This window comes from Actinophytocola oryzae, assembly GCF_004364325.1.
Taxonomy (GTDB): Bacteria; Actinomycetota; Actinomycetes; order Mycobacteriales; family Pseudonocardiaceae; genus Actinophytocola; species Actinophytocola oryzae.
Window position 1 is genome coordinate 1 of record NZ_SOCP01000030.1, and the last position, 57,671, is coordinate 57,671.

Genomic DNA, 57,671 nt, shown 5'->3' on the forward strand with positions numbered 1-57,671 from the left:
AAGGCGTCCGCTACGACGAGAACATTCACATTCGCAACCGCTCCAAGGCCCTTCAACCGCCCACAGCGGCCTGAGGTTGACAGAAGGTGTCTCATCGGGCCTCCTCCCACACGGGGGCCGGGGGTTCGAGCTCGGGTTCGACGTCCTCGCCGACGGTGACGCGCATGGCGTCGGCCTCGCCGAGCGCCTCGACGTCGGAGGCGACGGCGCTGGGCACCTTGGCGTCCGGCGGCGGCAGCTGGAGCGGGCTCTCGTGGAACTCGACGCCCTGGTGGCACGGCAGGGTCAGGCGGAAGCAGGCGCCCTTGCCCGGCTCGCCCCACGCGTCGAGGCCGCCGCCGTGCAGGCGCGCGTCCTCGAGGCTGATCGCGAGCCCGAGTCCGGTGCCGCCCGTGTGCCGGTTGCGGGACGGGTCGGCGCGCCAGAAGCGGTTGAACACGAGGCCGGCCTCGCCGTTGCGCAGGCCGACACCGTAGTCGCGGACGGTGACGGCGAGCGCCTCGCCGTCGACGGCCATCCGCAGCCGCACGGGGTGCCCGTCGCCGTGGTCGACCGCGTTGGCGAGCAGGTTGCGCAGGATCCGCTCGATGCGTCGCGAGTCGACCTCGGCGGAAGCCTCGTCCTCGGGCAGGTCGAGGATGATCTCGGTGCCCGCGGTGCGTGCGATGGTGGCGACCGCCCGCGCGGCGCGGACCGCGATGGGCCGCACGTCGATGTACTCGGCGGCGAGCTCCTCGACCCCCGCGTCGAGCCTGCTGATCTCCAGCAGGTCGCCGAGCAGCGACTCGAACCGGTCCAGCTCGTCGACCAGCAGTTCGGTGGAGCGGGCGAGGCCGGGCGGGAACTGCTCGCGGGACGCGTGGAGCACGTCCGCGGCCATCCGCACGGTGGTCAGCGGGGTGCGCAGCTCGTGGGAGACGTCCGAGGTGAACCGGCGCTGCAGCCCGCCGAACTCCTCGAGCTGGCGGATCTGCCGCTCGATGCTCTCGGCCATCTTGTTGTAGGACTGGGCGAGCCGGGCGACGTCGTCCTCGCCGACGACGACCATCCGTTCGTCCAGCTCACCGCCCGCGAACCGCTCGGCGGCCTGCGCGGCGCTGCGGACCGGCCGCACGACCTGCCTGGTCACGAGGTTCGCGATGCCCGCGAGCAGGAGCAACAGCACGAGCCCGCCGACGAGCAGCGTGCTCTGCACGACCGCGATCGTCGACTGCTCGGCGGACAGCGGGTACAGCATGTAGAGCTGCATCTTCTGCTGTCCGGTGTGGAACGGCGCGCCCACGATGAGGAACGTGGTGCGGCCGGAGTCCCGGTCGACCGTGTGGATCTGCACGGAGAGCTGGTCGTTCTCGACGAAGTGACGCAGGCTGTCCGGCACGTCGGCGTAGGGCCCGACGCTCGTCATCGTCTCGCCCTGGTAGGGCTGCGGGGTCGCGAGCACCGGCTCGAAGGTGCCTGCCGACGAGCTGACCGTGCCGGTGTTCGGCGTGGAGCTGGTCAGCTTGTTCAGCGCCTGCTGGAGCCGGTTGCGCACGAGGTCGGCGGACAGGTTGACACCCTGGAGCTCACGCTGCGCGACGGCCACCGAGTCACGGGTGGCCGCGATCGCCGCCTCCTCCTTCGTCTCGAGGAGGCGGTCGGTGATCTGGTTCTGCAGCACCATGCCCAGCACGAACACCACCGCGGAGGAGAGCGCGAGCGTGCTCACCACGACTCGCACCTGCAGCGAGCGCCGCCACAGCTCGCCGAAGCGCACCGCCTGATGCTGTCCGAAAGCGACCGCGCGGGCGCCGTAACGGGCGACCGCGCGGAGGTACCGCTTCATCGTATGTCTCCGATCACGGTGGTCCGGCCTTGTAGCCGACGCCGCGCACCGTCAACACCACCTCGGGGTGCTCCGGGTCGGTCTCGACCTTGGACCGCAGCCGCTGCACGTGGACGTTGACCAGCCGCGTGTCGGCCGCGTGCCGGTAGCCCCAGACCTGCTCGAGCAGCACCTCGCGCGTGAACACCTGCCGAGGCTTGCGGGCGAGCGCCACCAGCAGGTCGAACTCGAGAGGCGTGAGCTGGATGGCGACACCGTCGCGGGTGACCTCGTGGCCGGGCACGTCGATGGTGAGGTCGCCGATGGACAGCATCTCGGCAGGCTCGGAGTCGGTGCGGCGAAGCCGGGCTCTGACCCGCGCGACCAGCTCTTTCGGCTTGAACGGCTTCACGACGTAGTCGTCAGCGCCGGACTCCAGGCCGAGCACGATGTCGACCGTGTCGCTCTTCGCGGTGAGCATGACGATCGGCACGCCCGACTCGGCGCGGATCGCCTTGCACACGTCGATGCCGTTGATACCGGGCAACATCAGGTCGAGCAGTACCAGGTCGGGCCTGAGCTCGCGCAGCGCGGGCAACGCCCGGTTGCCTTCCGCCACCACCGCGGTGTCGAAACCTTCGCCCCGCAACACGATGGTCAGCATCTCGGCCAGAGCCGGGTCGTCGTCCACTACCAGCACACGTGCCTTCATGGTTACATCGTCGCACTTCGTGAGGCTCATTCGTGCGGGACCCGGTCGGTTCATCCGGTTACCGCAATTCGGGTGACATGTTGTAACGCTTCGGCCAGCTTTGGCAATCTACCTGGTGAACTGCGGAACTGTGCTCGGGGGAGGACGCGGATGGGCATCCGACGGCTCAACCACGCGGTGCTCTACGTGCGCGACGTGACACGCAGCGTGCAGTTCTACACGGACGTGCTGGGCTTCCGGGTGGTCCACTGTCGCCCGAACGCGGCGTTCCTGAGGGCCGCGGACTCCGACAACGACCACGACCTCGGCCTGTTCCAGTCCAGGGGTGCCGCGACGAGAGCCGCGGGCGCGGGCCTCTACCACCTCGCCTGGTCCGTAGGCACCCTCCCGGAGCTGGCGACGTTCGCCGACCGCCTGGCGACCACCGGCGCCCTGGTCGGCTCTTCGGACCACGGCGTCTCGAAGTCCCTGTACGGAAAGGACCCGGACGGCCTGGAGTTCGAGATCTCCTGGTTCGTCCCCCGCGACCGCGTGACGGACGAGATGTCGGCCACCACCACGATCGGCCGCCTCGACATAGCCGCGGAAATCTCGCACTGGGGCGAGGACCTGGTAGGCGCCCCGTAAGTCCCCCCGGCACCGCACCGAAGGACATCCCTCCAAGAGGCCTCGCTCACCACCTCAGCCGTTCTGAAGGACGCCTTCCTGACGCCCAGCGTCAGGAAGGCGTCCTTCAGTGCACCGCCAGGCCAAGGGTGAACCGCACCCGACCCACCGTACTCGACAAACCCGAATGAAAGTCCCACTCATGCATAAGGGACCCCCCGATGCCAACGCTACCAGCGAGCACCGACAAAACGCGGCCAAAAAGTGGCACCCGACAAAATCCCCACCCGCCAAACCCGAGCGAAAGTCCCATTCATACCCCTGGGGGTCCCCCGGTTTCAACACTACCCGCACCCACCGACAACGCCGTGCGCCCGACGGGCAAACGGCAACGGATTCACCTCCGAGCCCGAGCGAGAGTCCCACTCATGCGCCAGGGGGTCCCCCGGATGTCAACGCTACCGGTTGGCACCGACCGATGCCGACGCACGAACGGCAAACGGCAACAGATTCACCCACCGAACCCGAGTGAAAGTCCCTTTGATGCGGCAGGGGTCCCCCGGTTTCAACACGACCGGTAGGCGCCGACAAATCTCAGCTCGCGAACGGCAAATGGCGACAAGTTCACCCACCTAACCCGAGCGAGAGTCCCATTGGTGCACCCGGGGGCCCCGGTTTCGACACTACTTTGGGGTGCCGACAAAAAGCGGGTGGTAAACGGCAAATGGGGATGGGGTCACCTGGTCAGATCGAGCGAATGGGACTTTCGTGCCCCTGGGGGTCCCCCGGATTTGAGTTTACCGGATTGGGGTGACAGTTTTGTCGGCTCCCAGCACGCTGTCACTCTGCCAGTTTCTTGGCCAGTTCCGCCGTGTCGGGGACCGTCGAGCCGTCCACCACGTGCCACGGTGCCAGCCAGTCGGCCGCCGCCAACCCGTCGTACACCGCCGCCACCCGGGACTGGAGCGCGTCGTCCGACTCCCACGTGTCCCGGCCCCGGTCCGCCTCCGTCTGCGCCCTCCGGGTCGAGCGGGCCGCCGCGATCACCGGGGGCACCCGCAGCAACAGGTGGGCATGCGGCACCGGCACCCCGAAGCGCCCCAGCTCGATCTCGTGGACCCATCCCACGAACTCCCCACCAGCACCCTGATGCAGCCGAGCCGCCCCGAAAGCCGCGTTGGAGGCCACATAACGGTCCAACAGGACATAGTCGTGAGCATCCAACAGAGCGCGAATGTCCGGCGCCGCCTCGCGACGGTCCAGTGCGTACAGCATCGCCATGCCGTGCACCTCGTCGCCGAACGCACCGAGGCGCCCATGTAGACCGTCGCGGATCAGGTCGCCGTACACCGACACGCCGTACCGCGGGAACGCCATCCTCGCCACCCGGCCCGCCAGCGCCCCCTCCAACGCCTCCGCCAGCGTCCGCTTGCCCGCCCCGTCGATACCCTCGATCACGATCAGTCGTCCCACGGCGGGCAACCCTATGCGAACGGTACGTGCCACCACGGGCTGGTCCGGTCCGCCGTCAGCAGGCGGTGCGGGCCCAGCACCGACGCGTACAGGTGCCCGTACGCCTCCCCGTCGAACCTGAGCACCCGACCCAGTGCGTAGCCCGCGCTGAAGTCGGCCCACGACGTGTACTGCCTGCGGCACAGCTCACCGGCACGCAGCACGATGCCCTCGGCGGTCCGGTAGTCGCAGAACCGGGCGCCGAAGCCCCAGCGCGCCATGTTCACCGCACGGCCGAAGTCGTAGCCCGACACGCTGGTCACGACGCCGTCCGACGGGAGAAGACCGTCGGTGCGGAAGCGGGACTCGTAGCGGGTGATGACGGCGGCCAGCTCGGCCAACTCGGCCACCTCCACCGGCTGTCCTCGGGGCAGGTCGCCGATGGCTTTCTGCCACGTGGGCAGGTCGTAGTGGCCCTGTCCGCGCAGCAGGGTTTGACGCACGTTCAGCACCGCGTCCGCCTCCGGGCCCACGTTCTGTCCGGCCAGCAGGTACTCGACCTGCCGCGACCAGTCCTCCGCGGTCTCCACGCCCCAGCTGTCGGCCAGCGTCTCGCGGTCGGCCCGGTAGTCGCGCGCGGGATCGTCCATCGCGTTCCACGGCCTCGAGACATGCACCGGGATGTGCGCGCCGCACGCGAACCCGTGCGCCAGCGGCCCGTAGAACGGGCCCTGCCGGGCGCTGACCACCCCCTCCACGTGATCACACACCACCACGCCGCGAAGTGTAGCCACGTGCAACGACCAACGCCCTCGGCTCCGTCCTGTCGGCATGAGACTTCTGTTCGTGGCCGTGCCCCTGCTGCTCGTTCTCACGGCCTGCGGTCAACGAGCCGGCAGCGCGCCGGACCCGCTGCGTGGGAGGACGTTCATCGCCACCGAGGTGACCGAGGACGGCAAGCCCCGGGAGATGACCGCGGAGCTGTCCGTCGAGTTCACCGACGACGGGCGGCTCATCGCGCGGGCCGGCTGCAACATGATGCAGGGGGAGGTCGACACGAGTGACAGCAAGATCACCATCGGCGGCGAGGGGCTCGGCATGACCGGGATGGGCTGTGACCCCGAGCGCCACGAGCAGGACTCCTTCGTCTCCTCCGTGCTCGGTTCGACGCCGTCCTGGGAGCTGGCCGGTGACCGGCTCACGATCACCTCCGGCACCACGACCTTCGAGATGGCGCCGCGCGAGCTGGTCACCCCCGACCGCGACCTCGTCGGCACGACCTGGGAGCTGGACACCGTGGTCGACGGTCAGACCGCGTCGAGCATGCCCGCGGGCGCCGAGCCGGTGACGCTCGTGTTCGACGGCACCAAGGTCGTCGCCGACACGCACTGCAACGGTGTCACCGCCGAGTACACCGTGTCGGGTGACACGATCGTGTTCGACCTTGGTGTGATGACGAAGATGGCGTGTCCGCCTGAGATCATGCTGGGCGAGGACGCGGTGGTCGACGTGCTGTCCGGCGACGCGAAGTACGAGATCACCGCCGACAAGCTGTCGTTGGACGGCTCGTCCGGCAAGGGGATCCAGCTGCATGCCAAGTGACCTGCCCGAGGTGGGGTTCGACGGCCAGGCCGAGTTCGCGGCCTGGCTCGCCGAGCACGCCGACACGCCCGGCCTGTGGCTCAGGATCGCCAAGAAGGGCACCGGCCTCGTCTCGGTCGACCACGACCAGGCCCTCGAGGAGGCGCTGCGGCACGGGTGGATCGACGGCACCGCGCGCCGCGTCGACGACCAGTGGTTCGTGCAGAAGTTCACGCCGCGCGGTCGCCGGTCGCGGTGGTCCCGGATCAACCGGGCGTCGGCCGAGCGGTTGATCGCGGAGGGCCGGATGTTCCCGCGCGGTCTGCGTGAGGTCGAGGCGGCCAGGGCCGACGGGCGCTGGGATGCCGCCTACGCGAGCCCCGCCAACTCGACCGTGCCGGACGACCTGGCCGCCGCACTCGCCGCGTCCCCTGCCGCCGCGGCGTTCTTCACGACCCTGACCAGCCAGAACCGCTATGCCATCCTGTACAGGGTGGAGGAGGCGAAGCGGCCCGAGACCCGGGCGCGGCGCATCGAGAAGTTCGTCGCGATGCTGGAGCGCGGCGAGACCATCCACTAGCGATCTCACGTTTCGTGGACGTGGGGCGTCTTCCCGGTGTGATCGTGAAACCGTTCGAACAGGTAGTGGCCGAGTACGGACCGATGGTGCTGCGGGTCTGCCGCGCCGTCGTCGGTCCGACCGACGCCGAGGACGCCTGGTCCGAGACGTTCCTGGCCGCCCTGAAGGCCTATCCGGACCTGCCTGCCGACGCCAACCTCGAGGCATGGCTGGTCACGATCGCGCACCGCAAGGCCGTCGACATCACGCGGGTCCGAGGGCGCTCGCCGATCCCCGTCGACGAGGTGCCAGAACGGCAGAGCCCGGCGCGGGCGGTGGACGGCGACCTGTGGGACTCGGTGGCGCGGCTGCCGGACAAGCAGCGTGCCGCCGTCGCCTACCACTACCTCGCCGGACTGCCCTACCGGGAGATCGCGCTGATCACCGGCGGCACCACCGACGCGGCCCGGCGGGCGGCCTCGGACGGGATCAGGGCCTTGCGGGCCACCACGAACAGGGAGGAAGCGAGATCATGATGACGATGTCGGACGACGCGTTGTTCAGCGAGCTGCCGGAGATCGACGCGGCGACGACCCGCCGCCTGCACGAGCGGCTGACCGCGGCCGCGGCGCGGGAGCGGCTGCTCGACGTGGCCTACCGCACGCTCGACACCCCGGTCGGCACGCTGCTGCTGGCCGCGACCGAGGAGGGTCTCGTGCGGGTCGCCTACGCCCGCGAGGACCACGACGCGGTGCTGGCGAAGCTCGCCGACGCGGTCAGCCCTCGGATCCTGCGTGCCCCGGCGCGGCTGGACCCCGTGGCCAGGCAGCTCGGCGAGTACTTCGACGGCGGCAGGCAGACCTTCGACCTGCCGCTGGACCTGCGGCTGGCCAGGGGGTTCCGCCTCGCGGTGCTCACCCACCTGCCTGCCATCGGCTACGGGCGGACCGAGAGCTACGCGCAGGTCGCGGCGGCCGCGGGCAGCCCGAGGGCGGTGCGGGCGGTCGGCACGGCGTGTGCGACCAACCCGCTGCCGGTCGTCGTGCCGTGTCACCGGGTGGTGCGCTCCGACGGGTCCTACGGCGGCTACGTCGGCGGTGAGGACACCAAGCGGACGCTGCTGACCCTGGAGGCGGCAGCGTGAGCGGAGCTTGCGGAGCGAACCACCAGCACTCACGACGTCACCTCGACTGCGGAGGGCGCCGGTGTAGCGGAGCCCGCGGAGCGTTCCGGGGCCACGGAACGGGTGAGGGGACGGCGTGAACAAGTACACGAAGCGGGTTGCCGCGGCCGACTGGGCCGCGGTGACCGCGGAGGTGGACGAGTACGGGTGTGCGCTGCTGCCGCAGCTGCTCACGGCGGCGGAGTGCGCGAAGCTGGTGACGCTGTGGGACCAGCCGTCCCACTTCCGGGCGACGGTCAACCTCCGGCGTCACCGCTTCGGGGACAACGGCGACTACCACTACTTCGCCGAGCCGTTCCCGGAGCCGGTCCAGGCGCTGCGGGAGGCGCTCTACCCGCGTCTGCTGCCGATCGCACGGGACTGGGCCGGACGGCTCGGTCGGGACGCGGAGTGGCCGGACACCTTGGCCGAGTGGCTGGACGTCTGCCACGAGGCGGGCCAGAAGCGACCGACCCCCATCCTGCTGCGCTACGAGGAGGGCGGCTGGAACGCACTGCACCGCGACCTCTACGGCGACAAGGTGTTCCCGCTGCAGGTGGTGATCAACCTGAACCAGCCGGGTGTCGACCACACGGGTGGCGAGTTCCTGCTGGTCGAGCAGCGGCCACGGGCCCAGTCCCGCGGTACGGCGACGCTCGTCCCGCAGGGCCACGGCCTGGTGTTCACCACCCGCGACCGGCCTGTCGCCTCGGCGCGCGGCTGGTCGGCGTCCCCGGTGCGCCACGGTGTGTCCGCGGTCCGCTCCGGCCGCCGCCACACCCTGGGCCTCGTCTTCCACGACGCGACCTGACACGGCGACCTGACACACGGCGAGAGGCCGGCCCCCACCGAGATGGGGGCCGGCCTCCGCGTAGAGCTGGGACTCAGTACCGGTAGTGGTCGGCCTTGTACGGGCCGTCGACGTCCACGTCGATGTACTCGGCCTGCTCCTTGGTGAGCTTCGTCAGCTCGCCGCCCAGCGCCTCGAGGTGGATGCGTGCCACCTTCTCGTCGAGCTTCTTCGGGAGGCGGTACACCTCCTTGTCGTACTCCTCGTTCTTGGTGAACAGCTCGATCTGCGCGATCACCTGGTTGGAGAAGGAGTTCGACATCACGAAGGACGGGTGGCCGGTCGCGTTGCCGAGGTTCATCAGGCGGCCCTCGGACAGCACGATGATCGAGTGCCCGTCGGGGAAGACCCACTCGTCGACCTGGGGCTTGATGTTGATCCGCTTGATGCCCGGGTAGCGGGCGAGGCCCGCCATGTCGAGCTCGTTGTCGAAGTGGCCGACGTTGCCCAGGATCGCCTGGTGCTTCATCTTGGCCATGTGCTCGGCCATGACGACGTCCTTGTTGCCCGTCGTCGTGATGATGATGTCGGCCCTGTCGAGCACGCTCTCGAGGCGCTGCACGTCGTAGCCGTCCATCGCGGCCTGCAGGGCGCAGATGGGGTCGACCTCGGTGACGATGACGCGCGCACCCTGGCCACGCAGCGACTCCGCGGAGCCCTTGCCGACGTCGCCGTAGCCGCAGACGACCGCGACCTTGCCGCCGATCAGCACGTCCGTGCCGCGGTTGATGCCGTCCACGAGCGAGTGGCGGATGCCGTAGCGGTTGTCGAACTTCGACTTGGTGACCGAGTCGTTGACGTTGATCGCCGGGAACAGCAGCTCACCGGCCGCGGCCAGCTGGTACAGCCGCAGGACACCGGTCGTGGTCTCCTCGGTGACGCCCTTGATCTCCTGGCCCGCGCGGGTCCACTTCTGTTTGTCGGTCTCCAGCGACCGGCGGAGCAGGTCGAGAATGACCTTCCACTCCTCGGCGTCGTTGTCGTCCGCCTCCGGCACGACGCCCGCGGCCTCGTACTGCGTGCCCTTGTGCACCAGGAGCGTGGCGTCACCGCCGTCGTCGAGGAGCATGTTCGGCACGACGCCACCCGGCCAGGTGAGCATCTTCTCGGTGCACCACCAGTACTCCTCGAGCGTCTCGCCCTTCCACGCGAACACCGGGACGCCCTTGGGCTCCTCGGGTGAACCGTGCGGACCGACGGCGACCGCGGCGGCCGCGTGGTCCTGCGTGGAGAAGATGTTGCAGGACGCCCACCGCACCTCGGCGCCCAGCTCCACCAGCGTCTCGATGAGAACGGCGGTCTGGATGGTCATGTGGAGCGAGCCGGAGACCCGCGCCCCGCGCAGCGGGTAGACCTCGGCGTACTCGCGGCGGAAGGCCATCAGGCCCGGCATTTCGTGCTCTGCGAGCCGGATCTCCTTGCGACCGAACTCGGCGAGTGACAGGTCCGCCACCGCGAAGTCCAGATCACCCACCGTTCGCAAGTAGCGGGTGAGGGTCTCGCTCTGGGTGTTTACTGCGGTCATCCCGTACATCCTCCAAACTCAACGGCCGCCCAGAACACTACCGTTGCCTCCAGGGGAGCTACTGGAGTGCCCATAGAGCCGAAGGAGGCAGGCCTGTTGTACCCGCCCGGGCCGGACACCCGAGTGGTGGAGCTGCGCGTACACGGAGTGATGGGCACCAGGCCGGAGGCACTCGTCTCGGCGGTCGCCGCGGTCGACGTGGCGGGCGACGGCGTCGGACGGATCGTCCAGCCCGCCGACCGCCTCCTGCGACCCGCGCCAGGGCCCGTGCTGCGGGCCGAGGGGCAGTCGATCCCCCGCATCGTCGAGGGCTACTCGTGGGGTGGCATGACCTCCGGCGGCGCGGCGAAGGCGGCGTGGGCGCTGCTGTTCCCCTTCTCACTCGCCAACGTCGCACACTGGATGCTGCCGCCGATCCCCAGCGGCCACCGGCTCGCCGGATGTCTCGGGCTCGCGGCCCGCACGCTGCTGCGGCTCGCCGCGGTGCTGCTCACCGTGTTGCTCGTCACGCAGGCGGCCGTCGTCAGCCTGGACCTGGTCGCGGCGCAGTGCCTCGCGCCCGGCTCGCCGTGCCTGACCGTCGTGCCGGACTGGCTGCGTGCGACCTACCTCGTGCGCCCGGCGATCGGCCTGGTGCCGGTGCTGCTGCTCATCTACGTGCTGCACCGGATCTCGTGCGTCGCGTGGGAGGTGGACGGCACGGCCAACCCGCCGCCGACGCCCCCGAACACACGGGTGGCGCTGCCCGGCACGAACCTGGTCGCCGACCCGGACACGCCGACGCTGCGGGCACTGCACCTGGTGGCGGCCCTGGCGACGGTCGCGCTGCTGCCGCTCGGGGGTCCGCTGAAGATGCCCTCGGCGCCCGTGCCCGCGGCGTTGTGGGCGCTCGCGCTGATCCTGCTGGCCGTCGTGCTGCTCGGGGTGCTGCTGCTGGACGACCCGCGCGGCGCGACACCGTCGCGGGCCGGGCGGTGGGTGCGTGCCGCGCTGGGCCCGTGGACGCGGCGCGTGCTGTTCGCGGTCGGCGGCCTGCTGGTGGCGGCCGCCGCGGCCAGCCGGGACCCGCTGGAGCTGACCGGCACGACGGCGACGGTCGAGGCGATCGCGGCCGTGCTGATCGTGGTGGTCGTCGTGTTCAGCCTGCTGCTGATTCCTGCCGCGGTGATCGCCCGGCATGAGTGGCGCGGCAGGCCTCGCGAGCTGCGGCCCTGGGCGGGCGGTTGGATGGCGGCCCCGGTGGTCGCCGTCGCGGCGCTGCTCGGCGGCGGTTTCGGCGCGGGACTCGGCTACGCGGTACGGCAGCTGCTTGGTTCGTCCGGTATGACGGTTCCGCCCGGTTACGAGCCCGTGACGCTGCTGTGGGGAGCGGGGGCCGTGCTCGGGCTCGTGGTGGCGGTGGTCGTGGCGCCGTTCGTGCTGGTGCGGCTGCGGCGAACCGAGTCGGCCGAGGCGACGCTGCTGGGTTCGCCGGTGCGGAGCTGGCGGATGGCGAGCTGGCAGCGGCGGCACCTGCACCACGTGGTGCTGGCGTGCGCCGGGGTGCTGTCGGTCGGTGCCGTGGTGGCGCTGTACCTGCGGTTCACGACGGTGCCGACGTGGCTGACGCCGCTGTCGACGGTCGGGGTGCTGGCGCTGGGCGCGCTGGCCGGTGGCCTGCTGCGGGCGGTGTACAACGCGGCGCGGGCACCGGAGTCGGCGCGACAGCTGGGAGTGCTCGCGGACCTGGCGTGTTTCTGGCCGAGGGAGGCGCACCCGATCGTGCCCCCGTGCTACGCGGTGAAGGTCGCGCCGGAGCTGGCGGCACGGACGGCGACGCACCTGCGCGACCCCGGGACCCGGGTGGTGCTGGTCGGTGAGAGCCACGGCAGCCTGCTGGTGGCCGTCGCGGCGGCCCGGTTGCTCAACTCGCTGAACGAACCGGAGCGCAGGCGCATCGGCATCGTGACCGTGGGATCGCAGCTGCAGTGGGCCTACACCCGCGCGTTTCCCGCGGTGCTGCCGTTCTCGGCGCTCGGCACGCTGGCCGGTGAGCTGGGTACGAGGTGGCGGTCGCTGTGCCGGGGCACCGATCCCCTCGGCGGTGCGGTCACCACGTGGCGGCGGCAGGTGTTCGACGACTCGTTGCTGGGGATGGGTTTGCGGCCGGACGGCACGCCGGGGCCGCTGTCGGCGGCGGCGCGGAGCCCACACGGGGCGCTGGTGCTTGGCCTGGACCACTGGCTTCCCGACCCGCCGCGTGAACCGGTCCCCGGACGGCGGTGGACGCCTGGCCTGCAGCGCCACGGCAACTACGCGGCCGACCCGGAGTGGGACCGGGCGATCGCCATGGCGGCGGGCTTCGACCCGGCCGAACCGGCGACCCTGCACGTCGCGAGGTGAGCGAGGCCCTCAGCGCAGGGCGGCGAGCAGCGCGGCGGCCGTGGTGTCGTGACCGGCCTGTGCGAGGAGGCCCGCCGGACCGAGGCGGCCGTCGCGGTCGACCACCACGCGGGCGTTGCGGAGTACCGGACCCAGGTCGGCCCTCAGGTTCTTCTCCAGTTCGGCCAGCGATTGCGCGTGGCGGAAGACACCGCCCGACAGGACCAGCACGGTCGCGCCCGTCGGGCCGAGCCTGCCCACCATCCGCAGGTGGCGGCGGATCGCCAGGGTCGCCGCCAGACGGGCGATCTCCAGGTCTGCTTCCCGTTCGTCGTCGGTGGCGGGCACGAAGTCCACGTTCTCGTTGCGGTGCGCGGACTTCGCCGCCAGAGGGGTGTCCTGCGCCAGCAGGCGTTCCGTGATCGCCTCCGCCACCACACCGGGGGCGCTGACCCGCATGCCTATGTCGCCCTCCACCGTCCGCCGGTCGGGCGGGAGTGCCACCGTCGTGGCCGGCGTGTCGTCCGCCGTGGACACCGCCGAGTAGACGTCCGTGGTCGCGCCGCCCACGTCCACCACCAGCACCGCGCCTTCCTCCTGTGCGGCAAGGGTTGCCACGCCGGACAGGACAGCGTCCGGGGTCACCGTGCGCACCAGGTCGCGGAAGCGCCTGCCCCGGGACAGGCCCTTGCCGCCGATCACGTGTGCCAGGAACACTTCCCGGATCGCCGCGCGGGCCGGGTCAGGCGCCAGCTCACCCACGTCCGGCAGCACGTTGTCCGTCGCCACGACCGTCCGGCCCGCCAGCAGCGACAGGGCCTCCGGCTGCGCGGACTTGTTGCCCGCCAGCACCACCGGCACCGTCACCCTGGCACGACCGAGGCAGGCTGCGTTGTGCAGCAACACCTTCTCGTCGCCACCGTCCGTGCCACCCACCAGCAGCACCACGTCCGGGTCGGACGCACGCAGCGCGTACACATTGGACAGCGGCCCGGCGGACACGTGCACCACCTTCGCGCCTGCCGACAGAGCCACGCGGTGGCCTGCCTCCGCGCTCACGAGCCTTTCCTGGCCCACCACCGCCAGACGCAGGCCGCCACCCGCCGAGGAGCACGCCAGGACCGACGAGGCAGGCGGCAGCGCGGAGGTCACCGCCGCCACCCCGGTCATCACCTCGGGCGGGGTGGTCCGGTGCTGGGCCACCCCGGCCAGCGCGCCGTCCGGCGCGACCACGACGCCCTTCGTCCACGTGGAACCGACGTCAAGACACAGGTGCATTCTTGCCCAACGACGAGTGGCGGCGACCGTACGAGAAGTACACGATGACGCCGATCACCATCCAGATGAAGAACCGCAGCCACGTCAGGATCGTCAGGTTCAGCATCAGCCACAGGCACGCCAGGATCGCCAGGGTGCCGATGATCGGCAGCCCCGGCACCCGGAACGAGCGCTCCAGGTCCGGGCGCGTGCGCCGCAGGATCATCACGCCGCCGGACACCAGGATGAACGCGAACAGCGTGCCGACGTTGACCATCTCCTCCAGCTTGCCCGCCGGGAAGAACGTCGCCGCCAGCGCCACCAGGGTGCCGACGAGCAGCGTCGCACGCACCGGCGTGCCGCGCTCGCCGGTGCGGGACAGGGACTTCGGCAGCAGGCCGTCACGGGACATCGCGAACAGCACACGCACCTGGCCCAGCATCAGCACCATCACGACCGTCGTCAGACCGGCCAGCGCGCCGACCGAGATCACGTTCGCCGCCCAGTCCGCGTGGTTCAGCTGGAACGCCGTGGCCAGCGTCTTGTGCTCGCCGTCCTTGCCGGTGGCCAGGTCCGTGTACTTCACCATGCCCGTCACCACCAGCGACACCGCCACGTACAGCACGGTCACGATCGCCAGCGAGCCCAGGATGCCGCGCGGCACGGCCTTCTTCGGGTTCCGGGTCTCCTCGGCGGTCGTCGCGACCACGTCGAAGCCGATGAACGCGAAGAACACCAGCGAGGCGCCCGCCAGCAGGCCGAACACGCCGAACGCGGAACTGGAGCCGCCCGCCAGCCACGAGAACACGGTCTGGTCCACACCCGTGGACCCCGCGCCCGCCCCGGTCGAGCCGGGCGGGACGAACGGGCTGTAGTTCGCCGCCCTGATGAACGTCAGGCCGAAGAAGATCACGAACAGCACGATCGCGACCTTGATGCCGGTGATGACCATGCTGACCCGCGACGACAGCTTCGTGCCGAACGCCAGCAGCACCGTCAGGATGATCACGAGCAGCAGCGCGCCCCAGTTGACGGTCACGCTGCCGATGCCGAACGTCGTCTTCACGTCCGTGCCGAAGATGTAGGACAGCACCGTGGCGAGGTACTCCGACCAGCCGGTCGAGACCGCAGCGGCGCCGACCGCGAACTCCAGCACCAGGTCCCAGCCGATGATCCACGCCACCAGCTCGCCGAACGTGGCGTAGGAGAAGGTGTAGGCGCTGCCCGCGACCGGCACGGTCGAGGCGAACTCCGCGTAGCACAGTCCCGCGAGGCCGCACGCGATCGCGGCGAGGACGAACGCCACGGACACCGACGGCCCGGTGAAGTCACCGGCCGTCCGCGCGGTCAGCGTGAAGATGCCCGCGCCGATGACGACGGCGACACCGAAGACCGTGAGGTCCCACGCGCTGAGGTTCTTCCGCAGTCGCGAGCCGGGCTCGTCGGTGTCCTTCATCGACTGCTCGACCGACTTGGTGCGCAACAAACCGCTTCCGGGCATGTCGCCGCCCTTCTCGTCCCCCGACCGTCCCCGTTCCGGCTGACGATATCCGCTGTCGGGGCTCAGGTGGTGACGAGCGAAGGTCAGGCGGTCGAGGGGGTGCGGTCCAGGTCCGGTTCGAGGTAGATCAGGCCCGCCGCTTTCACGGCCTCGCGGATGCGGGCCTCGGCCGCGTCGATCTCGGCGGCCACGTCGGTGAGCGGCAGCCCCGGCTCCAGCGCGATCTTGGCCGCGACGAGCAGCTCGTCCGGCCCGAGGTACTGGGTGCGGATGTGGATCAGGCGCTGTACCCGGCCGCCGACGATGGCCGCGCTGATCCGGTCCAGCTCGGGCGGCGTGGCGCCCTCGCCGATGAGCAGGCTCTTCATCTCGATGATCAGGATGATCGCGATGACGCCGAGCAGCGCGCCGATCATCAGGGTGCCGATGGCGTCCCAGTAGGGGTCGCCCGTGAGGACCGACAGGCCCACGCCGAACAACGCGAAGACCAGGCCCAGCAGCGCGCCCGCGTCCTCGAGCAGCACCACCGGCAGCTCCGGGGTGCGGGACTGGCGGATGAAGCCCCACCACGACACGTCGCCCTTGATCTTGCGGGACTCGACGATCGCGGTGCGGAAGCTGTAGCCCTCCAGTCCGATCGCGACCACCAGGATGATCACGGCCACGATCGGCGTAGTCAGCGGCTCCGGGTGCTGGAGCTTGTGGATGCCCTCGTAGATCGCGAACGCCGAGCCGAGCGTGAACAGCATCAGCGCCACGATGAACGAGTAGAAGTACCGGTCGCGGCCGAAGCCGAACGGGTGCTCCTTGGTCGCCCTTCGCTTGGACGTGCGCTGGCCGAGCAGCAGCAGGCCCTGGTTGGAGGTGTCCGCCACGGAGTGCACGGCCTCCGCCAGCATCGACGACGCGCCGGTGATCGCGAAGCCGACGAACTTCGCCAGCGCGATCCCCGCGTTCGCCGCCAACGCCGCGAGGATCGCCTTCGTCCCGCCCCCTGCGCTCACCGGCCCACTCCCTAACACCATGTCGGATTTGTCGCGCTGTGCAGCCTAGAGACTCACCTGACCTGCTGTCTCGGCACCTGCCGAAAGATCACACCCCTGGGGTCGCGACGAACGCCCTGGTACCCGGCGAGGCGGGCGTCAAAACCACGTCCGGGTCGCCGGCGGGGATCCACACCGACTGCCCACGGCCGAGCGTGGTGTCCCCGCAGGACAGCTCGCCGTCGATCGCCACCAGGATCCTCGGGATGCCAGCCGCCAGCGTCACCGGCGCCTCGTCGTCCGTCCACTCCAGCCTGGACAGCTCGAACTCCGGCGCGGGGGTCCGGTAGACGTGCCGCGCGCCCGCCGCCTCGCCGGTCGTCACGGCCATGTCGCCGTAGCCGAAGTCCAGCACCCGCAACAGCTCCGGTACGTCGACGTGCTTGGGCGTGAGTCCGCCGCGCAGCACGTTGTCCGAGTTCGCCAGCACCTCGACACCCGTGCCGCGCAGGTAGGAGTGCAGGTTGCCCGCGGGCAGGTAGATCGCCTCACCGGGCTCGAGCACGATGCGGTTGAGCAGCGCGGCCGCCAGCACGCCCGCGTCGCCGGGGTAGCTCTCGCCCAGCTCCAGCAGCGTGCGGCACTCCAGCTCGAACTGCCCGTGTTCCTTGACGTGCAGGACGCACTCGTCGAGCAGCTCCGGCACGAGCTGGTCGATGGCGGGCTGCGGCAGCGTGATCCACGTGGTGAACAGCGCACGCAGGCCCTCGCGGTTCGGCTGCCCCGCGATCAGCTCGACGTAGGGCGCGAGGCCGGGCGTGGACACCGCACGCAGCAGCGCGACCGTCTGGTGCGGGTCGCGGAAGCCGGCCAGCGCGTGGAACTCGGTCAGCGCGCACAGCAGCTCTGGCTTGGGCGTGGGGTCCGGGTAGTTGCGGTTCGAGGCGTCCCTCGCGATCCCGCGTGCCTCCTCGCGGGCATACCCTTCGGCGGCCTGCTCCGCCGACGGGTGCGCCTGCAGGCTCAGCGGCTCCTCGGCCGCCAGGACCTTGAGCAGGAACGGCAGCCTGCCGTCCCACCGCGCCGCGACCGACTCGCCGAGCTGGCCGACCGGGTCGGCGGTCAGCACGTCCACGAGGGACTCGCCGCCCACCCGGGACGGGTCGCCGGGATGGGCGCCGAGCCACAGCTCGGCCTGCGGGTGCGGTGCGGGCACCGGGGTGCCGAGCAGCCCTGCGATGGCGGTGCGGGAGCCCCAGGCGTAGGGGCGGACCGGGTTGTCAAGCAGCTGCACGAGCGTTCACTCCCTCGGCCGGGCGGACGTGTAGCGGGTGGTCCCGCCGGTCGTCCCGGCCGCCAGCCCCACGTACAGGGCGGCAAGCTCGAAGCGCAGTGCGAGCACGGCCGCGCAGGCGGTCGTGTCCGCGGTGATCTCCTCGCCCGGCGCGATCAGGTCCGCGTCGGGCAGCATGTCGGCCGCGAGCCTGCGGACCGGGTCGGTCGGATGTGCGTTGATGGCCAGCAGGAACGCACGCAGGGGCGTCGACGCCGACGGCGACAGGTCGTCCGGGTCGGCGAAGATGTCGGTGCCCGACGCGGCCTGTGCGGCGGCGCGGTGCAGTGCGGTGCGGCTCGCGGCCTGCTGGTAGGGCGCGACGTCGCACACGATGTCGGTGTGGGTGGCGAGCATCTGCGCGGCGTAGAGGGCCACGCCCGTCGCCACGTCGTCGAGGCCCCACAGCAGCGGGGTCCGCTCGGCGAGCCGCAGCGCGAGCGCCTTGGCCGGGTTCACGAACGACTCGTGCTGCATGTGGCCGCGCTCGGCCTCGCGGTCCAGCTCGTCGGCGACCATGTCGAGGTCGGTGCGCAGCAGCTCGAGCGTGGTGGTGGTGAACAGGCCCGCGGCGAGGGCACGCGGGAAGCCGAAGCCGGGTGGCACCGGCACGCGGGGGGTGATCAGCACGGACTTGCCGGCGGCAGCGGCGGCCACCGGCCCGTCCTCGGGGGCGGTCAGCACCACGCTCGCGCCGTAGCGGCCCGCGCGGTCGATCGACTCGGCCAGCTCGATGTCACCGGGGTCGTCGGTGTGCGCGACCAGCACGTCGAGCGGGCCGAGCCACGGCGGCGCGGTGTCGGTCAGCACGACCGGCACCGGGCAGGCGCGGCCGAGGAGCGTCATCAGCAGCTTCGCCGCGACCGGGCCGAGGCCGGGACGGGTGAGCAGCACCAGCGCGCGTGGGCGGTGGCCGGCGAGCCGGTCCATGCCGGCGTCCCTGCCGGCCTCCAGTGTCGCCCGCACCTGCGCACCCGCGCGGGCGGACGCGGGCAGCAGCCCGTCGGCGTCGACGTCGGTCAGCCGGCCGAGGTCGTCGAGCAGGGTGTCGTCGACCGCCGCACTCACTCGCTCGTGCCTTCTTCGTTCGGCTTCGGCTCGATCGCCTCGTCGAGCAGCAGCACCGGGATGCCGTCCTCGACGCGGAACTGCCGCCCGCACGACGTGCAGGTCAGCACGTCGGCCGTCGGGTCGGTCGGCGTGCCGGCGTGCAGCGGCGCGTGGTCGTCGGACGGGCAGGCGAGGATCTCCAGGAGCCTCGGGTCGAGCTGGACGGCCATGTCCCCTCCAAGGGTTCGGTCAGGCGCGGACGATCGCGAGCACCTCGTCGCGGATGGCGGCGACGGCGTCGGCGTCCTGGGCCTCGATGTTCAGCCGCAGCAGCGGCTCGGTGTTCGACGGCCGGATGTTGAACCAGCCCCCGTCGGGCAGTTCCACCGTAAGGCCGTCCAGCTCGTCTGTGTGCACGCCTTCGCGGGCCGCGAACGCCTCCTTGACCGCGGCCATCCGGCCCGCCTGGTCCTCGACGGTCGAGTTGATCTCCCCGGAGGCCGAGTAGCGGGTGTACGCGCTGGTCAGCGTGGACAGCGGCCGGACGTCCTCACCGAGCGCGGCGAGGACGTGCAGCGCGGCCAGCATGCCGGTGTCGGCGCGCCAGAAGTCGCGGAAGTAGTAGTGGGCGGAGTGCTCGCCGCCGAAGATCGCGTCCGTCCTCGCCATCTCGGCCTTGATGAACGAGTGGCCGACGCGGGTGCGGACGGGCTTGCCGCCGTTCTCGGCGACGATCTCCGGCACGCCCTTGGACGTGATCAGGTTGTGGATGACCGTGCCGCCGGGTGCCTTCTTCAGCTCGCGGACCGCGACGAGCGCGGTGATGGTGCTCGGCGGCACCGGCTCGCCGCGCTCGTCGACCACGAAGCAGCGGTCGGCGTCGCCGTCGAACGCCACCCCGGCGTCCGCGCCGACCTCGCGCACCTTGGCCTGCAGGTCGACGATGTTCTTCGGGTCGAGCGGGTTGGCCTCGTGGTTGGGGAAGCTGCCGTCCAGCTCGAAGTACATGGGGACGATGTCGATGGGCAGGCCGTCGAACATGGCGGGCACGGTGTGGCCGCCCATGCCGTTGCCCGCGTCGACGACGACCTTCAGCGGCCTGCTGTGCGAGAGGTCGACGAGCTTGCGCAGGTAGGCGACGTACTCGGTGAGCATGTCGCGGGTCTCGAGCCTGCCGGGGGCCTTGCCCTCCGAGGGCGGCGTCCCCGCCTCGACCTCGCGCTGGATGTCGGTGAGGCCGGTGTCCTGGCCGACCGGGGCCGCGCCCGCGCGGCACAGCTTGATGCCGTTGTACTTGGCGGGGTTGTGGCTCGCGGTGAACATCGCGCCGGGCAGGTCGAGGCTGCCTGAGGCGAAGTACAGCATGTCCGTGCTGGCCAGGCCGATCATCACCACGTTGACGCCCTCGCGGGTTGCGCCCTCGGCGAACGCGCTCGCGAGGCCGGGCGACGAGGCCCGCATGTCGTGGCCGATCACGATCGCGCCCTCGGTCACCTGACGGGCGTACGCCGCGCCGATGTCGCGGACGAGGTCCGTGTCGAGCTGCTCGCCGACGACACCACGGATGTCGTAGGCCTTGAAGACTCCGGACAGGTCACGCACCAGTGCTCCCCGAGAAGGTCGGCGGATTTGCCTCTGCGAGCCTACCGGCGTGGCGGTCCGGCGCGAGTAGGTGTTACCCGTGTTCGGTTCGCCGGGAAGGGCGCGGTCTACTCGGGTACCGGGTTGCGCAGAACCCGCAGGTGGCCGCGGCGACCGGTGGTCGACGTGCCGGGCGACGGCTCCAGGTTGGGCTCGATCGGCCGGTCGGGCCTCCCGGCCTCACGAACCGCCTCGGCCAGCGCGGTCAGGTCGTCGACCGTGGGCTGGGGGGCGGCGAACTCGCCGTCGTGCCGGACGACCTCCCACCCGCGCGGGACCGTGAGGCGCAACGCGTGCTCCTCGCACAGGTCGTAGCTGTGCGGTTCGGAGTAGGTCGCGAGCGGGCCGACGACGGCGGTCGACTCGGCGTAGGCGTAGGTCAGGGTCGCGACGGCCGGGCTTCCGCACCCGGTCCGCGAACACTTCCGCACGCTGCGCACGAACGTGGACGATAGCGCGTCCGGGGGGAAATAGCCCCTCGCCACACCGTGATGGGTCGCAGGCTCGATACCCTCAGGGGTGTGACCTCGACACGCGGCAGGCTGAGCCGGCGGCGGCGCCCCAACCGGGACCGCCACGGCCGTGGGCTGCGCGGGTCGCTGTACCCCTCGACGCTGCCCGCCGCGTCGACCCGCGCCGAGCGGTTCGACGCGCTCGTGCTCGCCGCCCTCGAGCCGATCGAGGCCCGCTGGCGCACGGAGCTGACCAAGCTGGACGTGGCGGTCGACGACGTCCCGGACGTCCGGGGCGAGGACGAGGAGGCGATCGCGGCCGAGGGCACGCTGACCGACGCGGGCGTGCCGCTGGCCAGGCTCGTCCCGGCGGGCATGGACCAGCGCGGCCTGCCGACGAAGGCGCGGATCGTGCTGTTCCGCAGGCCCCTGGAGGCACGTGCCCGCGACGGCGCCGACCTGGCGGAGCTCGTGCACCACGTGCTGGTCGACCAGGTGGCCAACTACCTCGGGGTCGACCCGACCGTCATCGACGGCGAGAGCTGAGGCTCAGCGCGGCCGCCTGCTCGGGATGGCGGTCAGCGCCGTGAACAGGACCATCGCGGCCTGGACCAGCAGCAGCACGCCACGCAGCGCGGTCGACTGCTCCACCCGCACCTCCGCCGCCCTGGTCGGCAGCGAGACCGCGACCAGGTGGTTCCACGCACGCACGATCGGGACCTGCCTGCCGTCGACCGTGGCGACCCAGCCCGGCTCCTCCTCCGCGGCGATCACCAGCAGGCGCCCGTCCGGCCCCTCCGACACGCGGACCGCGACCGACGGCGGCACCGCGTCGACCGGCACGATCCCGCCCGTGCCCAGCTCGGTCGGCGCCTCGCCACCCGTGACCGCGCGGCGGGCCAGCTCTGGCGACAGCAGCGTCACCTGACCCGCGGCGGGCTGGACGCGCAGGACTGGACGGCCGTCCGACATGGGTGGCGCGTCGGCCACCAGGTCGCCCGCGGACTCCCGCAGCCGGACGGCCTCGTCGCGAGTCGGCACGACGATGAACAGCACGCCCGCGGCGGCGGCCTGACCGACGCCCGTCTTCGGGTCCGAGCGGAGCACCTCGGCGAGTGCCCGTGTGCTGACCGCGTCGTTGACGGGTGCGAGGTCGTCGTCGCCGAAGGCGGGCATGCGCCCAGCGGTCATGCGCGGGTCGTCCCCTTCCGAGGGGAGCACGAGGACCCAGCGCCCCGAGGTGGTCAGCTCGCGGGACAGCGTCGTCGCGAGGTGCGGCACGTCGTCGGTGAGCGGCCCCTCCCGGCCTGCGACGAGCGCGCCCGCGGCCAGCCCGACGACGCCGAGCACGCCGAGCACCGCCGCGGGCCGCACCCACGAAACCGTCGGGCCACCCGTCCGGCACACGCCGAGCAGCGCGTGCAGCAGCCCCCACCCGGCGAGCACGAGCCCAGGACCCGCCCAGCCGTACGTCGGCAGCGCGCCGGTGATCGAGGTCGCGCCCATGAACCGCACGAACACCACGCCGCAGCCACCCAGTACCGCGAGCGCGATCCCGGGGAAGGCCGTGCGCCTCGGCCGCGCCACGACGCCGACCACCGCGCCGACGACGACCACGAGCCCCACGCCCGGCCACGCTCCCGGGCCGCCGGGGTCCAGCGACACCAGGTCGAGCAGCGAGGCGACCGGCGTCGGCACGTACGCGCCCAGCCCGTGGACCACGACGCCGGGGTGCTGGATGAGGACCGCAGGCCAGGGCAGCAGCAACGCGAGCGGCATCAGCACGACCACGAACAGGGCGGCCACGCGACGGCCGCCCGTGCCCCGGTAGCCGGGTAGCACGACGAACCCGGCGAGCGCGTACGCCACGAGCAGCAGGTGCACGAGCGGGGAGAACGCGCCGATCACGGCCAGCCCGAACGCCGAGGACGCGGCCGTCGAGAGCCAGGCGCCCGAGGTCGTCCGCGAGCGGCCGAGCAACGCGATGATGCCCGTGGTGACCGGCGGCACGAGCAGGTGCGCGACGACCACGTCGAGCCTGCCCTGCGCGACCGCGGCGGTGGCGGGCGGCAGCAGCGCGTAGGTGGCCGCGACGAGTGCCCGCACCCAGCGGTGCACCGGCAGCCGCCGCGTCGCCACGTACGCGAGGAGCCCGGACAGCGGCATGCTGCCGAGCAGCAGCAGCGCGACGGCCGCCTGCGTGCCGCCGAGCACCACCCCGAGGCCGCCGATGACCGCGAGGGCGGCGGGCGCGGGTGCCGCGGTGCCGCCCGCGACCGGGTGCCACGTCGCGAGGTAGCTCGACCAGGTGGTGCCGAGGTCGGCGACCGGGAGCAGCCTGCCGCCCGTGAGGTCGAGGCCGAGCCGTCCCGCGTTGACGTACAGGGCGACGGCGACCAGGCCGAGCACGAGCAGGACCGGTGGGGCGAGCAGCACCTGCCGGGCGAGCCGCGCCCGGTCGACCTCGACGACCATCAGCTCCGGCTCGGGCTTCCCCGACCCGTCGCGCGGCACCGGCGAGGGCCTGCGACGCGGGCTCGGCCGCAACCCGTGGGGCAGCTCGACGTCGGGCACGGCCAGTGACACGGCCACCGCCGTCGCGGGCTGCCGCAGCCCGGCGGGTCGTTTCGGCCTGCCGTCCGCGCCCGCGGGCAGGGCGGCGGGCCCGACCGGCAGCCGGACCTCCTCGACGAGCTGTTTCGCGACCTGTCCCGCCGACGGCACGACGACCGCGTCGGGCAGCCTGCCGAGCGCCGCGTCCGCCTCCAGCCGACGGCGCACGAGCTGGGCGACGGCCGCGCGGACCCCGTTGCGGAGCCTGGTGAGCCGCGAGGTGAACAACCCCCGGACGCTGCGGACGCGCACGGTGGCGTGGCGCAGTGTCCGGCCCTCCAGCAGACCGGCGTGCCCGCTGAGGACGTACGCCGCCGCGCCGAGCTCGGCCCGTGCCTCGACGAGCCTGCGCAGCACGGCGAAGCCGACCGCACGGGACAGCGAGAGCAACAGCAGCCGGGGCACACCGACCACAAAGGACAGCAGTGAGCAGTTGACGAGGAACGTGCGGACCGCCTGCGCCCGTTCGACGGACGCGGTCGAGCCGCGGGGCGCGTCGACGGGACGCCGGTGACCGAGAACGGCACGCGCGTGCCGCATCCGCGCGGCGGGCACGCACAGCACCACGCTGCCGGCCCGGTTCGCACGCCAGCCGAAGTCGATGTCCTCACGCAGCAACGTGATCGCGGGGTCGAACCCGCCGAGCCGCTCCCACAGCTCGCGCCGCACGAGCATGCCCGCGGACGGCACGGCGAGGACCTCGGTGCTCTGCTCGTAGTCCCTGCCGAACCGGCTCCAGTCCACTTCGGACGGTCCGATGCCCGTCTGCCGGTGGCCGGAGGAGTCCGTGGACAGCCCGGCCTCCACCACCAGCCGGGAGTCGTCCCAGTCGAGCGCCAGCGGACCGAGCACCCCGGCGGACGGCGACGCCTCCGCGGCGGTCAGCAGCGTCGACAGACAGCGCGGATCGGGTGCGCAGTCGTCGTGCAGCACCCAGACCCAGCCGCCGGGGTCGCCCCACCGCTCGATGGCCGCGGACACGGCCTCCTGCACGGCGGCGGCGAACCCGGTGGACCGCTCGAGGGTGAGCACGCCGTCGAGCACGCGGTCCTCACCGCGTGCGGCGTCGCTCAGCAGACGCGCGGTGCCGTCACTCGAACCGGTGTCGACGGCCAGCACGTGCCGTGGCCGGGGCGAGGACCGCCGCAACGCGGCCAACGCCTCCGGCAACCACTCCTCGCCGTCATGGCAGACGAGCACCGCGAGCACTGGCGCGGTGCGCAGCACCGGGGTGCTCCCCCGTGAGCCGTAGCGAGGCATTCGCACAAGATGCCACGGACGGCCTGTGCTCCGTGTGTCAGACCACTCGTTTCTTCAGCTTGCGCCGCTCCCGCTCGGACAGCCCTCCCCAGATGCCGAAGCGCTCGTCGTGCCCGAGTGCGTACTCGAGGCACTCCGCCCTGACCTCACAGCCCTGGCAGATCCGCTTCGCCTCCCTGGTCGAGCCGCCCTTCTCGGGGAAGAACGCCTCCGGGTCGGTCTGCGCGCACAGCGCGCGTTCCTGCCACTCCTGCTCCTCGGTGTCGTCGAAGAGCTCAGCGAGCACGCCGAACTCCCCGAACGGGCGCTCCCCCCACTCCACGACGCCACCACTCCCACTGGTCAGATCATTCAGTTCGGTTCCCTGCATGCCCGTCCGCCTCCTCGCCTTTCGCGCTCCCCGGGTTGGCGGACACCACCCACCACTACTCCACTCGTGGCGAATGACATCGATGTGATTACACCCGTGTAGTCGCGGCGCGTCAAGCGATGCACCCGCCTGGGTGATGCCCTATCGGGCAGGGCGAAATACCTCGACGAGACCCTGCAATATCAGGAAAATGCCGTACCCGCACGACGACGTAACACCCCAAGTTGACACACTGTGGTCGTGCAGCGATCAGCGGTCCGCCCGTCGCCCGTGTTCCTCGGCATCCTGGCCGTCGCCATCGGCGGTGGGGTACTGGCAGCGTTCAGCGACGCGTTCCCCTACTCGAACCCCGACGTCATGGCCAAGGCGGGCATCTTCCTCATGGTGCTGGCCGGCTGGGGGGTCTCGCTGTGCCTGCACGAGTTCGGGCACGCGTTCGTGGCCTACCGGGGCGGCGACCGCGAGGTGTACTTCAAGGGCTACCTGACGCTGGACCCCCGCAAGTACACCGACCCCGTCTTCAGCCTCATCTTCCCTTTGTTGATCTTGGCGGTCGGCGGTATCCCGCTGCCGGGTGGTGCGGTGTTCATCAACCACCACTCGCTGCGCAACAAGCGGACCGAGTCGATGGTGTCGCTCGCCGGGCCGTTCTTCAACCTGCTGCTGGGCATCCTGCTCATGATCGTCGTCTCGTTGCTCCAGCCCACGTTCTGGCTGGCGTCCGGGCTCTCCTACCTCGCCCTGCTGCAGATCTTCGCGTTCGTGCTGAACATCCTGCCCATCCCCGGCCTCGACGGCTGGGGTGCGATCGAGCCGTGGCTCTCGCCCGAGGCGCAGCGGTTCGGCGCGAAGGCACGGCCGTGGGCACCGCTGATCCTGTTCGTGGCCATCTTCGCCATCCCACAGGTCGGACACGCCTTCCAGGAGGTCTCGTACAACCTGTACGAACTGGTCGGCGGCGACGGCGTCTTCGCGGCGTTCGGGGACCTGGCGTTCCGCTTCTGGGAGTGAGGCACGATGGTGCCGTGAAGGTTGTCGTACTGGTCGGCGGTGTCGGTGGGGCTCGGTTCCTGCAGGGGGTGAAGCACGCCCTCGGGCCGGACGCCGAGATCACGGCACTCGTCAACACCGGCGACGACGTGTGGCTCCACGGCCTGCGGATCTGCCCGGACCTGGACACCTGCATGTACACGCTCGGCGCGGGCATCGACACCGAGCGCGGGTGGGGCCGCACCGGCGAGACGTGGACGGTCAAGGAGGAGCTGGCCGCCTACGACGCGGGCTCCGAGTGGTTCGGCCTCGGCGACAAGGACATCGCCACCCACCTCGTGCGGACTCGCATGCTGCGTGCGGGCTACCCGTTGTCGCAGGTCACCGAGGCCCTGTGCGCGCGGTGGCAGCCAGGCGTGCGCCTGCTCCCCATGAGCGACGACCGGGTGGAGACCCACGTCGTGATCGACGACCCGGCCTCGGGCGAGCGGGCGGCCGTGCACTTCCAGGAGTGGTGGATCCGCCACCGCGCCGCCCTGCCCGCGCACTCGATCGTCCCGGTCGGTGCCGAGGAGGCGACACCGGGGCCAGGTGTGCTCGACGCGATAGCCGCCGCGGACGTGATCCTGCTCGCCCCGTCGAACCCGGTGGTCAGCGTCGGCACGATCCTGGCCGTCCCCGGCGTGCGCACGGCCATGGTGAAGGCGGAGGCGAAGATCGTCGGCGTCTCCCCGATCGTGAACGACAAGCCGGTGCGGGGCATGGCCGACGCGTGCCTGACGGCCATCGGCGTCGAGACGACGGCCGAGGCGGTCGGGCGGCACTACGGCGCGCGGACGTCCGCGGTCGGACTGCTGGACGGCTGGCTGGTGCACACCGGCGACCGGGCCGTCGTGCCGGACGTCGAGGTCCGCGCGGTGCCGCTGCTCATGTCCGATGTGGACGCCACGGCCTCGATGGTCCGCGCGGCGCTGTCCCTTGCCGGAGTCCCCGTTGAGTGACCACGCCGCCGAGGGTGGCATCGAGATCCTGCCCGTGCCAGACCTGCCGGAGTTCCGCCCCGGCGACGATCTCTCCGGCGCCATCGCGAAGGCCGCGCGCTGGCTGCGCTCCGGTGACATCGTGGTGGTGACGAGCAAGGTCGTGTCCAAAGTGGAGGGCCGCCTCGTCCGCGTGCCCACCGATCCCGAGGAACGGGACAGGATCCGCCGCAGGCTGGTCTTCGACGAGTCGGTCCGCATCATCGCCCGCCGGGCCAGGACGCTCATCACGGAGAACCGCCTCGGCATCGTGCAGGCCGCCTCGGGCATCGACGCGTCGAACGTGGCGGGCGACGAACTGGCCCTGCTGCCTGCCGACCCGGACGCGTCGGCGATGGCACTGCGCTGGGGGCTTCGCGACCGTCTTGGCGTCGAGGTGGCGGTGGTGATCACCGACACGATGGGCCGGGCCTGGCGCGTTGGTCAGACCGACGTGGCGATCGGCGCGTCGGGCCTGCGTGTCCTGCACGGCTACCGGGGCCAGGTGGACCGCCACGGCAACGAACTGGCCGTGACCGAGGTCGCGGTGGCCGACGAGGTGGCCGGTGCGGCGGACCTGGTGAAGGGCAAGCTGGGTGCGATGCCGGTGGCCGTGGTCCGCGGCCTGCGGATCGGCTCGTCCGACTCGAAGGCACGCGACCTGGTCCGACCGGTCGACGAGGACCTGTTCCGCCTCGGCACGGAGGAGGCGATCGCCCTGGGCCGCCGGGAGGCGGTCCTGCTGCCGCCCGCCGGGGCCTTCACCGACGACCCGGTGGACGAGGCGACCCTGCGTGCGGCGGTGTCCGCCGCGCTGACCGCGCACCACACCGGGCCGGTGCGGTTCGTGCACCTGGCCGACCGGGCCAGGCGCAAGCAGCTGCTGGACGAGACGCCCGCGGCTGACGAGTCGCTCCACGACGCGCAGGAGATCGTGCTGCCGTTCCTGGTCAGGGACGGGACGGAGCTGCCGATCACGCCGGGGGCCGCGGTGCGGAACCTGCTGACGGCGCTGACCGCCGAGGGGCTCGGCGCGCGATGGGTGGCCTTCGCGCCGGACGTCGTGCACACCGTGCTGGACCTGCCGCCCGACTGGGAGCCGCTCGGCGCCGTCGCCATCGGTCATCCCGTCGACGGGCTTGCCCCGACGGAACCCGTCGACCCCGGTGAGCGTTTCCTCCGACGGTGACTACCGCCGCGCCAGCGCCAGCACGCACCAGCGCAGGCTCAGCGTGAGCCGGTCGCCGTCGAGCCGGAACCCGATCCGGTCGTAGAAGGCCGGGTCGGCCCCGCGTCGCGCCAACTCGTTGATCTCCTCGGCCACCGACGCGGGCAGCACCCCGTGGCGTGACGCCCATTCGTGCAGGTCGACCGTGTGCCTGCCGTCGTGGTGCGCGATCTCGACGACCGCGAGACCGGCCCGTTCGGCGTGGTCGAGGAGGTCCTCGGTGAAGTACCACTCGCGGGGCGCCACCGACCGCAACCGCTGCAGCTGCCGGTACCAGTCGAGCTCCTCGCGGACGTCGTCCGCCACCTTCTGCGCGACCACGACGGCCCCGCCGGGGACCAGCACGCGCCGCCACTCCGCCAGCGCACGCCGCGCCCCGATGTAGTGCAGCACCGAACGGCCGGCGACCGCGGCCACGCTCGCGTCGGGGAGCGGCAGGACATCACCCACGGCCTGTGCCCGCCAGGCAGGCACGTCACGGGCCGAGGCCAGCATGCCGAACGACTTGTCGGTGCACAGCCACGGGCCGACACCGGCACCGCGCGCCGCGGTGGCCACGTCACCGCCGCCCGCACCGACCTCGACACACGTGCCAGCGGGGGCGTGGTCGGCGATGAGCCGCACGATGTGACCGAGCAGGCCCTCGTCACCCGTCCACGCCGTGACGTTCCGGTACCACCCGGCGCCGCGGCCGAACATCGGGTCGGCGGTGGTCATCGGTCCACGCGGAGCCGGACACCGGAGGCGGACACGGTGTCGAGTACGTGCTGTGCCGCCGCCATGGCCTCGACCTGGTGCGGGTTCTTGCAGGTCTCGGGGCCGAACATCACCTCGTCGGCGCCGAGCGCCGCCGCGGCCGCCAGGTCGTGCAGCTCGGCGCGGTTGGGGACGGCCCTGCCGAGCACGCTCTCGAAGACCTGGGTGGCGACGACGAACGGCTTCCCGGCCGCCGCCGAGGCCTCGGCGATCCGCCACTGAAGCAGGCCGAGGTGTTCCGGACCGCACTGCAGGGCAAGGTCACCACGACCGATGACGACGACGTCCGAGGCGGCGACGATCGCGTCGAGGTCCTCGACGGCCTCCCTGGTCTCGATCTTCACCGAGATCCCGACCTCGGGCGGCAGCAGTGCGCGGCACCGGTCGATGTCGGCGGCAGAACGCACGAACGACACCATCGCGTACTCGACGCCGAGCTCACCCGCCGTGGCGAAGTCCGCCTCGTTCATGGCGTTGACGGTGCCGAGGCCGAGGTCGATGCCCGCCGCCGTGATCGCCTTGCCCGGCGTGGCCCTCCCGCCCGCGGTGACCGAGCAGCTGTACTCCTCGCCCTTGCGCGACCCGACCCGCAGCACCGCGTCGGAGTCGCCGAGGTACAGCACGGTGTCCACGGGAAGCTCGACGCCGAGCGGCCGTTCGAGGTGGAGGTCGCAGCCCGGCTCCGAGCCGAGGGTGACCGTGGCGCCGGTCTCCAGCCTCGGGGCCGAGAACCGGGCGACACGCAGCTTCGTGCCCCTGCCGACGTCGAGGTGGACGGTGACCGGGCCGGCGGCGCGGAGCATCCCGACGAGTTCCCGGTTCTCCTCGTCGCCCCGGTAGCTGGTCGTCACCCGAAATGACCGAACACCGATTTCCAATGTCCTGTGAATGGATTCCGGAGTCCAGGTGGGTGGTCCACAAAACGTGGCGAGTATACCAGTTCCCACGTGGATTCCCATCGATTTCACTGATTGTGGACAATTGCCGTGGACGACAATTAGCATAGCCGACGTCGATCAGGAGGACAGATGGTGGCGGCGGCGCGGTCCGGACCGGCGGAACAGGGCGTCGGGCGGGGCGACCGGCACCTGGCGGTGCCGCGCGTGCTGGTGTTCCCCCGCCGCCGGGACGGACACGTCCTGCTGCTGAGGGGCGCGCCGGACAAGAAGACCTGGGCCGGCCGGTACAACGGGTTCGGCGGGCACGTCGAGGCGGGCGAGGACCCCCTGACCGCCGCCCGGCGGGAGCTGCGCGAGGAGTCCGGGATCGACCTGCCGTTCGCCGCGTTCCGGCTGGCGGTGATCGTCACGATCGACCTGCCGGGGCCGGGCGTGCTGCTGTTCGTGTTCTCCGCCGAGGTCCCGGACACGGCACCGCCGGTCGCCGGTTCGGTGGAAGGCACACCGGAATGGCACCGGGTCGACACCGTCGCGACACTGCCCGCCGTCGAGGACCTGCCGTGGCTCGTGTCCACGGTGTTCGGCGGCCGACCCGGTCCCGTGTTCGCCCGTTACTCCTACGACGCCTCGAACGTCCTCGAGATCGGGGTCGCGGATGACCTCGGGTGACTCCCCACCGGACGGTCCCCGGGTGCTCGGCTCGGGACTGTGGGCGGGCGGCGGGGCCTGCCGTTTCGACTGCGTCTACTGCTTCGCGTCCGACCCGACCTACCAGCCGGGGCCGTCGCTCTACGAGGAGGACTTCGGCGTCGACGCCAGGGGCGGGGTCATCCAGCTCTCCTACGACACCGAGCTGTTCCACAACCCGGGCCCCGCGCTGCGTGCGCTGAGCACGTTGTCCACGCGGGGCAGCGACATCACCTTCGCCACGAAGATGAACCTGCCCGAGTCAATACTGACCCGGCTGCGGGAGCTGGGCGAGGACATGCGCACGCGCGGCAACGTCCTGAGTGTCATGGTGTCGATGCCGCTGTGGTCGTCGTCGGAGCGTCTCGAGCACGCGGTCGCTCCCGTGCACCTGCGCGTGGCGCTCGTGGGCAGGCTGCGCGCGGCGGGACTGCACCCGTTCGTCGGAATTCGGCCGATACTTCCGGAACCTTTCCTGACCGACTCGGATATCGGCCGAATAATCGACGCGACCGTCGCGGACAGCCACGGCTACATTCTCGGCCCTTACTGGTTCCGCACCGACCGTCTCGGTCTGGCCGAACTGGACGTGTCTTTGCGACGCGCCCCCGTGCCGTGGCTGGACGACCGCCCGGAATGGTGGCTTTACGAGGACAAGGCGCGGGAGGACGCCATTCGCGAACGGATCACGGCGGCGGGCGGGCGGTGCTACGCGCGCAGTGCCGACGTCGTCACGGCGATCAGGAAGTCCCTGGCGGCCCCCGGATGAGCGAGTCGCGCGAACCCGATCCCCGCGACTGCGAGCTGTGCCACGCGGAGGGCACCCCCGTCGGCCCGACGCCGGTGCGGCTCCGCCTGATGCCCGACATCGCCCCGATCACGCCGGGGCACCTGCTGCTGGTCCCGGAGGAGCACGTCTACTCCTTCGCCCAGCTGGCCACCCGCCACCCCCGGTCGGTGACAGCGCTGCGCGGCCTGCTCCGCGGTCTCCACCTGCGGCTTGTCCACCGCGGGTACGCCGGGACGATGCTGTTCGAGCACGGCAGCCCCGACCCGTGGCGGCCGGGCGTCAGCGGCAAGTGCGCGACCACCGAGCACGCACACCTGCACATCGTCCCGAGGACCACGCCCGTCCCGCCGGACGTCATCGAGGAGGCGGTGCTGCGGATGCTGCCCGGCAGCGTCTGGCTGGCGGACCGCGCGAGTGCCGCGAGCCACCGCGAGCGGGGTTACCTGTGGCTGTCCCGGGACGCCGGCACCCGGGGTCGCTGGCTGGTTCCCGCCAGCGGCCGGGTACCGAGCCAGCTGATGCGGCGGGTGATCTGCGGACACCTGCACGCCGGTGACGACCTTGTCGTCCGCTCGCACTGGCGTGACTTCATACTGTTCCGCGAACAGGTGGCCAGGGCAGAGGCGGGCGCTGCCCGCGTACTCGCCGCCGAGCTGGCCGTCGACCTGCGCCGAGAGGACGACGTGCGGACGTGATCAGCGAGCTGGGCACGGAATGCCTTGCCGTGGCACGGTGGGGCGGCAAGGCGGCCCGGCTGGCCGAGCTGGCTCTCCACGGTCACCCCGTGCCGCCCGCGCTGTGCCTCACGACCGACGACCACGCGGGCGCCGCCACCGAGAGGGCGATCGGCCTCTGGTTGTCGTCCACCCGGCCGCGGCGGGTCATCCTGCGCACCTCGCTGGCCAGTGAGGACACGGAGGAGCACGCCAGGGCGGGTGCCACCCGGTCCGAGGCGGGCGTCGAGCCGGTCGCGGACCGCGTGCTCGACCGGGTCCGTGCGCTGCTCACGCACTACCGGGACGTGGCGGGCAGCGTCCTGCTCCAGGAGGAGGCGCACTGCGCGTTCGGTGGTGTCGCGTTCGTCGACGGCGCCGAGACGACCATCGAGGTCGCCGACACCACGTCCGGTGTCACCGCCGGGCAGGCGCCGCTCACCCGGGTGACAGTGCGCGACGGGTCGCTGCGCGCCACCCGGCTCCGGGGTCCGGTGCCCGTGCTGGAGCTGGTCAGGAAGCTGTTGCCGGTGCTCGGGCGCGTGCACGACCACTTCGGGTGGGCCGCCGACGTCGAGTGGGGTTACGTCGCCGGGGGTGTGCTCGTGCTGCAGGTGCGGCCGATCACCCGGGAGCTACGCCCGTGATCGACAAGATCGCGGCGGTCGGGCTGGTCCGGCGGTTCGGGCTGGAGTGCCTGCCAGCGGAGGTGCTGCCGCCCGGGCTGGCCGAGGACGAGCGCGCACGGCGGATGGCCGCGGTCGCGGGCGACCGCACGCTGGTGGTGCGTGCCGCGGCGGACGTGGAGGTACGCAACCTGCCGAGGGCGGTCGGGCTCACGGTCGACGACGCCGCGGCCTGGGCGCGCCGGCTCGACCCAGGGCTCTCCGTGGTCGTGCAGCCGTACGCGCCACTGCTCTTCTCCGCCGAGATCCTGCTGGCCGAGTCGGCGGTCGTGTGCGAGTACCTGCCCGGGATCTGGGAGCTGGACACGCCGATCACCCCCGCGGTCCTCGTGCTGGCGTCCGGTGGCCACCGGGTGGTGAGCGCACCGCTGCGGCCGCAGCCCGCCCGCTTCCACTCGCTCGGCGCGGGTCGGGTGACGGTGCCGAGCCTGCTCGGCGACTGGCCCGTCGCGGAGCTGGCCGGGTGGGCGGTCGAGCACGCGGACGGCCTGCGTGGCCTGCGCGACCACCTGGGGGTCGACGTCATCCTGAAGTGCCACTACGCGGACGGCTTCGGCGTCTCCCCCCAGAACATCCGCACGTCGACGGGGCTGGACCTCGCCGCGCTCGAGACCGACGAGCCCGCGCCGCCCGGCCTGCCGGTCCTCGAGACGCCGGACGCGGATCTCGCGGGTGTCGGGGACGCGGTCCTGGTGCGCGTGACGGTGCCGAGGGAGTCGGCTCGGGAGCTGGACCGGTTCGCGGCGCGGCTCGCGGTGGCAGGCGTGCGGCACGTCTACGTCGAGTCCGGCCTGCTGTCCCACCTCGCCATCGCACTGCGCGAGGCGGGCCTGGCGGTCCACGCCGCCTGACTCACCGGCGCACGGCCAGCACGACGACACCCGCGGGTCCGCAGACGGCCAGTACCGCCCGGTCCGCGCCGGCGGCCATGGCCACGTGGGACAGCGGACCACCGAGGACGACCACGAGGTCACCCTGCCCGGTACGCGGGTCCCAGAACCGGACGTTGCCGTCGTAGCTCGCCGACGCGACGAGCGGGCCGCCGGGTGCTGTCGCCGAGGTCACCGCGCACACCTGGCCCTTGTGGCCGGTCGACGGCTCGCCGGCCTGGGTGCCGGTCGACGGGTCCCACCGGCGCAGGGTCCGGTCGTCGGCGACGCTCACCAGCAGTGCCGTCCCGTCCGCCGACTGGGTGACCGTCAGGGCGTTGACGTGGTCGTCGTGCCCGGCCAGCTCACCCACCCGCGTACCCGCGACCGGGTCCCACAGGTACACGACCCGGCCGCTGGCGGCGGCCAGCAGCGTTCGCCCGTCCGGCACCGGCACCGCGGCCACCGCGCACACCGCGTGGGGGTGTTCCCCGAGTGAGCCTGCCGCCTCGCCGGTCTCCGGGTCCCACAGGTACACGGTCCGGCCACAGGCCACGGCCAGCAGCGTCCGGTCGCCGGCAGGCACGCCCGTGAGGGCCAGGACGCCGTTCGGATGCGGCCCGACCCGCGCGAGTACCGGCTCGCCACTGGCCGCGGACCACAGGCGCACCTCGCCGTCGTCGTCCCCGGTCGCCAGCACCGTGCCGAGGCCGGGGATGGTCAGGGTGGCGATGGCCCGGACCCGGCTGCCGTGCCGGAACGACGCCCGCAGCTCCCGACTGCCGTCGCCGACGTCCCACAAGTCGACGTCGGCACCGCGGACCATGGCCACCACCAGGTCGCCGTCCAGCGGCACCACCGCCATGAGGTCGCACCGCCCCGACGCGTCGGCGGAGGACCGCTGGGGCACCGCGGGATCCCACACGCGGGCGGCCCAGCTCGCGGTCGCGACCAGCACGCGGCCGTCGGCGACGGGCAGCGACGTCATGGTGCGCACGGGCCGGACGTGTGCCAGCACGGGCTCACCCGCCTGCCCACCCGTGACCGGGTCCCACAGCCGCACCAGGCCGTCGGCGTGTGCGCTGACCAGGATCGTCCTGCCGTCCGGGAACCGCGAGGTGACCAGGCTGAACACCGGCCCTCCCGAGCCGAGCAGCGGCTCGCCGACCTGCCGTCCCGCCTCCGGATCCCACCGCAGGATCGCCCCGTCGTATCCCCCGCTCGCCAGCACGGGACGGCCGGACGGACCGGGCAGCACCGCGAGTGCCCTGGTGACCTCGGTGTGGCCGACCAGCGGCTCACGGGCGGCACCCGTCAGGTCCCACAGCCGCACGAGTTCGTCGGTGCCCGCCGCGGCGAGCCAGGACACCCCGTCCGACACGGGGACGGCGGCGAGCGCACGCACCCACCCCGACGCGATCGGCGGGATCACCTCACGCAGGCTGTCCGGGTCCCACAGCCGCACGGTCCGGTCGGCACCCGAGGAGGCGAGCAACGTGGTCCCGCCCGGCGCGGGCACGACGGCCAGCGCGAGCACCGGACCGTCGTGGCCGTCACGCATCTGCCCGGTCTGGGTCCCGGTCGTGGGATCCCACAGCCGGACCGTCCCGTCGTCACCGCCGGTGGCGAGCAGCGAGACGTCACCGGGCAGCGCCGCGAGCGCCCGGACCGAGCCCCGGTGGCCCGCGAACGGGTCACCCACCCGGTTGCCGGTGGCCGGGTCGACCATCGTGACCGTGCTCGCGCGGCTCGCCGTGGCGAGCAGCAGCCGACCGTCGGGCAGCGGCACCGGCGTCATCGCCCACACCGGGTGCTCACCGCTGAGCAGCACGTTGCCCGCCACGGACATGCGCACCCACATCGGCTCGACCCGCCGCGCACCGGCGGGCATCGGCGCGCCGAACGCCCGGCACATGACGGCGAGGCTCACGTGGCGCGACTCCACGCCGACGTCGCCGAGGAACGCCTCGATGCACGCCCACGCGGCGAGCCGCAGCCTCGACGGGTCCTCCGAGATCGGCATGCCCAGCTGTCCACGCACCGAACCGCTGGTCTCCCACGGCAGGAAGTGGCCCGGCACGTGCTCGTCGTCGAGCACCCCGCCCCTGGCGGCGTGCTCGGTGAGGTAGCGGCGCACGTACGGGTGCGGTGGGACGTCGACACTGCGGGCGGCGAGGCCCGCGAGCACCTCGGCGACCCTGCGGTGTGCCCGCACGGCGCCGTCCGGCCCCGGCTGGGCGCTAGTCGTCATCGCCGCCTCGCAGGAGCGACCTCGGGTCGTCCCGCAGGACCTCGGCGAGCCTCTCGTGCGACGGCCGGTACACGATTCGTTCGTCCTCGACGTCGGCGACCAGATACCCGTTGAGCCGGCTGTTGCGGATGGTCTCGATGTAGGCGCCGACGTCCCACACATCTTCGAGCAGCGCGACGTCGATGTCCATCACCGCCGCCGACACCGCGGGCCACACGTCCGACCACGGCAGGCCGGAGCCCAGCGCGAAGGCACTCGCCCGCAGCACCGCGAGCAGCCGCTCGGCCGACAGCCCGGTGTGCTCCGCGACCACGGCGAGGTCGTCGCGCAGCAGCCCGCACGTGCCGTCGGCCAGTGTGGCGAGCCAGTCCGGGGCGTCGAGGTCCTGGATCCCCGGCCGGTCACGCAGCCAGGCGGCCGCGATCCGCGCGTCGAGGAACGAGGGCGTGACGTGCGCGGCGACCACCGCCGCGGCCCGTGCCGCCGCGTCCGGGTCGCCCCGGTACGGGCTGTCCCCGTCGGCGAGCAGCAGCCGCGTCACGTACCCGACGATATCGGTGGTGACACCGGGCTCCTCGTCCACACGCAGCACGACCGGCGCCGCCTCGCCACCGGCGGTGGCGACGTGCCTGAGCAGCTCCACCAGTGCGGCGGGCGCGCTGTCGTGCCCGGGGGTGGGCCGCTCGCTGCGCACGCCGACGACCAGCCGCACCGCGCGGGCGCCGTCCGGCCGGACCAGCCGCGCCAGCGGGCCGAGCACCTCGACCACGACGCCGGTCGGGTGGACGGCCTCGTCCAGCCCGTCCACCACGACCGTGACGGGACCGGGACGGGCCAGCAGGTGCCCGCGCAGCTCGTCGATCGCCGACACGACGTCGGTCGGGGTCGCGCTCGAGTGCCGGTCGCGGTTGTCCAGCGCGGCGAGGATCTCGACCGCGATGCGGCCTGCCGCCTTGTTGCGTGCCAGCACGGCCACGTCGACCGCGCCCTCGGCGACGTCGTGCAGCCCCGCCTCGGGCATCGACTCGACGGCGGCAACGTAACGCTCGTCGTCGCGGAACAGCGGGTCGCTGAGCATGACCACGCTGGAGACCACCGCCGACTTCCCCGTCCCGGTGCCGCCGGTCACCACCAGCACCCCGGTGCCGTCCCGCAGGAAGCCCGTCAGGCGGGTGAGCGGCTCCCGCCGCCCGGTGAAGTACCAGCCGAGGTCGTCCGCTGACATCCGGCCGCTCGCCCGGTCGAGCCAGTAGCCTGCCGTCACCGCACCCGGCGGCGCGAGTTGCTCGCGCGCGGGTTCGAGCAGGCGTTCCCAGTGCCGGTAGGCGGGGTTGGGCAGGCACGGCGTCGGGTCGGACCCGTGGCCGGGCCGAGGCCACACCTGTACCGGGGTCAGCACGTCGCCGTGGTGGCGGGCCGCCGCGGCCAGCTCCGCCGCGAACTCGTCGAACGTGAGCAGGTCGCGGTCGATGCCCGCGGCCGTGCGCAGCCGTTCCCGGAACGTGCGCAGAACCCGGGCGAACTCCCCGATGCGCGGGTTCTGGTCGAACTGCGCGCTCGTGACCACGGCGAGCGTGCGCAGCCTGCGGCGTGACTCGGACAGGTCCTGCACCAGCCCGGACAGCTCGTGGTCCAACGCACCCGACCCGCACGAGTCGACGATGACCAGCACGTGCTCCGCCTCGGAGTCCAGCACCGCGGCGACGAGGTCGGACGTGCGCACCGCGGTCGCGAGCATCCGTTCCTCGTCGGTGTCGGGCACACAGAGGAAGTGCGTGCCCGAGGGCCTGCGGCGGCCGTGCCCGGTGACGTAGAGGACGAGCACGTCGTCGAGGTCCAGCTCGTGCAGGTCGTGCTCGGCGACGAAGTCGTACACCTCCCGCCGGTTCACGGGCGACAGGTGCCGCCGCTCCTCCTCGGTGAAGGCGCGGTCCCCCAGGTCCGGGTCGGCCAGCCACTCCGCGACGGCGGCGACCTGGTCGTCGATCGCGGCGAAGAACGTGCCGTTCTCGTAGGCGTAGTCCCGTGCGGCGATCGTGACGAGCATGCGGCGTAACCGCTCGTCAGCTGTCACCTCGGCGTCCTGCGGCCGGGCAGGACGGCGTCGGCGACCGAGGGCTGACGCAGGTACCGCACGGCGGCGTGCGGGTCCAACCAGCCGTTGCTGACCTGGTGGTCGACCACGCCCGCCTGTGCGGGCCCCAGCCCGTGCCCGCCGGTGACCACGTCGAGCAGGTCGTGGAAGTTGTGCCAGGAACACCCTTCCGGCGGGCTGCCGCCGTCGATCCGCCTGCGGATGGTCGGCCAGGACAGCGGGCTGCCGATCGTGACGAGGCTCGTGCCCGGCGGCAGCAGACCGCGGGTCAGCGCGTCGAAGACGACCACGCTGCCCAGGGAGTGCGCCACGACGACACCGGGCCGTCCGGCGATCGTGTCGGTGACGACGCCCCGGATCTCCTCGGCGAGCGCGGGATGGCTCAGGTAGCGGTAGACCTGACGGACACAGCGCAGCAGGACACCGCCCGCCGAGCGGCCCCAGCGGCGGTCGACCGCCACGAGAGCCCGGTTGACGAACGAGGGCCACAACGCGGGTGGGCCCAGCTCCTCCGCGCCCACCCCCTCGGTGTCCGGCACGTCCGACAGGACCTCCGCGACGAACTCGATCTCCGCCTCGGACGGGACCTGCTCGGCGGAGTCCGGTTCGTCGTCGCCGAGCCTGCCGGAGTGCCCGGAGTACAGGTGCGCGTAGTAGGCCAGCTCGAACGTCACGTCCGCCCGGCCGAGCGCGCGTCGCCAGCGGTCGGCGAGCCTTCCGGGACTGACGCGATGCTGGCCGATGCCGTGCACTCCGACCGCGAGAGCCACCGGACCTCCTCAGGGTGTACGACAGCTGGACTCACGAGAGGGTCGCACCGCGCGGACACCCGTTACATGCCGCGGTAGTCCCTCGGGGCGAAGCGGGGGCCGAACCGGGGTTTGCCCGGGCCGCCCGCCTCGATGTAGCGGACCACGCGGTGCCGTTGCGGGGCGTACGGGGCGAGGACTTCCAGCATCCCCTTGTCGTCGACCTTGCGGCCCAGGAGGGCGTAGCCGACGAGGCCGGGGATGTGGAAGTCGCCGACACTGACCGCGTCGGGATCGCCCCAGGCCCGCTGCGCGATCTCCGCGGCGGTCCAGAAGCCGATGCCGGGCACCGTGCGCAGCAGGTCCCGGCCCTCGCGGCCACGCAGCCGCGTCGCCTTCTCCAGCCGGTGGGCCACCTGCGCGGCGGCCACGATCGCCTTGCGCCTGGTCAGGTCGACGCCTGCCCGGTGCCACTCCCAGTCCTTGATCGCCAGGACGGCGGCCGGGGTCGGCGGGGCGTACATGCCCTCCGGCGCCGGGCCGGGGGCGCGGGTGCCGAAGCGGCGGCACAGCTCACGCCACGAGCGGTGTGCCTCGTGGCCGGTGACCTTCTGTTCCAGAACCGAGGCGACCAGCGGGTCCCACACCCTGCCGGTGGATCCGAGGCGCAGTGCGGGCATGCGGCGGCGCAGGTCGGCGATGAGGGGGTGGTGGGCCTCGAAGCCGGAGTCGTCGTCCTCGGCACCCAGCAGCGCGGGGAGCCCGTCGGTCAGCAGCTGCGCGGCGTCGCCCCAGGCGGTGGCCCTGACCTCGCCCGCGACGGTGTGCAGGGCGAGGGTGCCGACGCCTGCCCCGGTGTTGGCCACGAGCCAGATCCGGCCGGCGTCGGTGACGCGGAAGGCCGGGTCGCCGAGGCCACGCCGCAGTGGCGCCAGCACCGAACGCAGGTCCAGTGCGAAGTCCGGTCGCCAGCCGCGCTCGATGGATGCCCGCACGGGGCAGGACGCTACCCGGTTATGCTGCCTGCCCTGTCACCTGTGGCGCCGGCGAGGCCGCATGGCGGCAGGCCTCGAAGCACGGTGAGCCGGGGGTCCGGTATCCGTCGCCCGCCCGGGTGGCAGATGATCACTGTGCCCAGGTGTGATTTCCCGGTTCTTCGCTGACGTGGAGCCAATTAAGGAATACCCTGAACCCCGAACATCGACGACGCGGACTAGGGAGAGGTCGACGCATGGACCCCCGTGAGCGGGCTGACGCCATTCTGGCGCGAGCCCGTGCGCGAGGCGCCTTCGTGGTGACTCCGGAGAGCGCCGTATCGCCGATGGACTCGGCGAACACGCTACAGATTCCGCGCGCCGTCGTCTCAGCGGCAGACGAACGCGACTCGGAGACGACGATGGTCGTGCCCGCCGTACGTCCCGGTGGACCGCAGCCACAGGACGAGTTGCCTGCTATCGCGCAGGAAGCGCTCACCGACGTGGTCGCCGTGCCCCACCACGGACCCCGGTCCCGGCAGCGGCGGCTCGAGCAGCACCAGAGCATGCTGGCCGCACAGGCCGCGGCCCGCGCGGCCGCCGAGCCTCACGACCTCGACGGGCTGGTGCCCACGATGAAGCAGCCGCCTTCTCCCGGTTCGCTTTCCGAGCGCCTGGACGGATGACCTTTCCGGTCTGACCAATAGGCCGGGCCGGCCCGCGCTCGCGTCGCCCAAATGCAATGAAGGCGTCCTTCGTAACGCTGGGCGTTATGAAGGCGTCCTTCAGTGCATTCCCGCACGGCGCGCGTCCCGCACGGCTTCAGGGCTTCTTCTTCGTTTCCGTCTTCAGGCGTAGTGCCAGCCCTGCCTTGATGCCCGCCCTGACCGGCGCCCACGCCAGCCCCTGGTGGCGGTCCGCGATGTAGCGGTACGCGCTCTCGTGGTGGGCGGCGAGCATCTTGTCCGACGACCTGGCCGTCGAGTGGCCCTGGATGTGCACCACCTCGGCGGTCGGCACGTACACGTTCTGCCAGCCGGCCCTCGCCAGGCGGTCGCCGAGGTCGACGTCCTCGAAGTACATGAAGTACCTCGGGTCGAAGCCGTCCACCGAGTCGAACGCCGCGCGCCGCATCAGCAGGCACGAGCCCGACAGCCACCCGGCCTCGCGCTCCTCGACCGACGTGTCCGACTGCTTGTACGCCTTGGTCCACGGGTTGTCCCGCCAGACCGTGCCGACCACCGCGTGGCCGATGCCCTTGCCGAGTGACGGGGTCAGCCTCGCCGACGGGTACACGGTGCCGGACGGTTCCCTGATCAGCGGGCCGAACGAGCCACCGCGCGGCCAGCGCTCCGCCGCCGCCAGCATGGCGTCCAGCGAGCCGGGTTCGAACTCCAGGTCCGGGTTGGCCACGACGATCCAGCCGTACTCCTGACCCAGCGTGGCCACGCCCCGGTTGGCCGCCGTGCCGTAGCCCAGGTTGCCGCCCGTGTGCAGCAGGGTCACGTTCGGCCGGGCCGAAGCCTTCTCGGGGGCGCCGTCCACCGAGCCGTTGTCGGCGAGGACGACGCTGACCTGCCTGGTCGTGGCCTTCTCAAGCGTGTCAAGGCAACGCTCCAGGGTCTCGCCGGGCGAGTAGGTCACGATGACGACTGCCAGCTCTTGGCCGTATTCCTCAGACACGCCTACGCATTCTGCCCGTCAACGCCTGCGCCGGTGCGCCCGGTACGCCTTGTCGTACGCCGCGCGGTGACCCTCCGCACTCGTCAGCCACGAGAACTCCTTCGCCCGGCGCTGTGCGGCGGCCGCCAGCGTCGCTCGCAGTGCCGGGTCGTCGAGTAACTCGGTCAGTGCCGCGGCGATGTCGCCCGCGCCGACGCCGCAGTACGCGACCGCGTCACCGCCGACCTCGGGTAACGCGAGTCGTCTGGTGGTCAGTACGCAGCCGCCGCACGCCATCGCCTCGAGCACCGGCAGGCCGAAGCCCTCGCCGAGTGACGGGTACGCCACCAGCGTCGAACCACCGAGGAAGCCCGCCAGCGTCTCGAACGGGAGGTAGCCGGCACGGATGACACGCAGGCGGTGCGGGACGTCGTCGAGGGCGCGTTCCACCTGGCGGTCCCAGCCCGGCTGGCCGGCCAGCACCAGCGCGGGCGGGTTCTCCCGCCCCCTGCACGCCGCCGCGAAGCCCCTGATCAGCGCCGGGACGTTCTTGCGTGGTTCCAGCGCACCGAGGAACGCCACGTACGGGGTGTCCGGGCCGAGGCCGACCAGCCGCCGCGCCGCCGAGACCTCCTCGTGCGTCGGCAGGTGGAACCTGTCGTTGTCGACGCCGTGCTGGATGATCTCCAGCCGGGACGCGTTCGTGCCCGTGACCCGTGCCAGCTCGGCTGCGGTCGCCGCGGACGGGACCACGCACAGCGACGCGCGGACGAGCGCCGTGCGCGTCCACGCGCGGAAGAAACGTGCCTTGATCGAGTGGTGCAGCACGGCGTCGGTGAAGAACGTCGCGTCGTGGAGGGTGACCACCGACGCCGCCGTGTTCGCCAGCGGGGTCGTGTAGTGCGGGGAATGCAGGACGTCCACGCCGAGCCTGCGCACCAGCCTCGGCAGCGTGGTCTGCTCCCACGTCAGCCGCGCCGTGCGGGTGGCGTTCGAGTCCGCGGTCGCCACCACGCGCGAGTGCGGTGCCAGCCGCCCGTACAGCTCGACGTCGCGGGGCTGGCACACCACGGTGATCGGCGCGCCGTCCGAGTCGAGGGCGTACACCAGCGAGTCCACGTACCTGCCTACGCCGCCACGATCCGCGGGCACGGCGGTCGCGTCGATGAGTACGCGGGGTTCAGCCACATGTAGCACCCTACGACTTCCGTGTCGCGCTCAATCACGACTGGGTGAAAAAGCCACACGACCAGTTGTTCAGCGTGCGTTTGCCATGTCGAAAAACCGCACGTGCAGACGCCACAGCTCCGTCGCGGCGTGTTCCCACGTGAACGCCTCCGCCCGGAGCCTGCCCTGCGCGACCCGTTCCGCGGTCGACGTCGGCTCGCTGACGACCTCGAGCAGTGCGTACGCCAGGGTGTCCGCGTCGCCGCGCGGCACGATGAGGCCGGTGCCGCCCGCGACCTCGACGAGCGCGGGGACGTCCGAGTGCACCACCGGCGTGCCGACCGCCATCGCCTCGAGGACCGGGAGGCCGAAGCCCTCCGCGCGGCTCGGCACCGCGAGGACCGCCGCGCGGCGCAGCACCGCGGACAGGTTGTCGTCGTCGATGCGGCCGAGGACGTGCAGGCGCTCGGCGGGAAAGCCGTACTCGGCGGCCAGCTCGGTCAGGTCGACCTGGCCCCAGCCGCGCGGGCCGACGACCACCAGTGGCAGGTCGGGGGCCTGCGGCCTGGCCATCGCGCGGACCAGCACGTCGAGGCCCTTGCGTGGCTCGACCGTGCCGACCGCGAGCACGTAGGTCTCCGGCAGCCGCAGCCTGCCGGTGCGCAGTGCCGCCTCGTTGGGGTCCACGGGCAGGCGGAAGATGTCCGGCACGCCGTGCGGGACGACCGCGACCGGCGCCGGGCCGGGGGCGTGCTGGGCCAGTTCCTCGGCGACGGCCGCCGTGGGCACCACGACCGCGTTGGCGTGGCCGGTCGCGCGGCGGATCACGGACTGGTGCCAGGCCGCGCCTCGGCGGGTGAGGGTCTCCGGATGGGTGAACGGCACGGTGTCGTGCACGGTCACGACCAGGCAGCGGCCGCGTTTGGGTGCGGGCGGGGCGAGCGGGGTCGGCGCGTGCACGGCGTCGCCGCCCGGCCAGAAGTGGACGCCCTTCTCCCAGAGCCCGGTGAGCACGCGGCGGGGCATGGGCAGGGCACGCGGGCCCGCCACGTCGGGCACGACCGCCGGCTGGAGGTCACGATGCGTGGCCGTCACTCCGGCGACGGTCCACCCGGGCGGCACGGCGGCCGCCATCGCGGCGAGCAGCTCACGCGTGTATCGGCCGGTCCCGCCGGGAACGGCCGCGAGGAGCTGCTCGGTGAGCACGACGAGCTCGGGCACGGCATCAGGGTACGGTTTCGGACCGTGACCGGCCTGTTGACACGCAGCACCATCGTGGTCGTCACCTGGCGCGGGAAGGACCACGTCGGCGCCTGCCTCGACGCGGTCGCCACGCAGTCCAGGCCGCACCGGCTGGTGGTGATCGACAACGCGTCGGACGACGGGACCTCGGCCGTGCTCGCCGCGCACCCCTCGGCACCCGAGGTGCGGCGGCTGCCCGCGAACGTCGGCTACGCGGGTGCCCTGGCGTCGGTGTCACCCGACACGGAGTTCACGGCGTGGCTCAACGACGACGCCGAACCGGCCCCGGACTGGCTGGCGTCGCTGGAGGACGCCCTCGACAAGGAGCCCGATGCCGCGGCGGCGGGCTCGCGGATGGTCGGCTCGGACGGCTCGGTGATCTCGCTCGGCGTCGGCCTCACCGCGGACGGCCACGGTGTGGACCTGGTCACGGCGGACACACCGCCCTTCGGTTTCTGCGGGGGCGCGGTCCTGCTGCGGACGGCGGTGCTGCGCGAGGTGGGTGGCGTCCCGGCGCGGTTCTTCTGCTATTACGAGGACACCGACACGGCGTGGCGGCTGCGCCTGGCCGGCCACTCGATCGTGTCGGTCCCGACGGCCGAGGTGACCCACCGGCACGGCGCCAGCACCAGGCCCGGCTCCCGCCCCTTCCACCTGTGGAACGAGCGCAACCGGCTGGCCATGCTGGTCCGCTGCGCTCCCGGGATGGTCGCGGCCAAGGAGGTGGCGCGGTTCGCGGCCATCACCGCGATGCTCCCGCTTCGCCGCGGTGCCGCCGAGAGACCGTGGAACTTCCGCGTGGGGCTGCGGCTGCGGGTCCTTGCCGAGGTGGTGACCGCGCTGCCCCGCCTTCTCGCCGAGCGGAGAACCGTGTCCCGGGGTGCGCACGTCTCCCGGTCAGAGGTGTGGCGTCGCTCCGGATCGGGGGAATCGGTCGGTTGAGCGGTCGTCACATGGTGTGATGGTGCAGGCTTGAACTACAGCCCGAACCCCTAGGAGCGCGTGTGCCAGATCCGGCGCTACGTCCTGTCGTCTCGGTCGTCGTGGTCAACTACCGCGGCGCCGACGACACCATCGCCTGCCTGCGCGCACTGCGCGAACAGCTCGACTATCCGGCTGACCGGCTACAAGTGGTCTGCGTGGACAACGCGTCGGGCGACGGGAGCGCGGAACGCATCCGGGCCGTGCCCGGTGTCGAGGTCGTCGAGTCGCCGGTCAACCTCGGGTTCGCCGGTGGGTGCAACCTGGGCGTGCAGCACGCGGCAGGCGCGGTCCTCGCCTTCCTGAACAACGACGCCCGACCCCACCCCCAGTGGATCAACGCGGCCGTTGACGTCCTGCGGCAGGAGCCGACCGTCGCCGCGGTCGCGAGCAAGGTGCTGGACTGGGACGGCGAGAACATCGACTTCGTGGACGGCGGCCTGACCTGGTTCGGCATGGGCTACAAGCGCCACGCGGGCCAGCCGGACGACGGCTCCCACGACCAGCCGCGTGACGTCCTCTTCGCCACCGGGTCGGCGATGTTCGTCCGCGCCGGGGTCTTCAAGCGGCTCGGCGGCTTCGACGAGCGGTTCTTCATGTTCTACGAGGACGTCGACCTCGGCTGGCGGATCAACCTGCGCGGCTGGCGGGTGCGCTACGAGCCCACCTCGCTCGCCTACCACCGCCACCACGCCTCGATGTCCAAAGTGGACGGACAGGACAACGCCCGCGAGCTGTTCCTCCTCGAACGCAACGCGCTGGCCGCGCTGTACAAGAACGTCTCGGACACCACGCTCGCGAAGGCACTGCCCGCGGCGCTCGCCCTCGCCGTGCGCAGGGCGACGGCACGCGGCGACCTCGACCCGACCCAGCTGGAGATCGGCAAGCCCGACACCGGCCCGACGGTCGAGATCCCCCGCTCGACACTCGCGGGCATCCTGGCGATCGACCAGTTCGTCGAGCTGCTGCCCAAGCTCCAGACGGCACGCCAGGTCGAGCAGCAGGCCCGGGTGAGGTCCGACGCGGACCTGATTCCCCTGATGCGCAAGGCGATGGAGCCCGCCTACCCGCTGCCCCGCTACCTCGCCGCACACGACGTCCTCGTCGACGTCTTCGGCCTAGAGGAGGCGTTCGGCGCGCGTCGCAGGGTTCTCGTGCTCACCGGTGACGCCCTCACCGAGCGCATGGCCGGGCCGGCGATCCGCGCGTGGAACATGGCCGACGTGCTCTGCGCGGAGCACGAGGTCCGGCTCGTCACCGTGAACCCGCTGTGCGCGCCACCCGAGGCGCCGTTCGCGGTGGCGCAGGCCAGGCAGCGCGACCTCACCCCGCACGTCGACTGGGCGGACGTCGTCGTGCTGCAGGGACACGCGCTCGAACTGGTGCCGGAGCTGAAGAAGGCGGGCTCCAACAAGATCGTCGTCTGCGACATGTACGACCCGATGCACCTCGAACTGCTGGAACAGGGCAAGGACGACACCGACGAGCAGCGCGAGCTGGACCTCATCGGCGTCACCAAGGTGCTGAACACACAGCTCGAACGCGGCGACTTCTTCCTGTGCGCGTCGGAGCGCCAGCGCCATTTCTGGCTCGGCCACCTCACCGCGCTCGGCAGGCTCACGCCCTCGTTGTACGACAACGATCCCACGGTCAAGTCGCTGCTCGCGGTCGCGCCGTTCGGCCTGCCCGGCAAGCCGCCGCAGAAGACCGGCACCCCCATCCGGGGGCGCATCGCCTCGGACACCGACAAGGTGATCATCTGGGCGGGCGGCGTGTACAGCTGGTTCGACCCGCTGACGCTGCTCCACGCCGTGGATCGCCTGCGCCGCAAGTACTCCAACGCACGACTGCTGTTCCTCGGCATGAAGCACCCGAACCCCGAGGTGCCGGAGATGGACATCGGCACGCAGACGCGTGCGCTGTCCGAGCGGCTCGGGCTGACGAACCAGCACGTGTTCTTCAACGAGACGTGGGTGCCCTACGCGGAGCGGCAGAACTGGCTGCTGGAGGCGGACTGCGGCGTCACGACGCACTACGAGCACGTCGAGACCACGTTCGCCTTCCGCACCAGGGTGTTGGACTACCTGTGGACCGGCCTCCCGATCGTCACCACGGACGGCGACTCGTTCGCCGACCTCGTGCGGGCCGAGGGGCTCGGTGTCGTGGTGCCGCCGGAGAACCCGGACCGCCTGGCCGACGCGCTCGAGGCCGTGCTGTACGAACCGGAGTTCGCCGCCTCGGCACGCGAACGGATCGCGATCGTGCGTGAGCGGTACACGTGGGACACCGCACTCGCGCCACTGGTCTCCTTCTGCCGCAACCCCTCCCCCGCCGCGGACCGCCTGCCGGGCAAGGCCCCGCTCGTGCGCAACCCGCCGCTGGGAGTCACCGGCACGCTCCGCCGCGACCTCGACCTCATGAAGACGTACCTGGACGCGGGCGGGCCCGGCGAGCTGACCAAGCGGGCCGCCGGACGGGTGCGCAGACTCGCCTCAGAACGATGGCAGACGCGGAAGGGCCAGCAGGATGGCTAGCCGCACAAGGGTTCTGCTCGACGGCACGCCCCTGCTGGGTGCCCGCACGGGAATCGGCCGCTACACGTCCGCGCTCGCCGAGGAACTGGCCTCGATGCCGGACGTGGACATGCGGGCCGTCGCGTTCACGTTGCGGGGCTGGCGAAAGCTGCGCAAGGTCCTGCCGCACGGCACCCGGTCGCGTGGCATGCCGGTGTCCGCGAGGCTGCTGCGCCAGTGCTGGCTGCGGGCGCCGTTCCCGCCGATCGAGCTGTTCGCCGGGTTCACGGATGTGGTGCACGGCACCAACTTCGTGCTGCCGCCCGCCGTCCGCGCCGCCGGCGTGCTGACCATCCACGACCTCGCGTTCCTCGACTCGCCCGGCGACCTACCGCCCTCGGACGAGCAGCTGCCCGCGCTGGTCGCCCGCTCGGCCGAACGCGCGGACATCGTGTGCACGCCGACCAGGGCGGTCGCCGACACCGTGACCGACCGCCTCGGCGTGCCGGCGGACAAGATCGTCGTGACACCGCTCGGCATCGATCCCGCGTGGTTCACCGCCCGCCCGCCGAGCGAGACCCTGCGACGCAGGATCGGCCTGCCGCCCAAGCAGTATCTGCTGTTCGTGGGTGCCGCCGGGCCGCGCAAGGCGTTGGAGTGGCTGCTGAAGGCGCACGAGAACACGCCGGACCTGCCGCCGCTCGTGCTCGCCGGGCCGGGCCACGCGAGCAACGGCGACACCGTGCGGTCGATCGGCTATCTGTCCGATGTGGACCTGCGCAGCGTGGTGGCCGGTGCGGCAGCACTGGTTCTCCCCTCCAGGGACGAGGGTTTCGGACTGCCGGTGCTGGAGGCACTCGCCTGTGACGTGCCGGTGGTGTGCTCGGACCTGCCCGCGCTGCGGGAGGTCGCGGGCGGCCACGCGTCACTCGTGCCGTTCGGGGACGTGGAGGCCATGGGCGCGGCGCTGACGAGCGCGCTGGAGGCCAGCCCCGACGCCCCCACGCTGACCGCCCGCCGCACCTACGCGGCAGGCTTCACGTGGCGACGGACGGCGGAGCTGACCGTGGAGGCCTACCGCCGCGCGATGGCCTAGCGGCGGGCCTCAGGAGGGCGGGAGGCGGAAGTGCTCGCCGTGCTGCGCGAACGCCGCCGCGAGGGCATCCCGCCACGACCGCATCGGCGGCAGGCCGGCGTCGCGCCACGCGCGGTCCGACAGCACCGAGTAGGCGGGCCTAGGCGCGGGCCGGGGGAACTCCTCGGTGGTGCAGGGCAGCACCCTGGCCGGATCCAGCCCCAGCTCCTCGAAGACGGCCTGCGCGAAGCCGAACCACGTGGTCTCGCCGCCGCCCGCGCAGTGCAGTGTCCGCGACGACGGCCCGTCCCCGGACGCGATCCGCGCGGCCAGCGCCAGCAGACCGTCGGCCAGGTCACCGGTCCACGTCGGGCAGCCGCGCTGGTCGTCCACGACGGACACCGTGTCCCGCGCGGCGGCCAGTTTGGCCATCGTCTTCACGAAGTTGCCGCCGAACGCGCCGTACACCCAGGCCGTCCGCACGACCCAGGCACGCGCACCCGACCCCAACACGGCGTCCTCGCCTGCCGCTTTCGTTGCCCCGTAGGCGGTTCGCGGCCGCACCGGATCGTCGGTCTCGTAGGGACGGGCGGCGTCGCCCGCGAACACGTAGTCCGTGGACACGTGCACGAACGGCACGTTCGCCGTCGCGCAGGCGGCGGCCAGCAGCCGGGGCCCGTCCGCGTTGATCGCGAACGCCTTCGCCGGGTCGGTCTCGGCAGCGTCGACGGCGTTGTAGGCCGCCGCGTTGATCACCACGGGTTTGCGCCCGTCGGTGGCGGCCGACTCCGCGAGGGCCTTCACGGCCTCGATCACCGCACCGGCGTTCGTCACGTCGAGTTCGGCCGAGCCGGGGGCGCGTACCACCTCGGCGCGGGCCGCCAGCTCACGTCCGAGCTGGCCGTGCCCGCCCGGCACCAGGATTGACAGCATCAGCCCAGCTTCGCGCGGTCCTTGAGGGGCTCCCACCACGACCGGTTCGACCGGAACCACTCGATGGTGCTGGCCAGGCCCTCGTCGAAGGTCATCAGCGGCCGGTAGCCGAGCTCGTTGGTGATCTTGGTGATGTCGACGGAGTAACGGCGGTCGTGGGCCTTGCGGTCCTCGACGCGCTCCACCATCTCGTCGCCGACGCCGAACGCGGCGAGCAGGCGTTCGGTCAGCTCGAGGTTGGTCAGCTCGGTGCCGCCGCCGATGTTGTAGATCTCACCGGGCCTGCCGGACTCCGCGACGAGCTGGATGCCCCAGCAGTGGTCGTCGACGTGCAGCCAGTCGCGCACGTTCAGGCCGTCGCCGTAGAGCGGGACCTTCTTGCCGTCCATCAGGTTCGTCACGAACAGTGGTATGACCTTCTCGGGGAACTGGTACGGGCCGTAGTTGTTCGAGCAGCGCGTGATGCACACCGGCAGGCCGTGCGTGCGGTGGAACGACCGCGCCAGCAGGTCCGAGGACGCCTTCGACGCCGAGTACGGCGAGTTCGGCTCCAGCGGGTGGGTCTCGGGCCACGAGCCGGACTCGATCGAGCCGTACACCTCGTCGGTCGAGACGTGCACGAACTTCGAGACACCCGCGTCGACCGCACCCTGCAGCAGGGTCTGCGTGCCGAGCACGTTCGTCACCACGAAGTCGGCCGCGCCGAGGATCGAGCGGTCCACGTGCGACTCGGCCGCGAAGTGCACGACCAGGTCCACCCCGGCCATGACCTGCGAGACGACGGCCGGGTCGCAGATGTCACCGCGCACGAAGCGCAGCCGCGGGTCGTCCCGCACCGGCGCGAGGTTGGCCTCGTTGCCCGCGTAGGTCAGCTTGTCGAGCACCACGACCTCGGCCTCGGCAAGCGACGCGTAGGCCCCACCGAGTGCCTTGCGTACGTAGTGCGATCCGATGAACCCGGCACCGCCGGTGACGAGCACGCGCATCTAGCTCCCAATCCTCACCGGGAGTAAACCCCGGACGGCCACTATTGCGTCCTACTTGATAACAACACCCCGGGCGCCGAGGTCGCGCCGGTATCCTACTGGCAGGGATCTGCCCGGGGGTGGGGAGGAGCGTACGTGGCTGGACGTGCGCAGGGTTGGCGAAAGACCGGTTCCGTGACGGGCCGGTCACTCATCGCTGTCATCTCTGCGGCTGTACTGGGCACCATGGGTTACGGATGGTGGGCGGTCGGTGACGTCGACAAGGGTACCGTGACCACCGACGTGATCGCCCAGGAAGTTCAGGACCAGCGCATACCGCTTGACGGAGCCGTCGACATGCTGCTCGTCGGCATGGACAGCCGGACCGACGCGTACGGCAACCCGTTGCCCCGCGAGGTCCTCGACATGTTGCACGCCGGGATCAGTGACGGCGAGCGCAACACCGACACGATCATCCTCGTGCACATCCCGGTGGACGGCACCCGCGCGATCGCGATCTCCTTCCCGCGCGACTCGTGGGTCCAGCTCGCGGGCGGCTTCGGCAAGCACCGGATCAACTCGGCGTTCGCGTACGCGTACAACAACGCCCGCGAGGAGCTCGCGAACGCGCCGGACGAGCGGACCCGCGACGAGCAGGCCAAGGTCATCGGCCGCAAGAACCTGATCGCGACCGTGCAGGACCTGGTGGGCTCCTCGGTCACGATCGACCGCTACGCGGAGGTGAACCTCCTCTCGTTCTACGAGGTCACCAACGCCATCGGCGGGGTCGACGTGTGCCTGAACGCGCCGACGCAGGACGACCTGTCCGGCGCGAACTTCCCGGCGGGCGAACAGACCGTGACCGGCGCGCAGGCGCTCGCGTTCGTGCGCCAGCGCCACGGTTTACCCAACGGCGACCTGGACAGGATCGTGCGCCAGCAGGTGTTCCTCGGCGCGATGGCGAACAAGGTGCTGTCCGCGGACATGCTGACCAGTCCGACGAAGGTGCGGCAGCTGGTCGGTGCCGTCCAGCGGTCGGTGATCCTGTCCAACGGCTGGTCGCTGTCCACGTTCGCGTCGCAGATGTCCGGGCTGACCGCGGACGGTATCGACTTCTACACGATCCCCACGCTCGGCGACGCGAAGATCGGCGGCGCGGACGTGCTGAGGATCGACCCGCAGCAGGTCGCGGCGTACGTCTCGTCGCTGACCACCGACGAGACCACCTCGCCGTCCTCGGGCAGCGCGACGACCACCACCACACCGCCGCCCACGCCGGGAGGCGACGTGGCGCGCCCGGCGCTGGGCACGATCACGGTGGACGTGCGCAACGGCTCGCACACCAGGGGTCTCGCGGGAACCGTGCGGCAGACGGTGATCGACAAGGGCTTCATCGGCGGTGACGTCGGCGACGCGCCGGTGCGGACGTCCTCGGTGATCCAGTACGGGACCGGGGCACGCAACATCGCCGAGTACCTGGCAGGCGAGCTTGGCGGGAAGTTCACGTTCGAGGAGGACGCCTCGCTGTCGGCCGACCAGCTGACGGTCGTGCTCGGCACCGACCACGACGACGCGGTCACCGACGGGGTGCGTGTCCAGCCGTCGTCGCCTGCCGGGCCGACGTCCGGCTCGGCGCCGAAGCCGACTCCGCAGATCAACGCGGACGGGTTGAACTGTGTGAACTGACGGACCTCCTCCATGCGGGTTGATCAGGGCAGATCGGACCGGTTTCTTCGGTACGAGCGGTTAGCCTCTGACCGAGGCCGGCAGGGGGAGGTGACCAATGGCCGATGGTCAGTCCGTGAACGAGGGCGCGGACGATCCGACGACGTACGCGACCGCGGTGGGAGCGGTGGAACCGCTCGAGGACGAGCCGGTCGCGCCTGTGGAGCAGCACGTCCGCAGGCGGCGACGCGGCTGGCTGGTAACCGGCCGCGTGTTCCTCGGCCTGGTCTCGGCCGTGGCGCTGGCGGCGATGACGTTGGTGTACCTGCGGGTCGACGAGCTGGACCAGAGCAAGAACACGACCGATGCCGTGGCGCAGGCGCAGGCAGGCCCACACGCCCCGGTCGTGCAGGACGAGGGCGACGGCGCGAACGACATCCTGATCGTCGGCAACGACAGCCGAACGGACATGCAGGGCAGGCCGCTGTCGGCGAAGGTGCTGCGCGAGTTACGCACCGAGGCGACGGAGACGACGAACACCGACACGCTGATCCTGTTACGCATCCCGGAGAACGGCGGCCGGACGTCGGCGGTCTCCATCCCCCGCGACACGTCCGTGCGGGTCGAGGAGCGCGATCGCGACGAGAAGATCAACGGTGTCTTCGGCATCACGAAGGCGCTGGCGATGGAACGCATGGTCAACGGTGGCGAGAAGGACCGCGCCAAGATCAACCGCGAGTCGGACGACGAGGGCCGCACGTCGCTGATCCAGGCGGTGCAGGGCCTGACGGGTGTGCGGGTGGACCACTACGTCGAGGTGAGCCTGTACGGGTTCTACCTGTTGACGCAGGCCATCGACGGCGTGGACGTGTGCCTGAACCACTCGACGAGCGACCCGGACTCCGGCGCGTCGTTCCGCCGCGGCCCGCAGACGGTGCGAGGCGGCGACGCGGTGTCGTTCGTGCGGCAGCGCAAGAACCTGCCGAGAGGCGATCTGGACAGGATCGTGCGACAGCAGGTGTTCCTGTCGTCGGCGATGCAGAAAGTGCTGTCGGGTGACCTGCTGACGAACAACACGAAGCTGAACGCGTTGGAGGAGGCCGTCTCCAAGACGATGATCATGGACGGCGGCCTGCACTTCCTGGACCTCGTGGGTCTGGCCCAGACGATGTCGTCGGGCAGCGTCCAGTTCGTGACGATCCCGGTCGAGGCCGTGGGGGCGCGAAACGACCGTCAGCAGAGCATCATCGTGGTGGACCAGGGAAAGGTGCACGCGTTCGTGGAGAGTCTGCTGGCGCCGGCGGGCCAACAGCAGCCCTCCGGCATGCCGGCAGGCCACAGCGACGGCACGGCAGACGACGGCACGGCACCGGTGGGCTACGCCGGCACGTCACCGGGGGTTCACGGCGGCACCGCTCCGGCAGGCTACGGCGGCACCGCGCCAGCGGGTTACGTCGCCCAACCGACGGTTCCGTGCGTGGACTAGCCTCCGTCCGTGAGCCTCACGGAGAAGCTGCTGCAGGGCGCGCCTGCCCAGCCCCTGATCACCCACTACGACGACGACGCGGACACCCGGGTCGAGCTGTCGGTGGCGACAATGCGCAACTGGGCGGCGAAGACCGCGAACTGGCTGGTGCAGGAGCTGGACGTGTCGCCGGGTGACCGAGTGGCGGTTCTGCTGCCCGCACACTGGCAGACGGCGGCCGTGCTACTCGGGGCGTGGTGGGCCGGCGCGGAGGTGGTGACCGCGGGCGAGTCGTCGGTGGCCTTCGTGCCGCCGGGAGCGCCGGTGGACAACGCGGCGGTGAAGGCGATCGCGTCACTGGACCCGATGGGCCGGGACCTGGGCGACGAGATCCCGGACGGCTACGTCGACTACCTGGCCGAGTCCCGCCTGTGCGGCGATGACTACTTCGGCAGCCCGGTCCCGGCCGACACCCTGTGCCTGATGGGCTTCACGGTGGACGAAATCCTGTCGAAGGCGGCGGAACGGGCGGAGGACCTCGGCCTGACGGCGTCGTCCCGCGTGTTGTCCACATTGGACTGGCCGGCAAACCTCATGGACGGCTTCGTGACAGTGCTGGCAGCGGGCGCGAGCCTGGTCCAGGTCTCGAACGCCGACCCGGCAAAGCTGGACAAGCACGAGGAAACCGAACGCACGACGACGGTTCTGACGTAGGACCAGACAGGCCACGCCGCTCTCGCAGGGACCAGGGCCAGGCGGACCGAGGGGCTCACTCCGCCCCTGGAGTCCCCCCGGACCGCACCCTCTGACACCTGACTGCACAGCCGAGCATTCGATGTCAGTGAATGGGCAGTTGTGTGACATCGATGATCCCGACGTTGCTCATGACAGACATGGTGAACCCGATGAGTTCCCACAATGGGTGGATGACACACAACGCGCCAATAGCAGACAACTGCCAAATGTTGGACATGTTGCGCTGGGCTGTCACCCGTGGATCTCGACGCCTCCAGTGAGCACGCCCCGGGCAGCCTTCTCCCCATCTACGGTACGGACCCCCGCCACGGCGAATGGTCACACAAGGCTTTCATGCCAGATCCGTTGCCGACCAGGTCGCCAGAACTAAACGGGGCCACCTACCGCGCGGTGGCGGATGCTCGCGCCGCCCTCGCGGCACTTGACAGCACTGCGCGACGATTGCCCAATCCTCGTCTGTTCCGCACGCCTTCACTTCGAACTGAGGCGCAAAGTACTTCGGCACTGGAAGGTACGTACGCACCTCTTGCGGAGGTACTTACCGCCGACGAAGAACGGCCACAAAGCACGGACATGCGCGAAATTCTCAACTACGTCATCATGGCCGAGAACGCGTTCAACTGGATCGAAAGCGGCCGTCCCCTGACTGTGAGCCTGCTAGAAGAGCTCCAAGGCGCACTCGTCCGCGGAACAAAACACGAGGGTCCGTCGTCGGGAAAAATCCGTGATCATCAGGTTGCGGTAGGAAGGCGTGAAGGCGCGCGTCCCGGTGATCTGTCCGTACAGGCGGCACGCTTCGTTCCCCCACCGCCCGGCCTGGAACTGCAAGCGAGCCTTCGCGACCTGCTCGACTGGATGGCCGACAAGTCCATAGGTCGCGAGATCGACCCCGTCGTGTCCGCCGCACTGTCCCACTATCAGTTCGAGACCTTGCACCCGTTCCACGACGGGAATGGCAGAATCGGTCGGATGCTGATTGTGGCCAGCCTCTATGAACAAGGAGTCCTACTTGAGCCAACCCTGACCGTTTCGCCATGGTTCGAGGCACGACGCACCGAGTACTACGATTATCTGTTCGCAGTCAGCGCAACTGCGGACTGGAATACTTATGTGCAATTTTTTGCACACGGCCTGGAGGCTTCGGCACAGCGAACCCACGATCGCATGATTACACTGGTCGATATACGCGCAGAAATGAAGGAAAACGTTCGAGAGTCGTCACTCAGGGCGGACACGGCACATGCGTTGATCGATTTTGCCATTTCCAACATATCATTCACCGTACGAGCGGTCGAGAAAGAACTTCAAATATCCTACGGTCGCGCCAATGGCCTCGTGGGTCAGCTTGTGCAACTAGGAGTACTCGCCCCCCTGTACCCCGGATCTGGTGGTGCACGCAGATTCTACGCGCCGCAGGCCTACAACGTCCTCCTAGACGAGACCTGAGGACGGGACCGTCGAGGTCCCAGCGTCGGCGAGCGTCGAACCCCTTCCGCGACACAGAGCACCTGTCGACCGCCCAACAAGCGAACACAGCGTGACGCACAGCTGTCATGTGCTGTATCACTCCAGGCAACACACGCGTGGCATCTGGTTTCTGATGCCACGACAAGAGCCCCCAACCGCTGACAGCACAACGGAGCAGCGAGGCTTTACTACCCCCTGGAGCAGGGCCCTTGCCATGACCATGCGCTGGATCTGGGTGATTTCATCCTGACCAGACACGACCTCGGCAACTTCCGTCGAAAACGGCCTCCGACCTGCTGCGATAGCTCTCAACACTTCTCGTCGAATCTCGCCTCTACCCGACGCGTGAGGGCCTGGAGACGGCCTAAGTCCCGTCGGGTCTTCGGTTGTTTCGCCTCGTCGCTCGACCTCCCCGTGAGCGCGGGGTGACCCTTTCAGACGCGCCCTACTCGTCACCGTTCCCCTCGTCCCGGCTGCGGTTAGCGCCGGGTCGTCGGCGTCAAGGGTCGGGCGAAGCTCGATCGCGCCAGCGACGCGACGGAGGAGCGCCCTTGATGCCGGCGGGCCGGTGTTAAACGATCGCCGGACGTATGAGAGGGCGACCAACTGGAGGTGCCGCTGCCCAGGCTGGTCCATGGGTCAGGCGCGATGAGGTCGTTGGCCGGTTGGCGGCCGTGGGCGGAGTGGCAGGCCGTCCGTCCGGCGGGGCGGAGCGCCGCCCTTGATCCCATAGAGTCAAATTCGGCAACATGCTATGCAGACAACCTGAACCCGATGTCGTGTCCCGGTAGATGCTTGACGCTGTTGTCCCATCTGCTGCTTGACAGTGGCCGTGACTGACATCGTTGTCACGTGATCTGTCAACCTACAGTTTCATGATCAGGTTCGCGGCCGCCTTCGGTCGGCCTGTCACTACTGCCTGCCATCCTTGTAGTTCGCAATCGCAAACTTCTAACGTGGACCACTCGCTGCGGCCACTTGACCCTCGTTCTTTGGTGCAAACCGAGGGCACTTCGCACTCCCCAGATGGCAGGCTGTGCCCCCTCCAGTACTCTGAGCACCCGAAGGCAGGTGTTCAACTTTGACATCTAGGCGCCATCTGGCTATTATGATGGTTAACATGGCCAGCCCCTCTGCCGCAACCGGCACGGGCTGGTTTTCCGTTGTAGGGTTTATCTGCCAATGAACTACGCGAAGCCGCATCTGACATACCAGCAACAGGTGGCGCTGCTCGCGCAGCGAGGCATGGTGATTGACGATGCAGCAGCAGCCTCGGAACTACTCTCCACCATCGGCTACTACCGACTGAGCGGGTACTGGTATCCGTATCGGGCGCCGAAGCCGCTCGATGAGCCGGGACGCAGCGACAACTTTTTGCCGGGCACCGCTCTTGGGAACGTACTCGCGCTTTACGACATGGACCGACGTTTGAAGTTGACGGTCCTTGGCCTCATCGAACAGATCGAGGTGGCCGTTCGAGTCCGTGTCGGGTACGTCTTGGGTGAGCGTGACACGTACGCACACCTTGATCCAACGCATCTCGATGGAAGATTTTCAAGGCCAACACAGCACGGTGGACAAAGTCGATACGAGAAGTGGAGACGCCGCATCCAAGAGGCGCAAGAACGCTCCACTGAGGACTTCATAAGACATTTTAGAGCATTCTATAACGACCGCCTACCAATATGGGTTGTCACTGAGATAATGGATTTCGGCCTACTATCGAACCTATATGCTGGAGCGAAGCGACCTGACCGTGACCGCATCGCCGATGAGCTGGGCGTTGTCGATGCACGCGGACGCGGCAACGGCGTTGCCCTAGAGAACTGGTTGCGGGTGCTGAACTACCTACGAAACATATGCGCCCATCACTCACGACTTTGGAATCGAAACATGACAGTTCAGGTCGCCACTAGTCATCTAGCAGCGATCCCCCACTTCAGCACCTCCACACCACAGAAGGCTCGGCCGATCGGGTATACGCTCCACTGTGCATTTTGGG

The 57,671-nt window shown here is 71.0% G+C and carries 51 protein-coding genes (1 of these 51 running past the window's edge); 25 read left to right on the forward strand and 26 right to left on the reverse strand.

The genetic code is table 11. The features are described 5' to 3' along the window. Positions 1–91: 91 nt before the first annotated feature. A complete protein-coding gene (gene mtrB / locus CLV71_RS44875) occupies positions 92–1,825 on the reverse strand; it encodes an MtrAB system histidine kinase MtrB (protein ID WP_133909087.1) in 1,734 nt (577 codons plus the stop codon). Positions 1,826–1,838: 13 nt separating this feature from the next. After that, positions 1,839–2,516 (reverse strand): MtrAB system response regulator MtrA, encoded by a 678-nt coding sequence (gene mtrA / locus CLV71_RS44880; protein ID WP_075123969.1) that lies wholly within the window; start codon positions 2,514–2,516, stop codon positions 1,839–1,841. Between the two features lie 150 nt (positions 2,517–2,666). Between mtrA and CLV71_RS44885 the strand changes: the two genes are divergently transcribed. Then, positions 2,667–3,143, forward strand: coding sequence for a VOC family protein (locus CLV71_RS44885; RefSeq protein WP_133909088.1), 477 nt, complete (start codon positions 2,667–2,669; stop codon positions 3,141–3,143). Between the two features lie 819 nt (positions 3,144–3,962). Here the strand turns inward: CLV71_RS44885 and CLV71_RS44890 are convergent. Continuing rightward, positions 3,963–4,595 (reverse strand): dTMP kinase, encoded by a 633-nt coding sequence (locus CLV71_RS44890; protein ID WP_243867439.1) that lies wholly within the window; start codon positions 4,593–4,595, stop codon positions 3,963–3,965. A gap of 11 nt (positions 4,596–4,606) precedes the next feature. After that, on the reverse strand, positions 4,607–5,350 hold the full coding sequence (locus CLV71_RS44895) for a DUF1266 domain-containing protein (protein ID WP_166664519.1): 744 nt from the start codon (positions 5,348–5,350) through the stop codon (positions 4,607–4,609). Positions 5,351–5,405: 55 nt separating this feature from the next. Between CLV71_RS44895 and CLV71_RS44900 the strand changes: the two genes are divergently transcribed. The 5 genes from CLV71_RS44900 (at position 5,406) to CLV71_RS44920 (ending at position 8,687) form a co-directional block, all read left to right on the forward strand. Then, entirely contained in the window at positions 5,406–6,176 is a 771-nt protein-coding gene (locus tag CLV71_RS44900) for an META domain-containing protein (protein WP_133909090.1), read from the forward strand. Beyond that, positions 6,166–6,735 carry a YdeI/OmpD-associated family protein gene (locus tag CLV71_RS44905; protein ID WP_133909091.1) on the forward strand — a complete coding sequence of 190 codons (570 nt, stop codon included), beginning with the start codon at positions 6,166–6,168 and terminating at the stop codon, positions 6,733–6,735. The genes CLV71_RS44900 and CLV71_RS44905 overlap by 11 nt, the downstream gene beginning before the upstream one ends. 38 nt (positions 6,736–6,773) lie before the next feature. Next, entirely contained in the window at positions 6,774–7,250 is a 477-nt protein-coding gene (locus CLV71_RS44910) for an RNA polymerase sigma factor (protein WP_133909156.1), read from the forward strand. A gap of 5 nt (positions 7,251–7,255) precedes the next feature. After that, positions 7,256–7,858, forward strand: a complete 603-nt coding sequence (locus CLV71_RS44915; protein WP_243867463.1) for a methylated-DNA--[protein]-cysteine S-methyltransferase — start codon at positions 7,256–7,258, stop codon at positions 7,856–7,858. A gap of 115 nt (positions 7,859–7,973) precedes the next feature. Beyond that, positions 7,974–8,687, forward strand: coding sequence for a 2OG-Fe(II) oxygenase (locus CLV71_RS44920; protein WP_133909093.1), 714 nt, complete (start codon positions 7,974–7,976; stop codon positions 8,685–8,687). Between the two features lie 73 nt (positions 8,688–8,760). Here the strand turns inward: CLV71_RS44920 and ahcY are convergent, their stop codons facing one another. After that, positions 8,761–10,251 carry an adenosylhomocysteinase gene (gene ahcY / locus CLV71_RS44925; RefSeq protein ID WP_133909094.1) on the reverse strand — a complete coding sequence of 497 codons (1,491 nt, stop codon included), beginning with the start codon at positions 10,249–10,251 and terminating at the stop codon, positions 8,761–8,763. A gap of 66 nt (positions 10,252–10,317) precedes the next feature. On the opposite strand from ahcY, the gene CLV71_RS44930 reads away from it, so the two are divergent. Then, on the forward strand, positions 10,318–12,633 hold the full coding sequence (locus CLV71_RS44930; RefSeq protein ID WP_243867441.1) for a hypothetical protein: 2,316 nt from the start codon (positions 10,318–10,320) through the stop codon (positions 12,631–12,633). Positions 12,634–12,642: 9 nt separating this feature from the next. Here the strand turns inward: CLV71_RS44930 and CLV71_RS44935 are convergent, their stop codons facing one another. The 8 genes from CLV71_RS44935 to CLV71_RS44970 all read right to left on the reverse strand — a co-directional run bounded on the left by CLV71_RS44935 (position 12,643) and on the right by CLV71_RS44970 (position 20,817). Beyond that, positions 12,643–13,845 carry a glutamate mutase L gene (locus tag CLV71_RS44935; protein ID WP_243867443.1) on the reverse strand — a complete coding sequence of 401 codons (1,203 nt, stop codon included), beginning with the start codon at positions 13,843–13,845 and terminating at the stop codon, positions 12,643–12,645. A gap of 28 nt (positions 13,846–13,873) precedes the next feature. Continuing rightward, on the reverse strand, positions 13,874–15,370 hold the full coding sequence (locus CLV71_RS44940) for an amino acid permease (protein ID WP_133909096.1): 1,497 nt from the start codon (positions 15,368–15,370) through the stop codon (positions 13,874–13,876). An 83-nt stretch (positions 15,371–15,453) separates the two neighbouring features. Next, positions 15,454–16,374 (reverse strand): cation diffusion facilitator family transporter, encoded by a 921-nt coding sequence (locus tag CLV71_RS44945; protein WP_133909097.1) that lies wholly within the window; start codon positions 16,372–16,374, stop codon positions 15,454–15,456. A gap of 88 nt (positions 16,375–16,462) precedes the next feature. Then, positions 16,463–17,647 (reverse strand): mannose-6-phosphate isomerase, class I, encoded by a 1,185-nt coding sequence (gene manA, locus CLV71_RS44950; protein ID WP_133909098.1) that lies wholly within the window; start codon positions 17,645–17,647, stop codon positions 16,463–16,465. A gap of 6 nt (positions 17,648–17,653) precedes the next feature. After that, positions 17,654–18,754 (reverse strand): phosphoheptose isomerase family protein, encoded by a 1,101-nt coding sequence (locus CLV71_RS44955; protein WP_133909099.1) that lies wholly within the window; start codon positions 18,752–18,754, stop codon positions 17,654–17,656. Further along, positions 18,751–18,966 carry a Trm112 family protein gene (locus CLV71_RS44960; RefSeq protein ID WP_133909100.1) on the reverse strand — a complete coding sequence of 72 codons (216 nt, stop codon included), beginning with the start codon at positions 18,964–18,966 and terminating at the stop codon, positions 18,751–18,753. The genes CLV71_RS44955 and CLV71_RS44960 overlap by 4 nt, the downstream gene beginning before the upstream one ends. Before the next feature lie 19 nt (positions 18,967–18,985). Continuing rightward, a complete protein-coding gene (locus CLV71_RS44965; protein WP_133909101.1) occupies positions 18,986–20,338 on the reverse strand; it encodes a phosphomannomutase/phosphoglucomutase in 1,353 nt (450 codons plus the stop codon). A 107-nt stretch (positions 20,339–20,445) separates the two neighbouring features. Next, positions 20,446–20,817, reverse strand: a complete 372-nt coding sequence (locus CLV71_RS44970; protein WP_133909102.1) for a DUF3499 domain-containing protein — start codon at positions 20,815–20,817, stop codon at positions 20,446–20,448. Between the two features lie 81 nt (positions 20,818–20,898). On the opposite strand from CLV71_RS44970, the gene CLV71_RS44975 reads away from it, so the two are divergent. Then, positions 20,899–21,375: a metallopeptidase family protein gene (locus CLV71_RS44975; protein ID WP_243867445.1), complete on the forward strand. Its 477-nt coding sequence runs from the start codon at positions 20,899–20,901 to the stop codon at positions 21,373–21,375. A 3-nt stretch (positions 21,376–21,378) separates the two neighbouring features. Here the strand turns inward: CLV71_RS44975 and CLV71_RS44980 are convergent, their stop codons facing one another. Together CLV71_RS44980 and CLV71_RS44985 are read right to left on the reverse strand one after the other, a co-directional pair. After that, the gene (locus tag CLV71_RS44980) at positions 21,379–24,702 is read right to left on the reverse strand and encodes a glycosyltransferase family 2 protein (RefSeq protein ID WP_133909104.1); all 3,324 of its coding nucleotides are present in this window, start codon (positions 24,700–24,702) and stop codon (positions 21,379–21,381) included. Between the two features lie 37 nt (positions 24,703–24,739). After that, positions 24,740–25,072, reverse strand: a complete 333-nt coding sequence (locus tag CLV71_RS44985; RefSeq protein ID WP_133909105.1) for a WhiB family transcriptional regulator — start codon at positions 25,070–25,072, stop codon at positions 24,740–24,742. A 240-nt stretch (positions 25,073–25,312) separates the two neighbouring features. Between CLV71_RS44985 and CLV71_RS44990 the strand changes: the two genes are divergently transcribed. The 3 genes from CLV71_RS44990 to CLV71_RS45000 are packed head-to-tail and all read left to right on the forward strand — an operon-like array spanning position 25,313 to position 28,270. Further along, positions 25,313–26,083 carry a site-2 protease family protein gene (locus CLV71_RS44990; RefSeq protein ID WP_133909106.1) on the forward strand — a complete coding sequence of 257 codons (771 nt, stop codon included), beginning with the start codon at positions 25,313–25,315 and terminating at the stop codon, positions 26,081–26,083. A gap of 14 nt (positions 26,084–26,097) precedes the next feature. Continuing rightward, a complete protein-coding gene (gene cofD, locus CLV71_RS44995) occupies positions 26,098–27,063 on the forward strand; it encodes a 2-phospho-L-lactate transferase (RefSeq protein WP_133909107.1) in 966 nt (321 codons plus the stop codon). Then, positions 27,056–28,270: a coenzyme F420-0:L-glutamate ligase gene (locus CLV71_RS45000; RefSeq protein ID WP_133909108.1), complete on the forward strand. Its 1,215-nt coding sequence runs from the start codon at positions 27,056–27,058 to the stop codon at positions 28,268–28,270. The genes cofD and CLV71_RS45000 overlap by 8 nt, the downstream gene beginning before the upstream one ends. Here CLV71_RS45000 and CLV71_RS45005 read toward each other — a convergent pair whose 3' ends face one another. Both CLV71_RS45005 and CLV71_RS45010 read right to left on the reverse strand, forming a co-directional pair. Then, positions 28,271–29,026, reverse strand: a complete 756-nt coding sequence (locus CLV71_RS45005) for a class I SAM-dependent methyltransferase (protein WP_133909109.1) — start codon at positions 29,024–29,026, stop codon at positions 28,271–28,273. Then, on the reverse strand, positions 29,023–30,069 hold the full coding sequence (locus CLV71_RS45010; RefSeq protein WP_133909110.1) for a pyruvate kinase: 1,047 nt from the start codon (positions 30,067–30,069) through the stop codon (positions 29,023–29,025). Before CLV71_RS45010 ends, CLV71_RS45005 begins: the two co-directional genes overlap by 4 nt. 24 nt (positions 30,070–30,093) lie before the next feature. On the opposite strand from CLV71_RS45010, the gene CLV71_RS45015 reads away from it, so the two are divergent. The 5 genes from CLV71_RS45015 to CLV71_RS45035 are packed head-to-tail and all read left to right on the forward strand — an operon-like array spanning position 30,094 to position 33,691. Then, positions 30,094–30,633 (forward strand): NUDIX hydrolase, encoded by a 540-nt coding sequence (locus tag CLV71_RS45015; RefSeq protein WP_133909111.1) that lies wholly within the window; start codon positions 30,094–30,096, stop codon positions 30,631–30,633. Beyond that, positions 30,620–31,420: a radical SAM family protein gene (locus CLV71_RS45020; protein WP_133909112.1), complete on the forward strand. Its 801-nt coding sequence runs from the start codon at positions 30,620–30,622 to the stop codon at positions 31,418–31,420. The genes CLV71_RS45015 and CLV71_RS45020 overlap by 14 nt, the downstream gene beginning before the upstream one ends. Next, entirely contained in the window at positions 31,417–32,136 is a 720-nt protein-coding gene (locus CLV71_RS45025) for an HIT family protein (RefSeq protein ID WP_133909113.1), read from the forward strand. Before CLV71_RS45020 ends, CLV71_RS45025 begins: the two co-directional genes overlap by 4 nt. Next, positions 32,133–32,801, forward strand: coding sequence for a pyruvate phosphate dikinase (locus tag CLV71_RS45030; RefSeq protein WP_133909114.1), 669 nt, complete (start codon positions 32,133–32,135; stop codon positions 32,799–32,801). Before CLV71_RS45025 ends, CLV71_RS45030 begins: the two co-directional genes overlap by 4 nt. Then, the gene (locus CLV71_RS45035; RefSeq protein ID WP_133909115.1) at positions 32,798–33,691 is read left to right on the forward strand and encodes a hypothetical protein; all 894 of its coding nucleotides are present in this window, start codon (positions 32,798–32,800) and stop codon (positions 33,689–33,691) included. Before CLV71_RS45030 ends, CLV71_RS45035 begins: the two co-directional genes overlap by 4 nt. A gap of 1 nt (position 33,692) precedes the next feature. Here CLV71_RS45035 and CLV71_RS45040 read toward each other — a convergent pair whose 3' ends face one another. The 4 genes from CLV71_RS45040 to CLV71_RS45055 form a co-directional block, all read right to left on the reverse strand. After that, positions 33,693–35,960 (reverse strand): WD40 repeat domain-containing protein, encoded by a 2,268-nt coding sequence (locus CLV71_RS45040; RefSeq protein ID WP_166664521.1) that lies wholly within the window; start codon positions 35,958–35,960, stop codon positions 33,693–33,695. After that, the gene (locus tag CLV71_RS48245; protein WP_166664522.1) at positions 35,950–38,034 is read right to left on the reverse strand and encodes an ATP-binding protein; all 2,085 of its coding nucleotides are present in this window, start codon (positions 38,032–38,034) and stop codon (positions 35,950–35,952) included. The genes CLV71_RS45040 and CLV71_RS48245 overlap by 11 nt, the downstream gene beginning before the upstream one ends. Next, positions 38,031–38,825, reverse strand: a complete 795-nt coding sequence (locus CLV71_RS45050) for a hypothetical protein (RefSeq protein WP_133909117.1) — start codon at positions 38,823–38,825, stop codon at positions 38,031–38,033. Before CLV71_RS45050 ends, CLV71_RS48245 begins: the two co-directional genes overlap by 4 nt. 62 nt (positions 38,826–38,887) lie before the next feature. Then, a complete protein-coding gene (locus CLV71_RS45055) occupies positions 38,888–39,799 on the reverse strand; it encodes a DNA-3-methyladenine glycosylase family protein (protein ID WP_243867449.1) in 912 nt (303 codons plus the stop codon). Positions 39,800–40,125: 326 nt separating this feature from the next. Between CLV71_RS45055 and CLV71_RS45060 the strand changes: the two genes are divergently transcribed. Further along, positions 40,126–40,464 (forward strand): hypothetical protein, encoded by a 339-nt coding sequence (locus tag CLV71_RS45060; protein ID WP_243867451.1) that lies wholly within the window; start codon positions 40,126–40,128, stop codon positions 40,462–40,464. 136 nt (positions 40,465–40,600) lie between these two features. Here the strand turns inward: CLV71_RS45060 and CLV71_RS45065 are convergent, their stop codons facing one another. From CLV71_RS45065 to CLV71_RS45075, 3 genes are all read right to left on the reverse strand, one after another. After that, a complete protein-coding gene (locus CLV71_RS45065; RefSeq protein WP_133909119.1) occupies positions 40,601–41,461 on the reverse strand; it encodes a glycosyltransferase family 2 protein in 861 nt (286 codons plus the stop codon). Between the two features lie 18 nt (positions 41,462–41,479). Beyond that, positions 41,480–42,628: a glycosyltransferase family 4 protein gene (locus tag CLV71_RS45070; protein ID WP_133909120.1), complete on the reverse strand. Its 1,149-nt coding sequence runs from the start codon at positions 42,626–42,628 to the stop codon at positions 41,480–41,482. A gap of 69 nt (positions 42,629–42,697) precedes the next feature. Further along, on the reverse strand, positions 42,698–43,828 hold the full coding sequence (locus CLV71_RS45075) for a glycosyltransferase family 4 protein (RefSeq protein ID WP_133909121.1): 1,131 nt from the start codon (positions 43,826–43,828) through the stop codon (positions 42,698–42,700). 33 nt (positions 43,829–43,861) lie between these two features. Here CLV71_RS45075 and CLV71_RS45080 point away from each other — a divergent pair, with 33 nt between their 5' ends. From CLV71_RS45080 to CLV71_RS45090, 3 genes are all read left to right on the forward strand, one after another. Further along, the gene (locus CLV71_RS45080; protein ID WP_133909159.1) at positions 43,862–44,791 is read left to right on the forward strand and encodes a glycosyltransferase family 2 protein; all 930 of its coding nucleotides are present in this window, start codon (positions 43,862–43,864) and stop codon (positions 44,789–44,791) included. A gap of 62 nt (positions 44,792–44,853) precedes the next feature. Beyond that, entirely contained in the window at positions 44,854–47,364 is a 2,511-nt protein-coding gene (locus tag CLV71_RS45085; RefSeq protein ID WP_133909122.1) for a glycosyltransferase, read from the forward strand. Next, positions 47,357–48,439, forward strand: coding sequence for a glycosyltransferase family 4 protein (locus CLV71_RS45090; RefSeq protein ID WP_133909123.1), 1,083 nt, complete (start codon positions 47,357–47,359; stop codon positions 48,437–48,439). Before CLV71_RS45085 ends, CLV71_RS45090 begins: the two co-directional genes overlap by 8 nt. Before the next feature lie 9 nt (positions 48,440–48,448). On the opposite strand, the gene rfbD is transcribed toward CLV71_RS45090, so the two are convergent. Further along, a complete protein-coding gene (gene rfbD, locus CLV71_RS45095) occupies positions 48,449–49,351 on the reverse strand; it encodes a dTDP-4-dehydrorhamnose reductase (protein WP_133909124.1) in 903 nt (300 codons plus the stop codon). After that, the gene (rfbB, locus tag CLV71_RS45100) at positions 49,351–50,337 is read right to left on the reverse strand and encodes a dTDP-glucose 4,6-dehydratase (RefSeq protein ID WP_133909125.1); all 987 of its coding nucleotides are present in this window, start codon (positions 50,335–50,337) and stop codon (positions 49,351–49,353) included. Before rfbB ends, rfbD begins: the two co-directional genes overlap by 1 nt. Positions 50,338–50,562: 225 nt before the next feature. Here rfbB and CLV71_RS45105 point away from each other — a divergent pair, with 225 nt between their 5' ends. The 5 genes from CLV71_RS45105 to CLV71_RS45125 all read left to right on the forward strand — a co-directional run. Beyond that, positions 50,563–52,002 carry an LCP family protein gene (locus CLV71_RS45105; protein WP_133909126.1) on the forward strand — a complete coding sequence of 480 codons (1,440 nt, stop codon included), beginning with the start codon at positions 50,563–50,565 and terminating at the stop codon, positions 52,000–52,002. Between the two features lie 97 nt (positions 52,003–52,099). After that, positions 52,100–53,467, forward strand: a complete 1,368-nt coding sequence (locus CLV71_RS45110) for an LCP family protein (protein ID WP_243867452.1) — start codon at positions 52,100–52,102, stop codon at positions 53,465–53,467. A gap of 9 nt (positions 53,468–53,476) precedes the next feature. Beyond that, the gene (locus tag CLV71_RS45115; RefSeq protein ID WP_133909127.1) at positions 53,477–54,160 is read left to right on the forward strand and encodes a TIGR03089 family protein; all 684 of its coding nucleotides are present in this window, start codon (positions 53,477–53,479) and stop codon (positions 54,158–54,160) included. Between the two features lie 279 nt (positions 54,161–54,439). Then, complete coding sequence (locus CLV71_RS45120) at positions 54,440–55,648, forward strand: Fic family protein (protein WP_208298050.1); 1,209 nt, start codon at positions 54,440–54,442, stop codon at positions 55,646–55,648. A gap of 1,203 nt (positions 55,649–56,851) precedes the next feature. Further along, positions 56,852–57,671 carry the 5' portion of an Abi family protein gene (locus CLV71_RS45125; RefSeq protein WP_133909128.1) on the forward strand. It continues 11 nt past the right edge of the window, so 820 of the gene's 831 nt are visible here — the first part of the coding sequence; the start codon lies at positions 56,852–56,854; its stop codon lies beyond the right edge, outside the window.

What these genes read in the sequence shown, in the direction of transcription:
- mtrB (WP_133909087.1), bottom strand. Translation starts at nt 1,825, where the DNA reads ATGAAGCGGTACCTCCGCGCGGTCGCCCGTTACGGCGCCCGCGCGGTC.
- mtrA (WP_075123969.1), bottom strand. Translation starts at nt 2,516, where the DNA reads ATGAAGGCACGTGTGCTGGTAGTGGACGACGACCCGGCTCTGGCCGAG.
- CLV71_RS44885 (WP_133909088.1), top strand. Translation starts at nt 2,667, where the DNA reads ATGGGCATCCGACGGCTCAACCACGCGGTGCTCTACGTGCGCGACGTG.
- CLV71_RS44900 (WP_133909090.1), top strand. Translation starts at nt 5,406, where the DNA reads ATGAGACTTCTGTTCGTGGCCGTGCCCCTGCTGCTCGTTCTCACGGCC.
- CLV71_RS44905 (WP_133909091.1), top strand. Translation starts at nt 6,166, where the DNA reads ATGCCAAGTGACCTGCCCGAGGTGGGGTTCGACGGCCAGGCCGAGTTC.
- CLV71_RS44915 (WP_243867463.1), top strand. Translation starts at nt 7,256, where the DNA reads ATGTCGGACGACGCGTTGTTCAGCGAGCTGCCGGAGATCGACGCGGCG.
- ahcY (WP_133909094.1), bottom strand. Translation starts at nt 10,251, where the DNA reads ATGACCGCAGTAAACACCCAGAGCGAGACCCTCACCCGCTACTTGCGA.
- CLV71_RS44940 (WP_133909096.1), bottom strand. Translation starts at nt 15,370, where the DNA reads ATGCCCGGAAGCGGTTTGTTGCGCACCAAGTCGGTCGAGCAGTCGATG.
- CLV71_RS44960 (WP_133909100.1), bottom strand. Translation starts at nt 18,966, where the DNA reads ATGGCCGTCCAGCTCGACCCGAGGCTCCTGGAGATCCTCGCCTGCCCG.
- CLV71_RS44980 (WP_133909104.1), bottom strand. Translation starts at nt 24,702, where the DNA reads ATGCCTCGCTACGGCTCACGGGGGAGCACCCCGGTGCTGCGCACCGCG.
- CLV71_RS44985 (WP_133909105.1), bottom strand. Translation starts at nt 25,072, where the DNA reads ATGCAGGGAACCGAACTGAATGATCTGACCAGTGGGAGTGGTGGCGTC.
- CLV71_RS45005 (WP_133909109.1), bottom strand. Translation starts at nt 29,026, where the DNA reads ATGACCACCGCCGACCCGATGTTCGGCCGCGGCGCCGGGTGGTACCGG.
- CLV71_RS45010 (WP_133909110.1), bottom strand. Translation starts at nt 30,069, where the DNA reads ATGCTAATTGTCGTCCACGGCAATTGTCCACAATCAGTGAAATCGATG.
- CLV71_RS45015 (WP_133909111.1), top strand. Translation starts at nt 30,094, where the DNA reads ATGGTGGCGGCGGCGCGGTCCGGACCGGCGGAACAGGGCGTCGGGCGG.
- CLV71_RS45020 (WP_133909112.1), top strand. Translation starts at nt 30,620, where the DNA reads ATGACCTCGGGTGACTCCCCACCGGACGGTCCCCGGGTGCTCGGCTCG.
- CLV71_RS45025 (WP_133909113.1), top strand. Translation starts at nt 31,417, where the DNA reads ATGAGCGAGTCGCGCGAACCCGATCCCCGCGACTGCGAGCTGTGCCAC.
- CLV71_RS45040 (WP_166664521.1), bottom strand. Translation starts at nt 35,960, where the DNA reads ATGACGACTAGCGCCCAGCCGGGGCCGGACGGCGCCGTGCGGGCACAC.
- CLV71_RS45060 (WP_243867451.1), top strand. Translation starts at nt 40,126, where the DNA reads ATGGACTCGGCGAACACGCTACAGATTCCGCGCGCCGTCGTCTCAGCG.
- CLV71_RS45090 (WP_133909123.1), top strand. Translation starts at nt 47,357, where the DNA reads ATGGCTAGCCGCACAAGGGTTCTGCTCGACGGCACGCCCCTGCTGGGT.
- rfbD (WP_133909124.1), bottom strand. Translation starts at nt 49,351, where the DNA reads ATGCTGTCAATCCTGGTGCCGGGCGGGCACGGCCAGCTCGGACGTGAG.
- rfbB (WP_133909125.1), bottom strand. Translation starts at nt 50,337, where the DNA reads ATGCGCGTGCTCGTCACCGGCGGTGCCGGGTTCATCGGATCGCACTAC.
- CLV71_RS45105 (WP_133909126.1), top strand. Translation starts at nt 50,563, where the DNA reads ATGGGTTACGGATGGTGGGCGGTCGGTGACGTCGACAAGGGTACCGTG.
- CLV71_RS45110 (WP_243867452.1), top strand. Translation starts at nt 52,100, where the DNA reads ATGGCCGATGGTCAGTCCGTGAACGAGGGCGCGGACGATCCGACGACG.